General features: G+C 70.4%; 55 protein-coding genes (2 of these 55 only partly in view). 29 read left to right on the top strand and 26 right to left on the bottom strand.

Going from position 1 to position 55,559, the window contains the following annotated elements; all coding sequences use genetic code 11:
• From xoxF1 to ASF22_RS03405, 4 genes are all read right to left on the bottom strand, one after another.
• Positions 1-494, bottom strand: partial view of a lanthanide-dependent methanol dehydrogenase XoxF1 gene (gene xoxF1, locus ASF22_RS03390; RefSeq protein ID WP_056175264.1) — the 5' portion only. Its footprint begins 1,309 nt before the window's first position; the window shows 494 of its 1,803 coding nt (coding positions 1-494); it begins with the start codon at positions 492-494; its stop codon lies off the left edge, out of view.
• A 655-nt stretch (positions 495-1,149) separates the two neighbouring features.
• Complete coding sequence (locus tag ASF22_RS03395) at positions 1,150-1,896, bottom strand: ATP-binding cassette domain-containing protein (RefSeq protein ID WP_056261627.1); 747 nt, start codon at positions 1,894-1,896, stop codon at positions 1,150-1,152.
• A gap of 28 nt (positions 1,897-1,924) precedes the next feature.
• Positions 1,925-2,662, bottom strand: coding sequence for an ABC transporter permease subunit (locus ASF22_RS03400; RefSeq protein ID WP_056175267.1), 738 nt, complete (start codon positions 2,660-2,662; stop codon positions 1,925-1,927).
• A 144-nt stretch (positions 2,663-2,806) separates the two neighbouring features.
• Positions 2,807-3,790, bottom strand: a complete 984-nt coding sequence (locus ASF22_RS03405; RefSeq protein WP_056261452.1) for an ABC transporter substrate-binding protein — start codon at positions 3,788-3,790, stop codon at positions 2,807-2,809.
• Between the two features lie 233 nt (positions 3,791-4,023).
• On the opposite strand from ASF22_RS03405, the gene ASF22_RS03410 reads away from it, so the two are divergent.
• Positions 4,024-4,401, top strand: coding sequence for a 4a-hydroxytetrahydrobiopterin dehydratase (locus ASF22_RS03410; RefSeq protein ID WP_056175274.1), 378 nt, complete (start codon positions 4,024-4,026; stop codon positions 4,399-4,401).
• Between the two features lie 10 nt (positions 4,402-4,411).
• On the opposite strand, the gene ASF22_RS03415 is transcribed toward ASF22_RS03410, so the two are convergent.
• From ASF22_RS03415 to ASF22_RS03435, 5 genes are all read right to left on the bottom strand, one after another.
• Entirely contained in the window at positions 4,412-4,633 is a 222-nt protein-coding gene (locus ASF22_RS03415) for a hypothetical protein (RefSeq protein ID WP_056175276.1), read from the bottom strand.
• 25 nt (positions 4,634-4,658) lie between these two features.
• Positions 4,659-5,552, bottom strand: coding sequence for a metallophosphoesterase (locus ASF22_RS03420; RefSeq protein ID WP_056261456.1), 894 nt, complete (start codon positions 5,550-5,552; stop codon positions 4,659-4,661).
• Positions 5,553-5,620: 68 nt separating this feature from the next.
• Complete coding sequence (locus tag ASF22_RS03425; RefSeq protein WP_056175282.1) at positions 5,621-6,223, bottom strand: cation transporter; 603 nt, start codon at positions 6,221-6,223, stop codon at positions 5,621-5,623.
• Positions 6,224-6,523: 300 nt separating this feature from the next.
• On the bottom strand, positions 6,524-6,955 hold the full coding sequence (locus ASF22_RS03430; protein ID WP_056261459.1) for a hypothetical protein: 432 nt from the start codon (positions 6,953-6,955) through the stop codon (positions 6,524-6,526).
• Between the two features lie 167 nt (positions 6,956-7,122).
• Positions 7,123-7,677 carry a hypothetical protein gene (locus ASF22_RS03435; RefSeq protein WP_056261461.1) on the bottom strand — a complete coding sequence of 185 codons (555 nt, stop codon included), beginning with the start codon at positions 7,675-7,677 and terminating at the stop codon, positions 7,123-7,125.
• 269 nt (positions 7,678-7,946) lie between these two features.
• Here ASF22_RS03435 and croR point away from each other — a divergent pair, with 269 nt between their 5' ends.
• The 11 genes from croR (at position 7,947) to ASF22_RS03490 (ending at position 18,296) form a co-directional block, all read left to right on the top strand.
• Positions 7,947-8,426, top strand: a complete 480-nt coding sequence (gene croR, locus ASF22_RS03440; RefSeq protein WP_056175651.1) for a 3-hydroxybutyryl-CoA dehydratase — start codon at positions 7,947-7,949, stop codon at positions 8,424-8,426.
• Positions 8,427-8,508: 82 nt separating this feature from the next.
• Positions 8,509-9,246 carry an RNA methyltransferase gene (locus ASF22_RS03445; protein WP_056261630.1) on the top strand — a complete coding sequence of 246 codons (738 nt, stop codon included), beginning with the start codon at positions 8,509-8,511 and terminating at the stop codon, positions 9,244-9,246.
• A gap of 188 nt (positions 9,247-9,434) precedes the next feature.
• Positions 9,435-11,027: a phytoene desaturase family protein gene (gene crtI, locus ASF22_RS03450; protein WP_056261464.1), complete on the top strand. Its 1,593-nt coding sequence runs from the start codon at positions 9,435-9,437 to the stop codon at positions 11,025-11,027.
• Positions 11,024-11,455 (top strand): DUF2141 domain-containing protein, encoded by a 432-nt coding sequence (locus tag ASF22_RS03455; RefSeq protein WP_056261467.1) that lies wholly within the window; start codon positions 11,024-11,026, stop codon positions 11,453-11,455. The genes crtI (ASF22_RS03450) and ASF22_RS03455 overlap by 4 nt, the downstream gene beginning before the upstream one ends.
• An 8-nt stretch (positions 11,456-11,463) precedes the next feature.
• Entirely contained in the window at positions 11,464-12,576 is a 1,113-nt protein-coding gene (locus ASF22_RS03460) for an ABC transporter ATP-binding protein (RefSeq protein ID WP_056261473.1), read from the top strand.
• On the top strand, positions 12,573-13,775 hold the full coding sequence (locus tag ASF22_RS03465; protein WP_056261477.1) for an ABC transporter permease: 1,203 nt from the start codon (positions 12,573-12,575) through the stop codon (positions 13,773-13,775). Before ASF22_RS03460 ends, ASF22_RS03465 begins: the two co-directional genes overlap by 4 nt.
• A gap of 64 nt (positions 13,776-13,839) precedes the next feature.
• The gene (locus ASF22_RS03470; protein WP_056261480.1) at positions 13,840-14,106 is read left to right on the top strand and encodes a DUF433 domain-containing protein; all 267 of its coding nucleotides are present in this window, start codon (positions 13,840-13,842) and stop codon (positions 14,104-14,106) included.
• Positions 14,103-14,468: a DUF5615 family PIN-like protein gene (locus ASF22_RS03475; RefSeq protein ID WP_244474191.1), complete on the top strand. Its 366-nt coding sequence runs from the start codon at positions 14,103-14,105 to the stop codon at positions 14,466-14,468. The genes ASF22_RS03470 and ASF22_RS03475 overlap by 4 nt, the downstream gene beginning before the upstream one ends.
• 147 nt (positions 14,469-14,615) lie before the next feature.
• Positions 14,616-16,157 carry a phytoene desaturase family protein gene (gene crtI, locus ASF22_RS03480; protein WP_056261643.1) on the top strand — a complete coding sequence of 514 codons (1,542 nt, stop codon included), beginning with the start codon at positions 14,616-14,618 and terminating at the stop codon, positions 16,155-16,157.
• Positions 16,158-16,206: 49 nt separating this feature from the next.
• Positions 16,207-16,977 carry a lysophospholipid acyltransferase family protein gene (locus tag ASF22_RS03485; RefSeq protein ID WP_056175662.1) on the top strand — a complete coding sequence of 257 codons (771 nt, stop codon included), beginning with the start codon at positions 16,207-16,209 and terminating at the stop codon, positions 16,975-16,977.
• Positions 16,978-17,189: 212 nt separating this feature from the next.
• Positions 17,190-18,296 carry a glycosyltransferase gene (locus ASF22_RS03490; RefSeq protein ID WP_082483501.1) on the top strand — a complete coding sequence of 369 codons (1,107 nt, stop codon included), beginning with the start codon at positions 17,190-17,192 and terminating at the stop codon, positions 18,294-18,296.
• Here ASF22_RS03490 and cutA read toward each other — a convergent pair.
• A complete protein-coding gene (gene cutA, locus ASF22_RS03495) occupies positions 18,275-18,610 on the bottom strand; it encodes a divalent-cation tolerance protein CutA (protein WP_056175303.1) in 336 nt (111 codons plus the stop codon). The genes ASF22_RS03490 and cutA overlap by 22 nt on opposite strands.
• A gap of 122 nt (positions 18,611-18,732) precedes the next feature.
• On the opposite strand from cutA, the gene ASF22_RS03500 reads away from it, so the two are divergent.
• Entirely contained in the window at positions 18,733-19,503 is a 771-nt protein-coding gene (locus ASF22_RS03500) for an NAD kinase (RefSeq protein ID WP_056261485.1), read from the top strand.
• Positions 19,504-19,563: 60 nt separating this feature from the next.
• Here ASF22_RS03500 and ASF22_RS24480 read toward each other — a convergent pair whose 3' ends face one another.
• The 8 genes from ASF22_RS24480 to ASF22_RS03540 form a co-directional block, all read right to left on the bottom strand.
• Positions 19,564-21,519: a DUF2336 domain-containing protein gene (locus tag ASF22_RS24480; protein ID WP_200927082.1), complete on the bottom strand. Its 1,956-nt coding sequence runs from the start codon at positions 21,517-21,519 to the stop codon at positions 19,564-19,566.
• Positions 21,516-22,676: a transglycosylase SLT domain-containing protein gene (locus ASF22_RS03510; RefSeq protein ID WP_056261489.1), complete on the bottom strand. Its 1,161-nt coding sequence runs from the start codon at positions 22,674-22,676 to the stop codon at positions 21,516-21,518. Before ASF22_RS03510 ends, ASF22_RS24480 begins: the two co-directional genes overlap by 4 nt.
• Positions 22,677-22,784: 108 nt before the next feature.
• On the bottom strand, positions 22,785-23,057 hold the full coding sequence (locus ASF22_RS03515) for an SH3 domain-containing protein (RefSeq protein ID WP_056261492.1): 273 nt from the start codon (positions 23,055-23,057) through the stop codon (positions 22,785-22,787).
• A gap of 8 nt (positions 23,058-23,065) precedes the next feature.
• Positions 23,066-23,818, bottom strand: a complete 753-nt coding sequence (locus ASF22_RS03520; RefSeq protein ID WP_056261495.1) for an SDR family oxidoreductase — start codon at positions 23,816-23,818, stop codon at positions 23,066-23,068.
• Positions 23,815-25,098, bottom strand: a complete 1,284-nt coding sequence (locus ASF22_RS03525; protein WP_056261498.1) for a beta-ketoacyl-ACP synthase — start codon at positions 25,096-25,098, stop codon at positions 23,815-23,817. The genes ASF22_RS03520 and ASF22_RS03525 overlap by 4 nt, the downstream gene beginning before the upstream one ends.
• Positions 25,099-25,418: 320 nt before the next feature.
• Positions 25,419-26,549, bottom strand: a complete 1,131-nt coding sequence (locus ASF22_RS03530) for a beta-ketoacyl-ACP synthase (RefSeq protein ID WP_056261501.1) — start codon at positions 26,547-26,549, stop codon at positions 25,419-25,421.
• Positions 26,546-27,031 (bottom strand): 3-hydroxyacyl-ACP dehydratase FabZ family protein, encoded by a 486-nt coding sequence (locus ASF22_RS03535; RefSeq protein WP_056261505.1) that lies wholly within the window; start codon positions 27,029-27,031, stop codon positions 26,546-26,548. Before ASF22_RS03535 ends, ASF22_RS03530 begins: the two co-directional genes overlap by 4 nt.
• Before the next feature lie 19 nt (positions 27,032-27,050).
• Positions 27,051-27,356 (bottom strand): acyl carrier protein, encoded by a 306-nt coding sequence (locus ASF22_RS03540; RefSeq protein WP_056095482.1) that lies wholly within the window; start codon positions 27,354-27,356, stop codon positions 27,051-27,053.
• A gap of 310 nt (positions 27,357-27,666) precedes the next feature.
• On the opposite strand from ASF22_RS03540, the gene ASF22_RS03545 reads away from it, so the two are divergent.
• Positions 27,667-28,773, top strand: coding sequence for an AI-2E family transporter (locus ASF22_RS03545; protein WP_082483491.1), 1,107 nt, complete (start codon positions 27,667-27,669; stop codon positions 28,771-28,773).
• A 67-nt stretch (positions 28,774-28,840) separates the two neighbouring features.
• Here ASF22_RS03545 and acnA read toward each other — a convergent pair whose 3' ends face one another.
• The 3 genes from acnA to ASF22_RS22795 all read right to left on the bottom strand — a co-directional run bounded on the left by acnA (position 28,841) and on the right by ASF22_RS22795 (position 32,257).
• Entirely contained in the window at positions 28,841-31,546 is a 2,706-nt protein-coding gene (gene acnA / locus ASF22_RS03550) for an aconitate hydratase AcnA (RefSeq protein WP_056261648.1), read from the bottom strand.
• 251 nt (positions 31,547-31,797) lie between these two features.
• Positions 31,798-31,956, bottom strand: coding sequence for a DUF2283 domain-containing protein (locus ASF22_RS03555; RefSeq protein ID WP_244473010.1), 159 nt, complete (start codon positions 31,954-31,956; stop codon positions 31,798-31,800).
• 22 nt (positions 31,957-31,978) lie between these two features.
• Complete coding sequence (locus ASF22_RS22795; protein WP_082483492.1) at positions 31,979-32,257, bottom strand: DUF4258 domain-containing protein; 279 nt, start codon at positions 32,255-32,257, stop codon at positions 31,979-31,981.
• Between the two features lie 317 nt (positions 32,258-32,574).
• Between ASF22_RS22795 and ccmA the strand changes: the two genes are divergently transcribed.
• The 4 genes from ccmA (at position 32,575) to ASF22_RS03575 (ending at position 35,512) form a co-directional block, all read left to right on the top strand.
• Positions 32,575-33,243 carry a heme ABC exporter ATP-binding protein CcmA gene (ccmA, locus tag ASF22_RS03560; protein WP_056261511.1) on the top strand — a complete coding sequence of 223 codons (669 nt, stop codon included), beginning with the start codon at positions 32,575-32,577 and terminating at the stop codon, positions 33,241-33,243.
• Positions 33,243-33,908, top strand: a complete 666-nt coding sequence (gene ccmB, locus ASF22_RS03565) for a heme exporter protein CcmB (protein ID WP_200918861.1) — start codon at positions 33,243-33,245, stop codon at positions 33,906-33,908. Before ccmA ends, ccmB begins: the two co-directional genes overlap by 1 nt.
• Before the next feature lie 128 nt (positions 33,909-34,036).
• Entirely contained in the window at positions 34,037-34,894 is an 858-nt protein-coding gene (locus ASF22_RS03570) for an SDR family oxidoreductase (RefSeq protein WP_056261514.1), read from the top strand.
• A 252-nt stretch (positions 34,895-35,146) separates the two neighbouring features.
• A complete protein-coding gene (locus tag ASF22_RS03575) occupies positions 35,147-35,512 on the top strand; it encodes a cytochrome c family protein (protein WP_056175331.1) in 366 nt (121 codons plus the stop codon).
• A gap of 52 nt (positions 35,513-35,564) precedes the next feature.
• On the opposite strand, the gene ASF22_RS03580 is transcribed toward ASF22_RS03575, so the two are convergent.
• The 3 genes from ASF22_RS03580 to ASF22_RS03590 are packed head-to-tail and all read right to left on the bottom strand — an operon-like array spanning position 35,565 to position 39,049.
• On the bottom strand, positions 35,565-36,758 hold the full coding sequence (locus tag ASF22_RS03580; RefSeq protein WP_056261517.1) for an L-dopachrome tautomerase-related protein: 1,194 nt from the start codon (positions 36,756-36,758) through the stop codon (positions 35,565-35,567).
• Between the two features lie 33 nt (positions 36,759-36,791).
• Positions 36,792-37,769, bottom strand: a complete 978-nt coding sequence (locus ASF22_RS03585; protein WP_056261520.1) for an SMP-30/gluconolactonase/LRE family protein — start codon at positions 37,767-37,769, stop codon at positions 36,792-36,794.
• A gap of 59 nt (positions 37,770-37,828) precedes the next feature.
• Entirely contained in the window at positions 37,829-39,049 is a 1,221-nt protein-coding gene (locus ASF22_RS03590) for an L-dopachrome tautomerase-related protein (protein WP_056261522.1), read from the bottom strand.
• Between the two features lie 569 nt (positions 39,050-39,618).
• Here ASF22_RS03590 and ASF22_RS03595 point away from each other — a divergent pair.
• Positions 39,619-41,088 carry a PAS domain-containing methyl-accepting chemotaxis protein gene (locus ASF22_RS03595; RefSeq protein ID WP_056261525.1) on the top strand — a complete coding sequence of 490 codons (1,470 nt, stop codon included), beginning with the start codon at positions 39,619-39,621 and terminating at the stop codon, positions 41,086-41,088.
• A 42-nt stretch (positions 41,089-41,130) separates the two neighbouring features.
• On the opposite strand, the gene ASF22_RS03600 is transcribed toward ASF22_RS03595, so the two are convergent.
• Positions 41,131-42,036 (bottom strand): DNA-binding response regulator, encoded by a 906-nt coding sequence (locus tag ASF22_RS03600; protein WP_056175345.1) that lies wholly within the window; start codon positions 42,034-42,036, stop codon positions 41,131-41,133.
• Positions 42,029-45,532, bottom strand: coding sequence for an ATP-binding protein (locus tag ASF22_RS03605; RefSeq protein WP_082483493.1), 3,504 nt, complete (start codon positions 45,530-45,532; stop codon positions 42,029-42,031). The genes ASF22_RS03600 and ASF22_RS03605 overlap by 8 nt, the downstream gene beginning before the upstream one ends.
• Before the next feature lie 242 nt (positions 45,533-45,774).
• Between ASF22_RS03605 and urtA the strand changes: the two genes are divergently transcribed.
• The 10 genes from urtA to ASF22_RS03655 all read left to right on the top strand — a co-directional run.
• A complete protein-coding gene (gene urtA / locus ASF22_RS03610; RefSeq protein ID WP_056175348.1) occupies positions 45,775-47,034 on the top strand; it encodes an urea ABC transporter substrate-binding protein in 1,260 nt (419 codons plus the stop codon).
• A gap of 162 nt (positions 47,035-47,196) precedes the next feature.
• Positions 47,197-48,123, top strand: a complete 927-nt coding sequence (gene urtB / locus ASF22_RS03615) for an urea ABC transporter permease subunit UrtB (RefSeq protein ID WP_056175352.1) — start codon at positions 47,197-47,199, stop codon at positions 48,121-48,123.
• A gap of 14 nt (positions 48,124-48,137) precedes the next feature.
• Positions 48,138-49,286 (top strand): urea ABC transporter permease subunit UrtC, encoded by a 1,149-nt coding sequence (gene urtC / locus ASF22_RS03620; protein WP_056261527.1) that lies wholly within the window; start codon positions 48,138-48,140, stop codon positions 49,284-49,286.
• 12 nt (positions 49,287-49,298) lie between these two features.
• Entirely contained in the window at positions 49,299-50,084 is a 786-nt protein-coding gene (gene urtD, locus ASF22_RS03625) for an urea ABC transporter ATP-binding protein UrtD (RefSeq protein WP_056261530.1), read from the top strand.
• A gap of 74 nt (positions 50,085-50,158) precedes the next feature.
• On the top strand, positions 50,159-50,848 hold the full coding sequence (urtE, locus tag ASF22_RS03630; protein WP_056261650.1) for an urea ABC transporter ATP-binding subunit UrtE: 690 nt from the start codon (positions 50,159-50,161) through the stop codon (positions 50,846-50,848).
• A 137-nt stretch (positions 50,849-50,985) separates the two neighbouring features.
• Positions 50,986-52,215 carry a formamidase gene (gene fmdA, locus ASF22_RS03635; protein ID WP_056261533.1) on the top strand — a complete coding sequence of 410 codons (1,230 nt, stop codon included), beginning with the start codon at positions 50,986-50,988 and terminating at the stop codon, positions 52,213-52,215.
• A gap of 2 nt (positions 52,216-52,217) precedes the next feature.
• Positions 52,218-52,535, top strand: a complete 318-nt coding sequence (locus ASF22_RS03640) for a zinc ribbon domain-containing protein (protein WP_056175365.1) — start codon at positions 52,218-52,220, stop codon at positions 52,533-52,535.
• A gap of 189 nt (positions 52,536-52,724) precedes the next feature.
• A complete protein-coding gene (locus tag ASF22_RS03645) occupies positions 52,725-53,777 on the top strand; it encodes an aliphatic amidase (RefSeq protein WP_056261535.1) in 1,053 nt (350 codons plus the stop codon).
• A 508-nt stretch (positions 53,778-54,285) separates the two neighbouring features.
• Positions 54,286-55,164, top strand: a complete 879-nt coding sequence (locus tag ASF22_RS03650) for an ATP-binding protein (protein ID WP_056261538.1) — start codon at positions 54,286-54,288, stop codon at positions 55,162-55,164.
• A gap of 7 nt (positions 55,165-55,171) precedes the next feature.
• On the top strand, positions 55,172-55,559 hold the 5' portion of the coding sequence (locus ASF22_RS03655) for a response regulator transcription factor (RefSeq protein ID WP_056175373.1). 308 nt of this gene lie beyond the right edge of the window; only the first 388 of its 696 coding nucleotides appear in the window; the start codon lies at positions 55,172-55,174; its stop codon lies off the right edge, out of view.

Below are 55,559 nucleotides of genomic sequence, written 5' to 3' on the forward strand. Positions count from 1 at the left end.
CCGTTGACGACGGACCAGTTCACCTTGCCGGACTTGGCGTCGAGCGAGACGACGGTGGTGTCGGCCTGGTGCAGGATGATGTTGCCATCGGCGTAGGCGAGACCACGGTTGACCGTGTCACAGCACATGACCGGGATGACCGACGGGTCCTGCTTCGGCTCGTACTTCCAGACGATCACGCCTTCCTTGTCGAGGTCGAGGGCGTAGACGATGTTCGGGAAGGGGGTGTGGACGTACATCATGTTGCCGACGACGAGCGGGGAGCCCTCGTGGCCGCGCAGCACGCCGGTCGAGAACGTCCAGGCGACCTGGAGTTGCTTGACGTTGCTGGCGTTGATCTGGTCGAGCTTGGAATAGCGGGTGTTGCCGTAATCGACGGTCTGAAGGACCTGCTCGGCCGGGTTGGCCGTGCGCTTCAGGACGTCTTCGTTGGCGAGGACCGGGCTAGAGGCCACCAGGCCGGCGCCCAGGGCGAGAAGGTGAACCGCTCTCATGCATTCCTCCGACAAGTCTTGACACCGAGCGTTCGCAGATCCGGAGATGCGCGAGTTTTCGATGCGACCTGCTGTTTGCGACAGGGACAGATAACGCTTCCGTAGCGGGCGGAGGGCCGAACCGAACCATGAGGTCCCGGGTCGATCCTCCTGGCCGAGGGCCGCTATCCCTTTGCGGCGCCCCTCGAAACCGAAGCTTGAATGAACTCTAAGAAAAATTCCGGGGCCGTCAACTCGCTTTGTGAGGGTTTCCTGAGGCTAGGCCAAAGGTCGTAAGGCCCCGACCTTGGTGAATCGACCCCTAATGCTGCGGCGCAACCGATGTTGCGGTGCAAAAACAGCGATCTTGTTACCAAAGCTTTTTATAGGGCGGACGGGATCTTATGCGCGAAACGCATGCGGACATGCGGAATGCATGCGTGGTCCTCGATTCAGGCTGGATCCGGACCGAACGCGCCCTCGGCTTCGGTCGGACGCCGCCGGTAGTCCCGGGGCCATGCAGGATAGTGCAGGGTGGCATTCCGGCCGCCGTATCGGTGGAAAGCCGCGGAACCTGCGCGGCCCGTCACGTCCAGGGGCGATGCGTTGTCTCGCCGCATCGGAGGCGCGGCGGCTTTTCCGGGGACGCCGACGCCTCCGCGGGCCCCTTGTCGGCTCAGACGGCGATGATGCCGGGGTAGCGACCGGCGAGATCGGCCCGGGTCGCGTCCGCCCAGGGCCGGTCGCGGGCTTCGCGCGGGAGGTCCAGGGCCACGGTGGCGACGCGGCGCGCCGGTCGAGCCGACACCAGAACGAGCCGGTCGGCGATGGCGATGGCCTCGGCGACGTTGTGGGTCACCATCAGGACTCCCATGCCGGTTCCGGTGACGCTGTCGACGACCAGGCCGCGCAGGGCCGCCGCCGAGGCGTCGTCGAGGGACACGAACGGTTCGTCGAGGACGAGGATGCGCGGGCTCTGGGCCAAGGCCCGCGCCAGGGCGACGCGCCGGGCCATGCCGAGGGACAGGGCGCCGGGATAGCGACGCCGCCACGGGGTCAGGCCGAGGGACTCGAACAGGGCATCGAGATCGCGGCCGCGCGCGGTGCGCGGCAGGGCGAGGCGCACGTTCTGCTCGACGGTGCGCCAGGGCAGCAGGCGCGGCTCCTGGAACACCATGGCGATGCCGGCGGTCTCCGGGTCGGGCGTCACGCTGCCGTCGTAGGCGGTGTCGAGGCCGAGCAGGATGCGCAGGGTCGTGGTCTTGCCCGCCCCCGAGGGGCCGATGAGGCAGGTGATCTCGCGCGCGTGAAGGGAGAAGCCCAAGTCCCGCACCGCCTCGACGGGCTCGGGGCCGCCGGCGCCGTAGATCTTGGAGCGGATGTCGACGGTGAGGGCCGCGGGCCCGGCGCCGCCGGCGGACATGGGCCAGGCGCCGCCGGCGGACATGGGCTCAGCGCCAGCGTCGGACATGGGCTTCGAGGCGCTGGAGGACGAGAATGTCGATGGCGATCATCACGCTCATGAACACGATGCTGTAGCCGACGATGGCGGCCACGTTCAGGCTCTGGACGAAGTAGTAGTTGATGGCGAAGCCGACCCCGTTGGGCCGTCCCAGCAGCTCGATCACCAGGACGATCTTCCAGGCCAGCGACAGACCGGAGCGGGCGGCCGCCACCACGAAGGGCTGGAGTTGGGGCACCAGCACGTGGGCGATCCAGGTGCGCCGGTCGAACCGGTAGGTCCGAGCCATCTCCTCCAGTTGCGGATCGAGGCCGCGCGCGCCCTCGCGCAGGATCACGGCGACGTTCGGCAGCTTGTTGAGCACCACGGCCAGCACCGCCGCGCCCTCGTTGAGGCCGACCCAGATGTAGGCCAGCACGGTGATGACGAGCGCCGGGGTGTTGAGGAGGATGAGGAGCGGCGTGTCGAGGACGAGGTTGAGGCGCCGCGACCGCCCCAGCGCGATGCCGAGCAGCACGCCCAGCACCATGGCGAGCACGAAGGAGATCCCGACCCGCGCGAGGGTGATGCCGACGTTGGACCACAGGTCGCCAGAGGCGGATTCGCTCTGGATGAAGCTCAGGATCGCGAGGGGCGCCGGCAGCAGCCGCGAGCCGGCCGCGACGGCGGCCGCCTGCCACCCGGCCAGCAGGACGAGGACCGAGACGAGGCGGGTGGCGGTCCCCATGTCGCTAGAATCTCATCGTGCTATGCAGGCTTCGCGGGAGTGGGCACCGGTTCTGCGTCGAGAACCCGAGTCGGTTCGCGTCGGGGCGCCGAAGCGAACCGGCTCAGAGAGGCGCAGAGCGGCTCCGGCCCGCGGTCGCGTGCGTCAGCCATTCGCCGTGCCGTCGTAGTACAGGTCCGGCGGCAGGGTGGTGCCGGCGCCGACGAGGCGCTCGCCCCCGAGCCGGGCCAGGACGCCGTAGAGACGTTCGCCGTCGGCGCGTTCGGCGGTGAGCGCCCGGCGCGGGATGCCGGCGAGGAAGTCGCGCTTCAGGGCCTCGAAGGTCGCCTCGTCCTCGGCCGCCATGAGGGGGCGGACCACGTCCCACGCCGAGGCGTCCTGGGCGAGCATGTCCTTGGCCGCCTTCGAGGCGCGGGTGAAGCCCGCCACCGCCTCGGGCTTGGCCGAGACGGTCTCGCCCGCCAGGAGGTAGCCGATCAGCGCCATGGAGCCCGTAGCGCCGAAGGCCCGCATGATGTCGTCGGAGCCGATGATGCGCCGGAAGCCCTTCGGCTCCAGGCGCGCGCAATAGGTCCAGTACAGGAGGCCGGCGTCGAGTTCGCCCTGCTCGAGCTTGAGCGCCAGGAGCGGCGGCGCGCCGAACGCGATGGTGGCCTCGGTCTCGAGGTCGAGGCCGGCGGTGTCGCGGGCCTGGGCCTTGAGGAGGAGCCAGTTCTTGTCGAGCGGCCCGCCGGCGACGCCGATGCGCTTGCCCTTGAGGTCCTTGAGGGTGGCGATGGGACTCTTGCCCGGCACCATCAGGGACCCCTCGGTGGTGGAATAGGGAAAGAACCGCATGGCGCGGCCCTCGTTGCCGAGGCGGGCCGCCCACAGCAGGTCGCCCACGATGGTGTCGACCTGACCGCCCTGGAAGGCGATGCGGGCGGCATCGTTGCCGGCGAGCTTGACCACGTCGAGGGTGAAGCCGTTGGCCGTGTCCAGGCCGCGGGCCTTGATCACGGCGGCCTCCCACGACACCGTGCCGAAGGGCAGGCTGCCCACGGAAACCCTGGGGGGCGCGGCCCGGGCCGGGCGAGCGGCCAGGGGCAGCAATGCCGCCGTCGCGAGCAATCCGCGCCGTGACAGCATCGGCGGTCCCTCCCTTATTCTGTTGAGAGTCTCAATAGGATGTCCCGGTTCGGCCGTCCACCGGCGCGCCCGCGCCGGCGCTGAGGCGAAACGGCCCGCGCGTTTGCGCGGGCGTCCTTGCACGGGCGTCCTTGTGCAGGTGTCCTCGCGCGGACGTCCTTGCACCTGCGCCCCGCCCGTCGCAGGGTCGCCGCCAGGCGCCCGGCCGACGCCGGGCCACGGGAGGATCCACCATGGCCGAACCGCGCGAACCCGTCCTCGACGACGCCACCATCGAGGCCCGCCTCGCCGGCGAGCTGCCGGCCTGGCGCCTCGAGGACGGCTGGATCAAGCGCACCTACAAGACCGCGAGCTGGAAGAGCACGCTCATGGTCATCAACACCGTGGGGCACCTCGCCGAGGCCGCCTGGCACCATCCCGACCTCACGGCCTCCTACGCCTGGGTCGAGGTGCGCCTGACCAACCACGCCGCCAAGGGCGTGACCGAGAAGGACTTCGCCCTGGCGCGCAAGATCGAGGAGGTGGTCGGCTGGCAGCCCGGCACGGAGGGCGGCGCCCTCGAGGGCACCCCGACGGACCCGCGCTTCGCCTATATCAAGCACGACAAGTAGGGCGCGCGTCTCACCGCTCCGCCTTCACCCGGCGGCACTCGGTCTTGAGGTAGGCGGTCTTCCCGACTTCGTCGCGAAGATCCGTGCGGGCGATGATCTCCTGCCAGCCGTTGGTGCAGCCGAGCTCGTTGGCGACGCGGACCTTGCGGACCTCGCTCGCCCTGTCGTCGGTGCAGCCCTCGATGGGGATGCCGTTGGCGCAGACGAGGACGACGGCGATGAAGGCGTTCACGGGCGGGCTCCGGCTGACAGACGCATCATCGGGTACGCGCGGCGCCGCGCCCCGGTTTCAGCCGATCTCCGGGGCAGCCGATTTCCAGGATCGTGTCGGGCGAGAACGTGGCGCCCTCGACCGGGTTGGCGACCCAACGGGTGCGCCCGACCCTGAGATCGTGGCCTGCGTGGAAATGACCCGAGATCCACACATCCGGGCGTGCGGCGTCGGGTAGGTCGTCCAGCACCGTGGTGGCGTAGAAGGCCGGCAGCCACCACGGCACGCCGGGCGCCCCGCGAAACGCATCCACCGCCGCCGTGCCGGCCGGGTGGTGGGTCACGCACACGCTCGGCCCGTCATGCGGCACCGACAGGGCCGCGACGAGCCCCGCCCGCTCGCGCTCATGCGCCGCCATGGCGTCCCGCGGCGACCACACCGAGCCGTCGCCGTTGCGGATGGCGCCGCGGAACTCGCGGGACCCGGTGACGGGGTCGGTCATGCGCGCGGCGGCGTAGGCGACGGGGTCGGCTGGCCGGTCCGGCGTCCCGGCGTCGCACCAGCGCCCGGCGAGGCGCCAGTCGGTCCACAGGGTGGTGCCGGTGAAGCGCACCCCGTCGAGGATCACGGACGCGCCCCCCTGGAGCAGGTGGATCGTGTGCCCCGCCTCGTTCAGGCGCGCGACCTCGGCCTCCAGGGCGGCGAGGAGCTGGGGCGCCGTGCGACCGTCGCCCGTGGGGGCGTAGCGCTCGTGGTTGCCGGGCACCAGCACGATGGGCCGGCCCTGCGCCAGGGCCACCACGGCCGCCAGCCCCCGCTCGGGATGGCCCTCCCACAGGTCGCCGGCGCAGGCGAGGACATCGAAGGCGGGGCGCGGCAGGGGGATCACGTCGAGGCGGCGACGCTCGAGGTGGAGATCCGAGATCGGAAAGACGCGCATGGAGTTCTGGAGCCTCGGACTTTCAGGAAGCCGTCTTCACGCGACCGCCCGTGAGCGACCGTTCTGCCTCAAGCCACCGTTTTGGCCGCGCGCCATTCCGCGCGGGCCGCCCGGAGGATGTCCCCGGCCGAATCCGCGTTGAGGACGGCGATGCCGGCGGCGGCGACGAGGTCGGGCCAGGGGGACAGGGTCAGGGCGGTGACGAGGCCGGCGGCGATGATGGCGAGGTTGGCGTAGGCGTCGTTGCGGGCCGAAAGGTAGGCCGCCCGGGTCAGGCTGCCGCCGCCGTCGCGGTGGCGCGCCAGCATCGCCGCGCAGACGAGGTTGACGCCCAGAGCCGCGAGCCCCGTCAGGGTCAGCGCCAGGGGCGCCGGCGGGGTCAGGTCTGAAAACTTCTCGTAGGCCGCGTAGGCCGTGGCGAGGCCCGGAATCACCAGGATGCCGGCCAGCACCATGCCGAGGCGGGCCCGGTTGCGGACGCTCCAGCCGATTCCGGCGAAGATCAGCAGGTTGATGGCCGCGTCCTCGAGAAAATCGAGGCTGTCGGCGATGAGGGCGATGGAGCCGATGGCGAGCGCCACGGCGATCTCGATGCCGAAGAACCCGAGATTCAGGGCCGCCACCCGGGCGACGACGGGACGGAGCGCAGGGGTGGGCGCGGGCTTCATCACGCGGCCGGATCGATCGGGACGGGAGATTCGGTCACGGGGCCATCCCTGAAGCATCGTCCCCGAAGGCGTCGGTCGGCGTTCGGGACAGGACGAGGCCGAGCCTCCGCGCGCCTCATCTCATCCTGCGCCTCTTCGCCGATGCGCCGCGCCCTGTCGAGGGGGCGGCCGCCCTTCCCCCGGAGACTTCTAACTACGGGAGACTTCTAACTACGGGAGACCTCCAACCATGGGAGATCTCGAATCGTGGGAGATCTCGAATCATGGAAGGGACCGGGGCGGGCCGGAGATCGGCGCGACCGATCAGGGGCCGCGCGCGATGCGCCGGTTGCGCACGTCCTTCAGCGCGCGCCGATGGGTGGGAGAGATCCCCGGCGGCGTCGGCGGCGGGGCCGGCTTCGGCAGGACGGGGGTCAGGGTCCGCACGCGAGACGACAGGGCCGGATGGACCGGTGCGCCCTGCGGCCGCCCGGGCGCCGGCCAGCCCATCGGGGCGGCTTCCCAATCGACCGTGATGGGCCTCGGCGCAGCGGGCCTGCGCGTTCGACCGGTGCGCCGCGGCTGCGGCGAACGGCACGCCGCGACCGTGAAGGCGACGAGGGAGCCGGCGAGGCAGGCGCAGGCGATGACGAGGATGTCCGGCCTCGGCGTTTCGCTCACCATCAGGCCGACGAGCCCCGTCACCGAGAGCGCCGACCCGATATGCCGGGGTGCGAAGGGGTCGAAATCGGTCATGCCCGACACCCTCGGCCCTGGGGATCACGAAAGCGTGAAGTCAATCCTTCGAATTGTCCCGGCTCCTTCCCCGGTACCCTGGCGCACTGCGTCCATCCATCCCGCCTGCGCACACGTCGGTCTGGTCCCGTGGGCCGCAGGCGTCCTCCTCCTCCGGAGAAGAGGCCTCAGGGTTCGCGAAACCCCGTCGGCAAGCCGTCGAGGCTCACTGCATTCTTCTCGGCGCGATAGGCACGAAGCCCGGCTTCTCCCTTGGCCTCGGCCCAACGCGCGAGAACCGGGCGTTCGCCCGCGTACGCGAAGAGCGGGACGCCGTAGCCGCAGCTCGTCTGCACGAGGTCGATCGCGAGGGACACGACCTGACGGGCCCCGAGCGGTTCCACGCCTCCGTAGAAGCGGTCGAGAAACTCCGCGTAATCCGATGACCCCCGGAACGCGACGCGGCCTTTTCCATAGAGCCGAAGAATCGACGGCGGGCCGTCGAACGCGCAGAACATGAGGGTCACCGGGCCGTCGGCCCTCACATGGGCGGCCGTTTCGCTGCCGCTGCCGGTCAGGTCCAGATAGGCGACATGGTTCGGGTCGAGCACATGAAGGTGTTCGGTCGGCCGGGGCGAGATGTTGGTGCGCGCGCCCAATGCCCCGGAGCCGGTGAAGAAGATCTTCTGCGATGCGATGAAGTGCTGATGCGTGTCCTCCATCGCGGGGAACTGCTTCGCCATGCTGGCCTCGTCGATCGGTTCGCTGTCCGGCAGAGTTTGCGCACGAAGAGCCACCCGTGCGGCGCCATCGTGGCAGACCCAGGGTCGTCTCCGTCACGTGCCGCGGTGTCCGTGAAGGCTCGACCGGTTCGGGTGAATACGGGCCGCGCGGCGGTCCGAGACTGGATTTGGCCGCGCGCCTGTGCGAGGCGAGCGTGACCTGCCGCGCGTCCCCGGACGTGCCGCCGACGCATGCGTGCCACAAACGGAACGAGACGGGGGAACTGCCCATGATGCCAGAACTGCGCGTCCTGTACTTCGAGGACCTCGAAGTCGGCCTGTCCGAGACCCTCAACAAGGAGATCTCGTCCTCCGACGTGGTGGGCTTCGCCGAGATCACCGGCGACCGCAACCCGATCCACCTGTCCGAGCACTTCGCCGCCCGTACGCCGTTCGGCACCCGCATCGCCCACGGCCTCTACACCGCTGGCCTGATCTCGGCGGTGCTCGGCACCCGCCTGCCCGGGCCGGGCGCCATCTACATCAGCCAGACCCTGAACTTTCGCGCGCCCGTGCGGATCGGCGACACGGTTCAGGTCACCGTCGAGGTGGCCGAACTCGTGCCCGAGCGCCGCCGCGCCCGGCTCAAATGCACCTGCTCCGTCGCCGGCGAGATCGTGCTGGACGGCGAGGCCCTGGTGAAAGTGCCGACCAAGGCCGAGGCCGACCCCTTGGCCATCCGCATGGGCGGCCGCCCGCCGAGCGCCTGACCCGGCCGCACCCCCGACCCGGCCCGTGACCCCGATCCCCATCGACAGCCCGACCGACGCGCGCCTCGCCCCCTACACGGCCATGCGCGAGCGCGATCTCGTCGGGCGCGCGGGCCGCTTCATCGTCGAGGGCGACGTCACCCTTCGGGTGATGGTTTCGCAGAAGGCGCGGTTCTCGCTGGAATCGATCCTGCTGTCGCCGGAGCGGGTGTCGGGCTTGGCCGACATTCTGCCCGATGCCGTCCCGGTCTACGTGGCCGACAAGGCCGTGATGAGCGCCATCACGGGATTTCCGATCCATCGCGGCGTTCTGGCGGTGGGGCTGCGCGGCCTGGAGGGCGCCCTCGCGGTGCCGCCCGCCCCGGCGCCGGCCCTCGTCGTCGGCCTCGTCGGATTGACCAACCACGACAATGTCGGCGGCCTGTTCCGCAACGCCGCCGCCTTCGGGGCCGACGCGGTGCTCCTCGACGCCGACACCTGCGATCCCCTCTACCGCAAGGCGATCCGGGTCTCGGCCGGCGCGGCGCTCACGGTGCCGTTCGGGCGCCTGCCCGACGGTGCCGCCTGTCTGGCCTTCGCACACCACCACGGCCTCGTGCCCCTGGCGCTCAGCCCCGCCGGGGGCGAGACCCTGTCCGACCTGACGCCGCCGCCCCGCGCCCTCCTGCTCCTCGGCACGGAAGGCCCCGGCCTGCCCGAGGCGCTCATGGCCCGCGCCCGGACCATCCGCATCGCCATGGCGCCCGGCTTCGATTCCCTCAACGTCGCCACCGCCGGGGCGCTCGCCCTGCACCACCTCGCCGCGCACCGGTTGGGATGATGGCATTCCGCTCGATTTTCCACGGGCGCAGCCCCGAATCACCCCCCGCACCGGCACGCGACAATCCGTGGCTCTTGCCCTGCCGGTCGCTACGCTCAAGATTGCACCCGTGTGCCGGTCGGTGTGCGTGGTAAAGCCGGATCGGGCCAGGGGGCGTGATCCAGGCGATCGATGGGGAGTTGTGAGCGTTGCTGCAGTCACGGGATGGCTTGCGGACTTTGTCCGGACGCCGGGTCATCATCGTCGGCGCCGGTCCCGGCGGCCTCGCCACGGCCCTGCTGCTGGCGCGGGCGGGCGTCCACGTCACGCTCCTCGAAAAGGACCCGGCGGTAGGCGGCCGGACCAAGACCGTCGAGGCACCGGGCGGGTACCGCTTCGACATCGGACCGACCTTCTTCCTCTATCCACAGATTCTCGCCGACATCTTCGAGTCCTGCGGTGAGCGGCTGGAGGACCACGTCAAGCTCGAACGTCTCGATCCGCAATACCACCTCGTCTTCGAGGAGAATGGCGGGATCTCGGGCACGATCCAGGCCACCAACGACATGGCGCGCCTGGAGGCCGAGGTCGCCCGCATCGCGCCGGACGACGCCAAGAACGTGCGCAAGTTCTTCTCCGACAACCGGGTCAAGCTGAAGTTCTTCAAGCCGGTGCTGGAACAGGCGTTCCACACCCTGCGCAGCATGGCCTCCCCGGCGATGATCGCCGCCCTGCCCCACCTCCATCCGGGGCGCAGCGTCGACAAGGACCTGCAGCGCTACTTCGCCGATCCGCGCGTGCGCCTCGCCTTCGCGTTCCAGACCAAATACCTCGGCATGTCGCCGTTCCGGTGCCCGAGCCTGTTCACCATCCTGTCGTTCCTCGAATACGAGCACGGCGTCTATCACCCCGTCGGCGGCTGCGGCGCCGTCTCGGAGGCCATGGCGGGGCTGGCGCGCCGCATGGGCGTCGACATCCGCCTCGGCGCCAGCGTCGACCGGGTGCTGTTCGAGGGCAAGAAGGCCTGCGGCGTCGTCTGCGGCGGGGAGACGATCCCTGCCGACGCGGTGGTGATCAACGGCGATTTCGCCAAGGTGATCCAAGATCTGGTCCCCCAGTCGCACCGCCCGCGCTGGCGCGACGCCAAGATCGAAAAGGCGCGCCTCTCGTGCTCGACCTTCATGCTCTATCTCGGGATCGAGGGCCCGGCGCCGGAGGCGCTCGGCCATCACACGATCCTGCTGTCGGAGGATTACGCCCGCAACATCCGTGAGATCACCGGCGGCATCCTGCCGATGCAGCCCTCGCTCTACGTGCAGCATGCGGGCTTCACCGACGGCGGCATGGCGCCCCCCGGCCACACCAGTCTCTACGTCCTCGTGCCGGTGCCGAACCTCAAGGCCGACATCGACTGGGGGACCACGCGGCAGACCTATCGCCGCCTCGTCCTCGACCGCTTGAAGATCCTCGGCCTCGGCGACATCGAGGAGCGCATCCGCTACGAGCGCATCGTCGACCCGACGGAGTGGCGCGACGACTTCTTCGTCCACGAAGGCGCCACTTTCAACCTCGCCCACGACCTGATGCAGATGCTCTACTTCCGCCCGCACAACCGCTTCGGGCCCGGCCTCTACCTCGTCGGCGGCGGCACCCATCCGGGCTCGGGCCTGCCGGTGATCTACGAGGGCGCGCGCATCACCGCCCGCCTGCTCATCGAGGAGTTGTCGGCCGGCCGCGTCGGCGCAGAAGCGGCCGGCGTGCCGAACACGGCGCCGCTCGCCACCTCCGGCGACGCCGCGTGACGCATCTCATCGCGGGCGCCGCCTGCCTCGCCCTCTGCCTCATCGCCGGGTCCGCCCGGGCGGCCACCGTCGAGGTGACCGTGGACGGGATCGAGCCCGTGCCCTCCACACTCTACGTCGCCCTGTGCCAGGGCGGCCTGTCGGAGGCCGAGTGCCGGACCGGCCAGGACGCGCCCGTGCGGGCCGCGAGCCAGCGCGTAGTGTTCGAGGGTGTGGCGCCCGGCGCCTACGCGGTGGCGGCGTTCCAGGACCTGAACGGCGACCGCCGCCTCGACCGCACCGGCCTCGGCCTGCCCACCGAGCCCTACGGCTTCTCCGGGGCGCCCGAGCGCACGGCCCGGCCGGATTTCGCCCGTGCCCAGATCGCCGTGCGCGAGCCCGGGCTGGCCCTGCGCTTGCGCCTGGTCCGCGCCCTGCCCCGCCGCTGACCGCCCCCGTGCCGTCCGACGCACCCCTGGTCGTGGTCCGGGGGGCCACCCTGAACTACCGCGACCGGCGCGTCCTCGACGGCGTCGACCTCGACCTGTGCGCCGGCCGCACCGTCGCGCTGCTCGGCCCCAACGGGGCCGGCAAGACCTCTCTCATGCGCCTCGTCGCCGGGCGCCTCGCCCCGCAGGCCGGCAGCGTGCGCATCGCCGGGTGCGATCCGTTCGCGACCCACGCGGCCCGCCGGGCCATCGGCTGGGTGCCCCAGGACATCGCCCTCTATCCCCGCCTCACGGTGGCGGAGAACCTCGACGTGTTCGCCCGCCTCGCCGGCCTCGGCCGGACCGCGCGCCGCGCCGCCGTGGCGGAGGCCCTCGACCTCACGGACATCGCCGACGTCGCCGGGCGCCCCGTCGGCCTGCTGTCGGGGGGCTACCAGCGCCGGGTCAACATCGCCGCGAGCCTCATGGCCCGGCCCCGCCTCGTCCTCCTCGACGAGCCGACGCAGGGGGTCGATCTCCACGCCCGCGCGGCGATCCACGCCGTGCTGGAGCGCCTGCGCCGCGAGGGCGCCGCCCTCCTCGTCGCCACCCACGACTTCGCCGAGGCCGAGCGCCTCGCCGACCGGGCGGCCTTCCTCGCGCAAGGCCGCATCGTACGCGAGGGCGCCCTGCCCGACCTCCTGGGCCGCCTCCGCGACGGCGCCCCCGAGCACGAGATCGCGTTGTCCAGCCCCGCCCTGGGCCCCGCCGAAGCGGCCCTGCGGCGCGCCGGATTCGGCCCCGTGGACACCGGCCTGACCTGGCGGGCGCATCCGGGCGCCGGCTCGCGCCTCGAAGCCGCCGGCTCGCGCCTCGAAGCCGCCGGCTCGCGCCTCGAAGCCGCCGGCTCGCGCCTCGAAGCCGCCGGCCAGCGCCTCGAAGCCGCCGGCCAGTGCCTCGAAGCCGCCGGCCCGCGCCTCGACGCGGCCGCCCTGCTCGCCGCCCTGCGGGCCGAGGGCGTCCCCGTCGCCGAGATCCGCATCCGCGCGCCCGGCCTCGAGGCGGTCTACCGCGATGCCCTCGGCCTGTGGGACCCGGCCGACCCCGTCCGCCTTCGCCGCCAGGAGAGCGTCGCGTCATGATCGCCGCCGCCTTCCGGGTGATGCTGCTCGGCCTCGTGCGCGACCGCGCCGCCCTGGTCATGGCCTTCGTGCTGCCGACCGTGATCTTCGTGATCTTCGCCGCGATCTTCTCCGGCGCGATCGGCGAGCGCATCCGCATCCATCTCGGTCTCGTCGACCTCGCCCGGACGGCGACCACCGAGCGCCTCGCGACGGCCCTGGAGGCCGACCCGACCCTTCGCATCGCCCGCCTGTCCGTCAGCGACGTCGCGGGTGCCACCGCCGCCGTGCGCCGGGGCGAGGTCGACGTCGCCCTGGTCCTGCGCGGCGACCTCGATGCCGCCCCGGCCGGCGCCGCCCCGGCCGACCAGCCCGTGGTGCTCGTCGAGAACCCGGCACGGGCGCTGGCCACCCCCATCGCGCTCGGCCAGTTCCAGCGGGTGCTGAACGCGGCCCTGCCGGACGTGGTGCTGGCCCGGATCGTCGCCGACGTGGAGCGGACGGGCAAGATCGGCGCCGACGAGCGCGCCTTCCTGACCCAGGCCTTCGCCGAGCAGCGCGCCCGCAAGGAGCCGTTCTCCTTCGCGTCCCTAGTGGAGCTGCGCAGCACGGCCACGGGCGGCGGCAACGACCGGGTGAGCTACTACGCGGGCGCCATCGCGGCGGTGTTCCTGCTGTTCGCCGCCATGCAGGGGGCGATGTCCCTGGTGGAGGAGCGCCAGGGCGGCCTCGCCGACCGCCTCACCGCGGCGCCCGGCGGCCTCGCCGTCATCGTGCTCGGCAAGTTCGCCTTCCTGGTCGTCCAGGGCATGCTCCAGGCCGGGCTGATCTTCGCCGCCGCGAGCCTCCTGCACGGCGTCGACCTGAAGCCCCACTGGGGGGCGTGGCTCGTCACCACGTTCCTCGTCGCCGCCATGGCGGCCGGACTGGCGCTGGCCGCCTGCGCCGCCGCCGCCACCCGCCAGCAGGCGCACCTCGCCTCGACCTTCGGCGTCCTGCTGCTGTCGGCGGTGGGCGGCAGCATGGTCCCGCGCTTCCTCATGCCGCCCTGGCTGCAGCAGGCGGGCTGGTTCACCCCCAACGCCTGGGCCATCGAGGCCTACCAGACCGCGCTCGGCGAAGGCGTCTCCGCCGCCCTGCCCGCCTGGGGCGTGATGATCGCGGTCGCGGCGGTGAGTTTGGTGGCGGCCGTGGGGTTGGTGTCGCGCCGGGTGACGTGAGGGGGGCTCCCGTTGAAGTTGTGGCGCACACGTGACATCGTGCGCGACGATGATGGAGCCTTCGATGGCCGATTCCCGCTTCCGATCGATCCAGTCTGCGCTGACGGACATCGTCAGGGATGAACGTATCCTCGGGGGAACACCCGTGCTGGCGGGCACGCGTATTCCGGCCGAGACCATCGCCGCCTATCTTCGCGTCGGCCACACGCCCCTGGAGATCCGGGCCGATTATCCCGCCCTGCCGGCCGATGGGATCGCGGCTGTCGAGGCCTGGGCCGCCGTCCAATACGGGTCCGATTGGAAGTCTGCGGTGGTCACCGCCCGCGCGTGATCCGACTGCTGATCGACGAATGTCTCTCGACCGCCCTCGTGGCAGTCGCCCGCGAATGCGGTTACTCCGTCGATCACGTCAGCTACCTGGGCCTCGCGGGGTATCGGGATCGGAGCCTGATCCCCGTGATCGAAGCGGGCGATTATTGCTTCGTCACCAACAACCGCTTGGATTTCCTGCGTCTCTATGGGCGCCAATCCTTGCACAACGGCTTGATCGTGATCGTGCCGAACACCCACCGCAGGGCACAGATCGAACTCTTCGGACGCGTGCTCGATGCCCTGAGCGATGGACTCGATCTTATCAATCATGTTCTGGAGATCGAGGCCGACGGCCGCATCACCTACGCTCCTCTACCGTGACAGGGCTAATCTAAGACAGGGCCAAGCGTCGGATCGTCGGTCGCGCCTCCACGCCGCCGCGACGGGGTAACGCGTTGACCCCCGTCGCCGGCGGCCTAGCTTCGATCGTACAGAGCGGCTTTCGTCCGCACCGGGAGTAACGTGAACATGCGGGCTGGGTCTTCGGTCGCCGTCGTCGGCGCGGGGTTGGGCGGCCTCGCGGCGGCCTGCGTGAGTGCGGCGCGCGGCCACACGGTCACGCTCTACGACAAGAACGAGTGGCTCGGCGGCAAGGCGGCGGTGCTGCACGAGGGCGGGTTCCGGTTCGACATGGGACCGACCATCCTCACGGTACCGAAGGTGCTGGAGCGCATCTTCCAGGAGGCCGGGCGCGACATCCGCGACTACCTCGACCTGCGCCGCCTCGATCCGCAATGGCGCTGCTTCTTCGACGACGACACCCGGATCGACCTCATGGCCGACGTGCCCACCATGGCGGCCTCCATGGACCGGTTCGCCCCGGGCACGGGCGCCGGGGAGGGCTACACGAAGTTCATCGAGATCTCCGAGCACCTGCACGGCGTCTCGAACAAGTTCTTCTTCTGGAAGGCGGTGGAGGACCTGTTCGACACCATCGACATCCGGGCCAACATGAACCCCGGAACCCTGCGGGACGTGCTGTCCCTGCGCATGGGCTCCTCGGTGGCCGGCACCATCCGGTCCAAGGTCAAGGACGCGCGCCTCGCCCAGATGCTCGACCACTTCGTACAGTATGTCGGCTCGTCGCCCTACGGCGCGCCGGCGGTGCTCTGCGCCATCGCCCACATGCAGACGGCGGAGGGCGTGTGGTACCCCATGGGCGGCACCCGCGCGGTGGCCGAGGCGTTGTCGAAGCTCGCCGGCGAGCTCGGCGCCACCCTGCGGCCGGGCGACGAGGTCACGGGCATCGCCATCGAGAACGGCGCCGTGAAGGGCGTGCGGACCGCCGCCGGCACCACGCCGTTCGACGCCGTGATCTCCAACATGGACAGCGTGCGGACCTACCGCGAGCTCGTCGGCGGCGCCGTCGGCAAGGCCTACGAGAAGAAGTCCTTCGAGCCGGCCTGCTCGGGCGTGGTGCTCTACCTCGGGTTGAACAAGCGCTACGACCACCTCAGCCACCACGACTTCGTCTTCTCCCGCAACCCGGAGGAGGAGTTCGACTACATCTACCGCAAGGGCGAGCCGGCGCCGGACCCGACGGCCTACCTCGCCGCCCCCTCCTCCACCGATCCGAGCGTGGCGCCGGAGGGCGGCGAGGCCCTCTACGTCCTCGTCCACACGCCCTACCTCCGGCCGCATCACGACTGGTCGAAGATGTTCCCGGCCTACCGGCAGGTGATTTTGGACAAGCTGAAGCGCACGGCCGGCATGCCGGACCTGGAAGAGCGCATCGTCGTCGAGCGCCACCTCACGCCGCAGGACATCCACGAGCGCTACAAGGTCTTGAACGGGGCGATCTACGGCCTCGCCTCCCACGGCAAGTTCATGGGCGCGTTCAAGCCCGGCAACCGATCGCGGCAGGTGCGGGGGCTCTACCTCGCCGGCGGCGCGGCTCATCCCGGCCCCGGCATGCCCATGGTGATGATGTCGGGCTGGATCGCGGCCGACGCCCACGATACCGATGCCCAGACGATCGCGTCCCTCGAAGGGAACCGGGCGAGCGCTTAGGGACCGGACGGTGTCGGCCCCGGCCCGCTCGCGGTTCGTATGGCGGTTCATGGTCGGTTATTTCGACCGGTTCCTGCGCCGCCACATGAACGCCCTGCGCCTCGCGCGCTGGGGCGTGCCGGATTGCGCCGGCCATCCCGGGCCCGTCGTGGTCTATTGCAACCACCCGGCCTGGTGGGATGCCGCCGTGGTGATCCTGCTCGCCGGGCGGCTGTTTCCGAAGCGCGCGAGCTACGCGCCGTTCGATGCCCGGATGCTGGCGCGCTACGCGATCTTCGCCCGCATCGGTGCCTTCCCGGTGGACCTCGACTCGGCGCGCGGCGCGGCCCAGTTCCTCCGCTCGTCGCGAAACATCCTGGCGCAGCCGGATGCGATGATGTGGATCACCGCACAGGGGCGCTTCGCCGATGTCCGCGCTCGGCCCCTGGACCTCCGGGGCGGCGTCGCCCGCCTGCCCGAACTCGGACCCGACACCCTGTTCGTGCCCCTCGCCCTCGATTACGCCTTCTGGGAGGAGCGCGGCGCCGAGGCTTGCGCCGCCTTCGGCGCGCCGATCCGAGCTTGCGACCTCCAGTCCCTCCCCCGGCCCGAGCGCCTCGCCCGCATGGAGGAGGCGCTGACGGCGACCCTCGACCGCCTCGCCGCCGACGTCATCGCCCGTGACCCCGCCCGCTTCACCGCCCTCGTCTCGGGCGCCAAGGGGGTCGGGGGCGTGTACGATTGGGGACGGCGCTTGCGCGCGGCCCTGACGGGGCGCCGCTTCGAGCCCGCCCACCGCGTCGAGGAAGATCTGTTGCGCGAGAAAGACCGCACGCCGTGATCCTCGCCCTCGCGATCGCTTCGGTGCTGCTTGCCCTCCTGCCGGCTATTCTCACCGCCGTGAACCTGTTCGCCCTGCGCACGCCGGTGCCCGACACCGCTCGCCTTCCGGCGTCGGGTGGGAGCCACGGGTTCCCACACCTTCCAGGAGAGGGACAGGGTGAGGTGTGTGGATTGTCCGGAGATGTCCCACACCTCACCCCAGCCCTCTCCTTGCAGGAGAGGGGGGCGGTCGCGGCTCACGGCGCCCCATCGCCGACGTCTGAATCCCATCAGCCGGGCGCTGACAACGAAGCGCCCCGCGTGTCGATCCTCATCCCGGCCCGGGACGAGGCCGCCACCATCGCCCACACCGTGCGGGCGGCGCTCGCCAGCATGGGCGTCGCCATCGAGGTGCTGGTGGGCGACGACCATTCCACCGACGCTACCGCCGCCATCGTGCGCGACATCGCCGCCACCGACCCGCGCCTGCGGCTCGTGGCGATCCCGCCCCTGGCCGAGGGCTGGACGGGGAAGAATCACGCCTGCGCGGTGCTGGCCGGGGCGGCACGCGGGGCGCACCTGCTGTTCATCGACGCCGACGTGACCCTGGCGCCGGCGGCGGCGGCGGCGCTGGCCGCCTACGCCGTCCGCACGGAGTCCGCCCTCGTCAGCGCGGTGCCGCGTCAGCGCATGGGGACGCTCGGCGAATGGCTCACGGTGCCGATGATCGGCTTCCTCCTCGTGGGCTACCTGCCGGTGCCGATGATGCGCGCCTCCCTCCGCGCGTCCCTCGGGGCGGCCTGCGGCCAGCTCGTCCTCGTCGACCGGGCGGTCTACGCCGCCACCGGCGGGCACGGCGCCATCCGGGGCTTCCTCCACGACGGCGTGCTGCTGGCCCGCACCTTGCGCGGGGCGGGCCACCGCACCGATCTCGTGGCCGGGCACGCGCTCGCCACCTGCCGGATGTACCGGACCTGGCGCGAGTGCTGGGCTGGGTTCTCGAAGAACGCCCACGAGGGCATGGCGACGCCGCGCGCCTTGCCAGTCTGGACCGGGCTGCTGTTCACCGCCCACATCCTGCCGGGGCTGCTGCTGGTCCTGTTCGGCTTCGGCTTCGTCGCGCCCGGGGCGGCGGCCCTCGCGCTCGTCGCCTTCCTGCTCTCCCTCGGCACGCGCGCCGCGATCACGCGCGCCATGCGCGAGCCCCTCGTGACGATCCCGCTGCATCCCGTCGCCGTCGCCGTCGCCCTGGCGATCCAGTGGAACGTGCTCCTGCGTCGCAAGGCTGCCGGCGCCGCCGTGTGGAAGGGCCGGAGCTATCCGCTGAACGGGGCCTGATCCGTCTCTTCGGCGATCCACGCCGCCGTGTCCGGGTCGGCGCCCACCACCGGAAGATGTAGGATGATCGGCGTCTCGTAGGGGTGGCGTTCCTTGAGGGCGGCACTGAGCGGCTCGGCCAGGGCCTCGCGGCTCTTGATCAGGGCCACCACCTCGTCGGCCCGCTCCACCGCGCCCTTCCAGGCATAGACCGAGCGCATCCCCGGCAGCACGTTGACGCAGGCCGCCAAACGCAGGCGCACCAGGGCCTCGCCGACGGCGAGCGCCATCTCGGCATCCGGGAAGGTGGTGTAGACGAGGAGTGGACGCTCCATGCTATGGGTCCTCCAGCGATGGGTCTCGTGATCGCGCAGCGGCGGGTGTGCCGGCCACCGGCGCGTCCCGTGGCGCGATGCGACGCCGAGCGTGGTTGGGTCAACAGGGCGGACGAGGGTTCATGTCGCGGCGTTTCAACACGATCGCGTTCATCGCGAGCCCGACGCCGGATGCGCGCCAGGCGGCCGACGCCCTGATGCGCCGCTACGACCACGTGCCGCCCGAGGAGGCGGACGTGGTGGTGGCGCTGGGCGGCGACGGCCTCATGCTCCAGGCGCTCCACCGCTTCATGGATGCCGGCACGCCGATCTACGGCATGAACCGCGGCACCGTCGGCTTCCTCATGAACGAGTACCGCGAGGAGGACCTCCTCGAACGGCTGGAGAACACCAAGCGCAGCCGCATCCATCCGCTGCTCATGGAGGCCGTGGACACGGAGGGGCGCCGACACCGGGCGCGGGCTCTCAACGAAGTCTACATGCTGCGCCAGACCCATCAGACGGCGAAGCTGCGGATCTCCGTCGACGGCCACGTGCGCCTGCCCGAACTCATCGCCGACGGGGTTCTGGCGGCGACGCCGGCCGGCTCCACCGCCTACAACCTGTCCGTGGGCGGCCCGATCCTGCCCCTCAACGCCCGCCTGCTGGCGCTGACGCCGATCTCGTCCTTCCGCCCGCGCCGCTGGCACGGGGCCCTCCTGCCCGATCACGCCCGCATCTTCATCGAGGTGCTCGACGCCGAGCACCGGCCCGTGGCGGCGGTGGCCGACCACACGGAGTTTCGCCGGGTCGCCACCGTGGAGACTTGGCTCGACCACGCCACCAACCTCGTGCTCCTGCACGACCCCGGCCACAGCCTCGACGAGCGGATCCTGCGCGAGCAGTTCGGCTGACGCCTCGGACGGTCTGCCGTTCGGCCGAGGCGCCGGTTCCCCGGTACGTCGGCCGACGCCTCAGGCCGCGAGGCGGACGCGCTCCCGGTCGGCGCGGTAGCTCGCCACCAGGGCGTTCGGGATCGTGTCGAGGATATCCGCGACGGTCGCGGCGCGGGCGGCCTCGTCCGCACGCTCGGCCGCCCGCTGCTTTTCCGCCCGGTCCTCTTGGAACTGCGCCAGGATCGCGCGCGGCAGGGCTTCGAGGATGAGGCCGACGGGATCGCTCCGAGATGCGACGGGGGTGTCCTCGGCCGCGACGGCGTCGGCCGTCGCGACGGCGTCCGGGATGTCGGTCGAGGCGGACGCGGCGTCGGCCTCGCCGTCGGCGATGGGCTCCACGGCCGGCGGGGCTTCGCGGCTCTCCGGGGCTTCGGGCGCCTCCGGCAGATCCGCAAGCTCCGAGTCCCCAAGCTCCGAGTCCCCAAGCTCCGATTCCGCGTCGTTCGAATCCGCGAGGGCCATGTCCCCGAGGTCCAGGGGCACGTGCTGCTCCGAGGCCGTCGGCCTCCCCCAGGTGGGCTGCGTCTCCGGGCGCGGCGTGGTCTCCGAAGGGTCGACCGCGGCCGCGGGGGGCTCCCGGTGGCCGGTGATCTCGGCGGTCTCCCGAAGCATCCGGCTCATGGCGGCCGCGTGCTGCGGAACGGGCGGGACCTGCTGCTGCGCCTCGCGCCACTCGGCGTCGAGGATTTCCGACTCGACCGCCCGCAGGTCGAGGGGCTGCGCGTCGACGTCCGTCGTGTCGAAATCCTGCGGGCCGGAGAGGAGCCCGTCGAACGCCGGCATGCCGAAGATCCGCGCCTCGGGGAAATCCGTCGCCGCCGGGGGCGCCAGGGCCGCGCGCTCGGTCATCGTCCGGGTCCGCGTACGCGCGGCGTCGCGGGCCGCTTCCGCCTCGAAGCGGGCGAGCAGCGCCATCACGCCCTGGGCCTCGGCGAAGGGCATGCTCTCGCAGGCGGTGAGGGCCCGCTCGATCATGAGGCGCGACAGGGCGGCGCCGTGAGCGGCGGTCTCGCCCCGGCCGGCCTCACGCCAGGCCGAGAGGGCGGCGGAGAAGGCCGGCAGCAGGGGCTCGGGCAGTCCGGCCTTGCGGTGGAGGGCAGCGTAGGCGGCGCTGGCCCCCTCGTGCATGAGGCCCGCGACCCGTCCTGCCGGGAGGCCGGCGAGGTCGGCGAGGGCCGTCTCGGCGAACGGCATGTGGCCCGACAGGATCGCCCGCAGGATCAGGCCGGCGTTGAGCTGGCCGTGCCGGCGCAGGTGGGCGACGAGGCGGGCGAGATCGATGGGGTGGGCACCGACGCTGAAGGCCAGGGTCGCGCGCTCGCGCGCCTCGCGGCCGGCCCGCTCGCCCCGGGCGGGCGTCAGCCAGCCCGACGCCACGGCGAGGCGCGCCAGGGATTCGGCGACCCGGTCCGTGCAGGCCTGGCGGACTTCGAGGGGAAGGTGGGGCCGCGCCAGCACCGCCTCGCGCAAGGCCGCGTCGTCGCCGTGGCGGGCGACGAGGCGCAGGAGGCTTCCGGTGGTGACGCCGGCGCTGTGGTTGCCCACCAGGGCCGTGAGGGCGACGGGGCCGGCGATCTCCGCCATGGCGCCCGCCACCGCGTGCGACAGGTCGCGCCGCTCGGCGATGGCCCGGCGCGTGGCCTCGCAGCCGATGGCGACGCCGTCGACGAGGTCGGCATCCGTGAGGACGGGGGAGCGCCTGAGGACGATGCCGGCGATGTCCGGCAGGTCCCCGGCCAGGGCCACCACGAGGGAGCGCGGCGCGGTGGCGCTCGCCGCGCAGGCTTCGGCCAGCGCCCGGCGCACCATGGGGGCGGGATCGTCGAGGAGCGCGAGGATCGTGGCCTCGGTCTCGCCCGCCGTATCGGGGGCGAGGCCGCCGTGCAGGGTGGCCCGCACCAGGGCGCCGGCCGCCTCCGCCCGGCGCGCGGCCGAGGCGTGCTGCGTCAGGGCGAGGAACTGGCGGATGATCATGGGCCGCTCCGGGCGGTGAAGAGGGAGGAATCGAGGGGGGCGCCGGTCCGGGCGACCGAGGCGGTGGTGAACTCGGCCGGCCGCCGCGGCGGCAGCGGCGCGTCCACGAGGGCGGGGCCGGATGCGGGCGTCGAGGTCTGCTCCGCCTGGGTGGCGGAGACCGCCGTGGGGGCCGCCGCCGCCGTCGGCGCCGGTGCAGTCGCGGGCAGGACGGTGTCCGCCGTGCCGTCCGAGCGCGGGAAGTAGGTCGGCGCGGGTCGGCCGTCGGTGACGGCCCGGCCCTGCTCCGACGCTGCTCTGCCTTGCCAGAGCTTGGCCACCCCCTCCGAGATGGCGCCCTGGCGCTTGTCGGTCTGGAACAGGGAGCGCAGGCCCCCGTCGAGGGAGGCGTAGGCGGTGGGAGCCTCGGGCAGCACGATGGGGCTCGCAGGCGCCGATCCGCCCGCCTGGGCCGGAGACGCGCCCACGGGACCCGCCGTGGTGCGGGCCGTCGACAGGAGTGCGTAGAGTTCGGCGGCTCCCCGTGCCCGACCGGTCTTGTCGTAGAACAGGTTGCGGTTGGCGGCGGCCGCCTCCGGCATGTCGAGGGCGGCGACGCGGGCCGGGCTGGCCTGGGCGGTGTTGATGAGGGCGGCGGCCCCGCGGGCCCCGAGGACGTGGGCGGCGTAGAGGTCGCCCCCCGTGGGTTCGCGGCCCAAAGCCGCCGTCAGGGCTTCGCCGTTGCGCTGGGTCAGGGCGCCCGCCAGGGTCGCGGCGGTCTTGGGGTCGCGGCGCAGATCGAGGATGGTCTGGCGTGCGTCCGGGTCGGCCACCGTGTAGGTGCCGTCGGGGCGCGTCGTGATGGCGTCGGCGTAGGTCTGGAGGCCGAGCTTCGGCCCGGCGTTCTTCATGGTGCCGAGCCAGGTCTGCTCGATGAACTGGAACAGGCCCGTGGCCGAGGAGGTCCCGGCCTTGGCCGTGGGATTGAGGGCGGATTCGCGCTGGGCCGTCGCCAGGAGGTAGTCGAAGCCCACCCCGGAGCTCTGCGCCCCGTCCCGGATCGCCTCGACGACGGCCGAACCGGCGCCCGAGGCCGTGCCCGACACCGCGCGCGTGCCCGCATCCCGGGCGGAGCCGGTGTCGCGGGCGGTGGCGGGGGGCGTGGTGAACAGGAACATGCGCCGTCCGGCTGAAGGCACGGCGCCGTGGTGGCGGCCTGTCCTTCGGGTCGGACTTTGCTCAACTATGGTAAAGGAAGCTTAAAGGGGTCGCGGCCGGGACATTGTTCAATCCGGCGCAAGGTAGCGTCGGCGCGCCCAGCCCAGGAGTGGGCCGGCCTTGACCCGGCACCAGGTCAGGCCGCTCGGGGTGTCGCTGGTGCAACCGAAGCCGCGCAGGCGCGCGCCGGCCGGCACCTGCCCGAGGGACGGGGCGGCGGCGTCCGGCGTCTCGCGGATCGTCAGGCCCTCGCCCCGCGGCAGGCCGTCGACCCGGAAGGCCTCCACGGCGTGGGCGGGTCCCGCCAGGACCAAGGCGATCAGCATGAGGGGCAGGCGCATGGCGGGCTTCAGGAGCGGTGCACGCCCATCATCGCCGTCAGGCCGCCATCGACGGGCAGGACCGCGCCGGTGACGTAGGCGGCCCCCGCCCCCATGAGGAAGACGGCGAGCGCCGCCACCTCCTCCGGACGGGCAAAGCGCCCGGCGGGGATCTGGCGCTCCATGCCGGCGCGGTGGGCGGCGTAGGGGGCCATCATGCCGGTGTCGATGAAGCCCGGCGCGATGACGTTCACGGTCACGCCGCGCTTGGCCGATTCGATGGCGAGCGTCCGGCAATAGGCGATGAGCGCGCCCTTGCTCGCCGCGTAGGCGGCGTTGCCGGGGTTCGCCCGCAGCGCCGCCACCGAGCCGATGGCGACGATGCGGCCCGAGCGCGCCCGGATCATGCCGCGCACCAGGGATTTGGCCAGCCGCGTCAGGGACCAGAAATTCACCTGCATGGCGGCTTCCGCCCGGTCCTGATCGAGCATGGCCGCCAGCGCGTCGGAGGATTGCCCGGCATTGTGGACGAGGCCGTAGAAGCCCGTCTCCTCGTGATCCGCGCAGAACGCCTCGAGGGCGTCGCGGTCGGCGAGGTCGAGGGCGTGGGCCGTCACCGCGCGGTCGGGATGGGCGGCCGCCAGCTCGGCCACCAGGGCCTCGGCGGCGGGCGCCGACGAGCGGTAGGTGAAGGCGACGTCGTGGCCGGCTCCGACGAGCGCCCGCACCAGGGCGGCGCCGAGGCCGGACGCGCCGCCGGTGACGAGGATGCGGGTGCTCATGCGGGCTCGTCCCCGAGCACGAGGCAGGTGTTCTGCCCGCCGAAGCCGAAGGAGTTCGAGAGCACGCGGGACACCCGCGCGTCGCGGGCGGTGGCGACCACGTCCAGCGGGATCGCCGGGTCCGGCACCAGGTAGTTGATGGTCGGCGGGATGCGGCCGTGCGTGATCGTGAGGAGCGAGACCACGGCCTCGATGGCCCCGGCCGCCGTCAGGGTGTGGCCGATCATCGACTTGTTGGACGAGATCGGCAGGCGGCCGATGCGCGCCCCGAACACGGCGGCGCAGCCCATGGCCTCCATCTTGTCGTTCTCCGGCGTCGAGGTGCCGTGGGCGTTGACGGTGTCGATGGCGTCGGGGCCGACACCGGCATCGTCGAGGGCCGCGCGGATCGCCGCGATGCCGGGCGCGCCGTCGGGGCTGGAGCGGGTGCGGTGGAAGCCGTCGCCCTTCTCGCCGCAGCCGAGGACGTAGCCGAGGATCTTTGCCCCCCGCGCCCGCGCGGATTCGGCGTCCTCCAGCACCAGGGCGCCGGCGCCCTCGCCCATGACGAAGCCGTCGCGGTTCTTCGAGAACGGCTTCGAGGCGCCCTCCGGCGGGTCGTTCTGGGTGGAAAGGGCGGAGAGCAGGGAGAAGCGGATCAGGGATTCGGGGTTCACCGAACCGTCGGTGCCGATGCACAGGGCCGCCGTCACCTCGCCCCGGCGGATCGCCTCGACGCCGAGCTGGATCGCGGTGGCCCCCGACGAGCAGGCGGTGGAGAGCGAGATGGGCGAGCCCCGGGTGCCGAACCGGTCGGCGATGTTCTCCGCCACGGTGCCGAAGATGAAGAGGTCGTGCCACGCGTCGAAGCGGCGGCTGGCGGCGGCGCGCTGGAGGTCGGCGTAGGTGATCGGCCCGTCCTGGCCCGACGCCTCCGCCATGGCCCGGCGCTGGGGCCATTCCATCTCGACGGGCGGCACGGCGATGAACAGCGCACCGGGAAAGTCGCCTTTCGGACCGAGTCCGGATTGCGCGACGGCCTCCTCGGCGGCGGCTTCGGCGAAGCGCTGCGATAGGGCGGGGGCGACGAGCGGATCGGTGTCGAGGAAATCGACGGTGCCGGCGATGCGGGTGCGCAGGCCCTCCGTGGGGAAGCGCGCGATGGTGTGGATGCCCGAGCGCCCGGCGGTGAGGGCCGCCCAATTGTCGGCCTGGCCCTGGCCGAGGGACGTCACGATGCCGAGGCCCGTGACCGCCACCAGGGGGCGGCCCTTGCTGTCGCGAAAGGAAGCGTTCGTCATCGCGCCGTTCTACACCGTTTCACGGATCTTGGGGCCTGGGGCCGGGGTACCGCTCTCCCCCACGTGACCTACCGAATCCGAACGCATGTCGCGTTCTCGCCGTCGTCGGGGCAGCGGGTTACGGACGGCACCCGGCTTCAAGGGGCGATGCGCAATGGGGCTCCCTCTCCTGAAAGGAGAGGGTTGGGGTGAGGTGTGCGAACTCTCCGAAAGGGTCACACACCTCACCCTGTCCCTCTCCTTCCAGGAGAGGGGACCTGCGCTGCCCGAGAGAACTCTGAACCCTGGCAGCCACTCGGGTGAAATCCCAGTGCCGTCCATCAGGCCGCACAGACGCGGAGTACGCCCTCGCCGCGGCGGTGGCCGATGGTGGTGACGGCGACCTCGCGGGCCCGACCCTGCGCCACCAGCCCGGCCGCCAGGGCCGCGCCGAAGGGCGCCGTCACTTCGAGCGTGTGGCCGGTGACGTCGCCGAGCGCCGTCACGGGGATGCCGGGCGCGAGGCGGCCGAGGGCCGCGCCCTCCTCCGCCGTGATCCCGCCGACGCCCGTGGCGCCGGAGAGGACGTGGTCGGGGGCCTCGAATCCGGCGTCGCGCCACAGGGTCTCGACGCTCCGCGCCGTGGCGCCGGGGGCGCGGCGGGTGCGGTCGCTGTGCACCGGCATGAGCCGGGCGAGCGCCTTCGCGCCGCGGGCGCGAGCGTGATCCGCCGATTCGAGGACCAGGAAGGCGGCGCCGCTGCCGAGGATGAACCCGCCCTCCCCTTCGCTCTCTCGGGAGAACACCGGGCGGAAGGGTTTGGCGCGCAGGTATCCGCCCATCTCGTGGACCACCATCACGTCCGGCCGCTCGGCGCTGTAGGAGCCGCCCACGAGCATGCAGTCGACCTGGCCCGAGGCGATGCGGGCCTGGGCGATGCGCAGGGCATCGGTGCCGGCGGCCTCCTCGCCCATGAAGGTGCGGGACGCGCCCGTGACCCCGTGCACGATGGCGATGTTGCCGGCGAGCAGGTTCGAGAGCTGGGCGAGGAACAGGGTCGGGCGCAGGTCGTTGAGCAGGCGCTCGTTGAGGTAGGCGCCCGGGTCCGCGGCGTCGCGAAGCCCCGTCAGGATCGCCCCGTCCACCTCCGTGTCGCGTTCGCCGCCACCGCAGGCCACGACGAGGTGCATGGCGCCCTTCAGGGCCGCGTTGCCCTTCAGGCCCGCCGAATCGAGGGCGAGGCCGGCGGCGTAGACGCCGAGGCGCTGCCACGGCTCCATCTGGCGCTGGTCGGATTTTTTCGGGATCTGCCCGTCCAGCGCCAGCGGCGCCACGGGATGCACCGTGTAGGGGGCGAAGCGCTCGGTGTCCGTCCGGGCCGGGGCGCCGGCGTCCAGGGCGTCGAGATGGGCCGCGATGCCCTCGCCCGCGCAGGAGACGAGACCGAGGCCGGTGACGACGACGTCGTTCATGCTGGCTCCGGTTCCGTCGTGAGCCCCGCGAGAGCCAGGAGGCCGATCCGCTGCGCCCGCGCCCGCATGGGCGCGTCGAGGCCGTCGGGGAACGGCATGGTGCGGAAGCGCAGTTCGGCGTTGCAGAGCGGCTTGCCGTCGTGCCGGATGGCCGCCTTGGTCACGGCGTAGCCCGAGCCGTCATGCTCCAGGCTCGCCTCCACGGCGAGCTCGGCGCCGGGCCCGACGAAGGCGCGGAACCGCGCCTTGTCCACGCCCATGAGGAACGGCATCTGGCGGAAGTCGAGATGGGCCAGGATGAGGTAGCCCGAGGCCTGCGCCATAGTCTCGGTGAGCAGCACGCCCGGCACCAGGGGGTGGCCGGGGAAGTGCCCCTCGAAGACTGGGCTCTCCAGGGGCACCCGAGCCATGGCCTCGATCCGGCCGGCGGCCCGGTCGAGGACCGTGACCGCGTCGATCATCTCGAAATATTCGAGCCGCATGGCTGAGGTTCCGGCGGCTTCAGGAGGCTTTGGCGGCCTTCTCGGCCACGAGGGCGTCGATGCGGGCGCAGAGGTTCTTCAGGACGAAGTATTCCTCGGCCGGGACCTTGCCCTCGTTGACCTCCTGGGTCCAGCGCTCGAGGGGCAGCTTGATCCCGAAGGCCTTGTCCACCGCGAAGGCGATGTCGAGGAAGGCGAGGCTGTCGATGCCGAGATCGTCGATGGCGTGGCTCTCCGGCGTGATGGTGTCGCGCGGGATGTCGGCGGTGTCGGCGATGATTTCCGCGACGCGGTCGAAGGTGGCGGTCTGGGTCAGGTCGGACATGCGTTCTCGCCGTGTTTGCTGGATATCCCGCCGCCCCGTTCCGCGCCGACGTGGGGCGGACCTCGAGGCCGGCCCATGATGCCCGGTGCCCCCGGTCGCGCAGCATGCCCTGCCGGACGACGCCGCGCGCCGTCCCCGAAAGATGAAGGCGGTCCCTTACACGAGGGGGGTAGACCGGGCAACCGTGCCGCTTGTCCGGGGCGGCCTCCGGATCGTGAGCGCGGGGTCATTCCGCACACGGCGTCGGCGGCCTAGATGAGGGCCCGGCCGTCCGCCGCGGGCGCCGCCGTCCTCCGAGGCTTTCCCATCCATGCCCCTTCCCCCTCGCACCGCCGATCCGGCGCCGGCTCCCCCTCCGCCCGGTGCCCTGACGCCGCGGGCGCAGGGCGTCGCCCGCATCCTCCTCGTGGTGGGCCTCGCCGCCCTCGGGCTCTGGGTGCTGCACCCGTTCCTGCCGGCCCTGGCCTGGGCGGTGATCCTCGCCATCGCCCTGTGGCCCCTCTACGCCCGGGCCGAGGGGCGCTGGCCGCCGGGACGGCACAACCTGCTGCTGCCGAGCCTGTTCACCCTGGGGGTCGCCCTGGTGTTCCTCCTGCCCCTGGTGGTGCTCGGCATCGAGGCGGCACGCGAGGCGCACGACGTCGTCGCCCTGGCGCGTTCGGCCGAACAGACCGGCCTGCCGGTGCCGGAGGTTCTTTCGCGCGTTCCCTTCGGCGCACAGGCGAGTGCGTGGTGGGCGGCGAACCTCAGCCATCCGCAGGCGGGCGCCGACCTCCTGCACCACCTCGACAAGTCCACCGCGCTGGGCCTGTCGCGCAGCCTCGGGGCGCAGATCGTCCGGCGCAGCGTGCTGTTCGGCTTCAGCCTCGTCGCCCTGTTCTTCCTGTTCCGGGACGGGAAGCTCGTGACCGCCCAGGTGCTCACGGCGAGCGCCCGCCTGTTCGGCCCGCGCGGCGAGCGGGTCGCCCGCCAGATGGTGGCGTCGGTCCACGGCACCGTGGACGGCCTCGTCCTCGTCGGCCTCGGCGTGGGCGTGGTTCTGGGGATCGTCTACTATTTCGCCGGCGTGCCGCACCCGGTGCTGCTCGGCGCGCTGACCGCGGTGGCGGCCATGATCCCGTTCGGCGCGCCCCTGGTCTTCGGCGCCGCCGCCCTGGTGCTCCTCGCCGCCGGCTCGGTGGCTCCGGCGGCGGTGGTGGTGGTGGCGGGCTTCGTCGTCACCTTCGCGGCCGATCACTTCGTCCGCCCCGCCCTCATCGGCGGCACGACGCAACTGCCGTTCCTCTGGGTGCTGCTGGGAATCTTGGGCGGCGTCGAGACCTTCGGGCTGCTGGGGCTGTTCCTCGGCCCGGCCGTGATGGCGGCGCTGATCCTGCTGTGGCGGGAGTTCACGGGCGGAGACGCGCAGGCGGCCTGAAGTCCTCCGACGAAAAAGGCCCCGTCCTTGCGGGCGGGGCCTTCGTTCATCGGAGGGCTTGCCGATCCTACGCCGCGAGCGAGCGCAGCACGTACGGCAGAATCCCGCCATTCCGATAATACTCGAGCTCGTCGAGGGTATCGATCCGGCAGGTCAGCGGGACGTCGCGCTTGGTGCCGTCGGCGGCGGTGATCTGGGCCACCAGGGTCTGGCGCGGCTTGAGGTCGCCCGAGAGGCCGAGGATCGTCACGGTCTCGTCGCCCTCAAGGCCGAGGGTCTCCCAGCTCGTGTCGCCCTGGAACACCAGGGGCACGATGCCCATGCCGACGAGGTTCGAGCGGTGGATGCGCTCGAAGCTCTCGGCCACCACGGCGCGGACGCCCAGCAGCTTGGTGCCCTTCGCCGCCCAGTCGCGCGACGAGCCGGTGCCGTATTCCTTGCCGGCGAACACCACCAGGGGCGTGCCCTCGGCCTGATACTTCTGCGCCGCGTCGTAGATGAACATCCGCTCGCCGGAGGGCTGGAACAGGGTCCAGCCGCCCTCGACCACGGTGCCGGCCTCGTCGCGGACCATCTGGTTCTTGATGCGGATGTTGGCGAAGGTGCCGCGCATCATGACTTCGTGGTTGCCGCGCCGGGTGCCGTACTGGTTGAAGTCCTGCACCCGGACCTGATGCTCCTGCAGGTAGGCGCCCGCCGGCGAGTTCGCCCGGATGTTGCCCGCCGGCGAGATGTGGTCGGTGGTGATGGAATCGAGGAACAGGCCAAGGATGCGGGCGTCGACCACGTCCTCGACGGGGGCCGGGGTCTTGGTCATGCCCTCGAAATAGGGCGGGTTCTGCACGTAGGTGGAGGTCGAATCCCACTTGAAGGTCTCGGCCTCGGTGACCTCGACGGCCTTCCAGTAATCGTCGCCACCGAACACGTCGGCGTAGCGCGACTTGAACAGGGCCGAGGTGATGTTGGCCTCGATGAACTCCGCGACCTCCGCCGTCGAGGGCCAGATGTCCCGGAGGTAGACGGGCTGGCCGTCCGACCCGGTGCCCAGGGGCTCGGTGGCGAGATCGATCTGCATGGAGCCGGCGAGCGCATAGGCGACCACGAGGGGCGGCGAGGCGAGATAGTTCGCCCGGACGTCCGGGTTCACCCGGCCCTCGAAGTTGCGGTTGCCCGAGAGCACGGCGGCGGCCACCACGTCGTTGTCGTTGATGGCCTTCGAGATCGGCGCCGGCAGCGGCCCGGAATTGCCGATGCAGGTGGTGCAGCCGAAGCCGACGAGGTTGAAGCCCAGCGCGTCCAGCGGCTGCTGCAGGCCGGCGCTCTCGAGGTACTCGGCCACCACCTGGGAGCCGGGGGCCAGCGAGGTCTTCACCCAGGGCTTCGAGCGCAGGCCCTTGGCCACGGCGTTGCGGGCGAGGAGGCCCGCGCCGATCATCACGCTCGGGTTCGAGGTGTTGGTGCAGCTCGTGATGGCGGCGATGACCACGTCGCCGTGGCCGATGTCGAAGTTGGCGCCCTCCACCGGGTAGCGCGTGGCGATGTCGGCGGCGCGCTTGAACTCCGTCTCCATGGAGCCGGCGAAACCGGGTTTGGCCGCATCGAGGAGCACCCGGTCCTGCGGGCGCTTGGGGCCGGCCAGCGACGGACGCACGTCGCTCATGTCGAGCTCCAGGGTGTCGGTGAACACCGGGTCCGGGGTTTGGGCGTCGCGCCACATCCCCTGCGCCTTGGCGTAGGCCTCGACCAGGGCGATGCGCTCGTCCGTGCGGCTGGTGACGGTGAGGAAGTCGATGGTCTTCCGGTCGATGGGGAAGAAGCCGCAGGTGGCGCCGTATTCGGGGGCCATGTTGGAGATGGTGGCGCGGTCGGCCACCGCCATGTCGTCGAGGCCGGGGCCGTAGAACTCCACGAACTTGCCGACCACGCCCTTCTTGCGCAGCATCTGCGTGACCGTGAGCACGAGGTCGGTGGCGGTGGTGCCCTCGGGGAGCTTGCCCGACAGCTTGAAGCCGACGACCTCGGGGATCAGCATCGATAGGGGCTGGCCCAGCATGGCGGCCTCGGCCTCGATGCCGCCGACGCCCCAGCCCAGCACGGCGAGACCGTTGACCATGGTGGTGTGCGAATCGGTGCCGACGAGGCTGTCCGGGTATGCGACCGGGAAGGAATCGCCGTCGCCCTGCTTCGTCCAGACCGTCTGCGACAGGTATTCCAGGTTCACTTGGTGGCAGATGCCGGTGCCGGGCGGGACCACCGAGAAATTGTCGAAGGCCGACTGGCCCCACTTCAGGAAGGTGTAGCGCTCGCCGTTGCGCGAGTATTCCAGCGCCACGTTGTCGGCGAGAGCCTTGGGGGTGCCGAACTCGTCGACGATGACCGAGTGGTCGATAACGAGGTCGACGGGCACCAGGGGGTTGATCTTCTGGGGGTCGCCGCCCAGCGCCACCATGGCGTCGCGCATGGCGGCGAGATCCACCACGGCGGGCACGCCGGTGAAGTCCTGCATCAGCACGCGGGCGGGCCGGAAGGCGATCTCGGTCTCGGTCTTGCCGAGGTTGCCCAGCCACGCGACGGTGGCGGAGATGTCGTCCTTCTTCACCGAACGGTTGTCCTCGAACCGCAGCAGGTTCTCGAGGATCACCTTCATGGAGAACGGCAGGGCGGTGGCGTCGGCCAGGCCCGCCTTCTCGGCATGGGGAATCGAGTAGTAGGTGTAGGACTTGTCCCCGACGGTGAGGGTCTGGCGGGACTGGAAGCTGTCGAGCGATGCCACGGCGTTGATGATCCTCGCGAGCGGTTGGTCGAACACGCGCAGGCATAACCTGCGCCACGAAAGCTGTGCTCGGCTGGGTGCGCTGGAATGCGCGCGCCGCTCCGGGGGTGCCCGGACAGGTTGTTGCGCGAAGGACGGTTTGGACGCCCTGAGACTCGCGCGGCGCAGCCTGACGCCCGTATAGAACACTTCGAAACTGGCCGCTACCGGTGGGCTGACAGAGCGGTGGGTCTGTCGTCGGCGGGAGGGGGCTACGCCGCGGCGAGGTGCGCGAAATCCGCGCCTTCGGCCACGTGTTCGGAAGCGTCGAGGATCTCGATCCCGACGACACGTCCGGCGGCATCGAAATCGAGCATGATGCCCGGACGCACTTCCTCGCTCCCGACGATCGTGGCGTCGGCGAGCTGCACGTAGAGTGCGTCCGCCTCACGGTCATACCGGGATTTCATGCGTGCCGGGCCCCCGCCCACGATCGAGGAATTCTGTGATCACGTGAAAGGTTGAGGCCGAGCGTATCACATAAACGACGCGAAGCACGCGGCCGTCCCGTTCGGGCAATGCGCGGAAGGCCCGCCGTCGATCCGGATGCAAAGGATCGGGCTCCACGGCATCCGGGGTCAGGATCGTCCGCTCCACCCAAGCCTCATCCAGGGCACGCAGGGCGATCTGGTCCCGTGCGTGTTGGGCGTAGGTGATGGTCGAAGCAGGCATGACACCCCTGTGTGAACGATCGCGCGCCTCGGTCGAGGAAAGCCCATTCGTTCACGCTCCACAACGGATTCTCGGCAAAAGCACGTTTCGGTTGTGGGTGGGCGGGCGAAGGCGGATCGCAGACACGAAGGGCCGACGCAGGCGGCGAGGGTCTGACGACCTTTCCGCGCATGGGGTCTCGCCACTGAACGATCCGCGTGCGATGGGCGGGGTGCCGAGCGGTGCGAGGCTCTGAATTTGTCGCATGGACCGGATCGGCGACTGGCGCGACATCGTTCCGTGGCCGGTTCGACGAGGCTCATGATTCAGGACCCCCCGTGCGGCTGACCGCCCAGACCCTCGCTGTCCGCCGCTCCGGCCGCCGCATCTTTTCGGACGTGTCGTTCACGCTCGGCGCGGGCGAGGCCCTGATGGTCACCGGCCGCAACGGTGCGGGCAAGTCGACCCTGCTCGCCGTGCTGGCCGGTCGCCTCAAGCCCGAATCGGGGACGCTCACCGTGCACGAGGTCGGCGAGGCGACCCTGCCCGAGTGCCTGCACGTGGTCGGCCACCGCGACGGCCTGAAGAGCCCGCTGACGGCGGAAGAGAACCTCGCCTTCGCCCGCGATCTCCTGGGCGCGCCCACCGCGAGTCCGCGCGCGGCCCTGGAGGAACTCGGCCTCGGCCACGCGTTGCGGCTACCGGTGGCCTACCTGTCGGCCGGCCAGCGCCGCCGGGTGGCGCTGGCCCGCCTCCTCGTCTGTCGGCGGCCGCTGTGGCTCCTCGACGAGCCGACGGCGGCCCTCGACGTCGCCTCGCAGGCCGTGCTCGCCGGCATGATGGCGCGACACCGGGCGACGGGCGGCCTCGTCATCGCGGCGACCCACCAGGCGCTGGACCTGGAGGGCGCCCGCGAACTGCGCATCGAGGCGGCCAGGAACGAGGCGGCCAGGAGCGAGGCGGCGGCGACGCCGTCCGACGCTGCGACCGGAGACGTGTGGTGGTGATGCGCGCCCTGAAGGCCCTCGTCGCCCGCGACCTCGCGCTCGCCGCCCGGGTCGGCGGCTCGGGGGCGCTCTCCCTCGTATTCTTCCTGATGATCGTCGCCGTGGTGCCGTTCGCGCTGGGGCCCGACCTCAACCTGCTGTCGCGGATCGGGCCGGCCATCCTGTGGCTGGCCGCCGTGCTCGCCACCCTCATCGGCCTCGACCGCCTGTTCCAGGCCGACGAGGAGGACGGCTCCCTCGACCTGATGACCGGCGCGCCCGTGCCCATGGAACTCGTGGTGCTCGCCAAGGTGCTGGCCCACTGGCTCACCACCGGCCTGCCCCTCGCGCTCGCCGCCCCCCTGTTCGGCCTCCTCGTGGCGCTCGACGGCACGGCCATGGCGGCCACCAGCCTGACCCTGCTCGTCGGCACCCCGGCCCTGACCTTCATCGGCGCCGTCGGCTCGGCCCTGACGGCCTCGATCCGGCGCGGCGGCCTCATCCTCGCCGTCCTGGTGCTGCCCCTGATGATCCCGACCCTGATCTTCGGCGTCTCGGCGAGCGAGGCGGCGCTCGGCGGCACGGTGCCGTTCACGACGCCGCTGGCCATCCTCGCCGCCCTCAGCCTCATCGCGGGCGTGGTCGGCACCCTGGCCTCCGCCGCGGCGCTCCGCTGGAGCGAGTGAGCGCAGCGCCGAGACAGCCGTCGCTCGTGTAACGTGGATTGGTGTGACCTTCGGCCCCGCGAACCAGGCCGGGGCAGGGCGCTTGTCCCGTGGACGGCCCCCCGGGGCCCCGAGCGACGAGAGCCCGCATGGTCGATTACCCCAAGCCCCCCTTCCCGCAGCCGCCGATTCCCTATCCGGGCCGGTCCGCCGAGATGACCCCCAAGCCGGATCACGGCGAGGAGAGCTACCGGGGGTCGGGCAAGCTCACCGGAAAGGTCGCGCTCATCACGGGGGGCGACAGCGGCATCGGCCGGGCGGTCGCCATCGCGTATGCCCGCGAAGGCGCCGACATCGCGCTCAGCTACCTCGACGAGCACGACGACGCCCGGGACACCGCCGCCTGGGTCGAGCGCGCCGGCCGCCGCGTGGTTCTGCTGCCGGGCGATGTCGCCGACCACCGCCATTGCGCGGCCCTGGTCGACAAGACCGTTTCCGAGCTCGGCCGCCTCGACATCGTGGTGAACAACGCCGCGTTCCAGAAACTCGCCGACACCCTCGAGGAGATCGAGATCGCCGATTGGGACCGGCACTACGCCGTCAACGTCCACGCGATGTTCTACATCCTCAAGGCCGCCTCGCCGCACCTCAAGGCCGGGGCGTCGATCATCAACACCGCTTCGGTGAACGCCAAGACCCCCGTGGAGCAGCAGCTCGCCTACTCGTCCACCAAGGCGGCCATCACCAACATGACCGCCAACCTCGCCCGGATCCTGGGCGCGCGCGGCATCCGCGCCAACGCGGTGCTGCCGGGGCCGATCTGGACGCCCCTGATCCCCTCGACCATGTACACCGAGCAGGTGGAAAAGTTCGGCTCGATGACCCCCGCCGGACGCCCCGGCCAGCCGGCGGAACTCGCGGGCGCCTACGTGCTCCTCGCCTCCGACGAGGGTAGCTACATGAGCGGCGCCATGATCGCCGTGACGGGCGGCATGGTCACCCTCTGAGGGTTTTCTGCGAGGCCTCTATCGCTCCGGAGCCGGTCGTGGCCGGGCGGTCCGGACATCGGGGCAGGCGGAAATCGCCCGGTGCGCCGTCCGGACGGCCGGGCCGTCCATGATCGGAGAGGCGACACGATCCCGGAACCTGGTGTAATCCCGCCTGGGAACCGACAAGGTGTCGCAGGCCGATGGCCGGCCCTACGTCCGGTCGTCCCGCGCCATAGTTACGAGTCCCTATCCATCGCGATGGGGGAAACCATGAAGCCAATCGTTCTCGGCACGGTCCTGACACTTGCGCTCTCGCTCGGCGCGCATGCGCAGGACATGGGTGACGCCGCGGCGGGCGAGAAGGCGTTCGCCCCCTGCAAGGCCTGCCATCAGGCCGGCAAGAACGGGGTCGGTCCCAATCTCGTCGGTGTCGTCGGACGCGCCGCCGGAACCTACGAGGGCTACAACTACTCCGCCGCCCTCAAGGGCTCGGGTATCACCTGGGACGACGCCAATCTGCACGAGTGGCTGAAGAATCCCAAGGCCAAGGTGCCTGGAACGAAGATGGTCTTCGCCGGCTATCCCGACGACAAGAAGATCAACGACGTCGTCGCCTACCTCAAGACCCTGAAATAGGTACCCTGCCGGCTCCACCCCCGATGGCCGGGAAGGAGCCGGCGTCTCCCCCTCACGCCGGGTCGGCGTCGATCCGGATCTTCAGGATCGCGTAGGGCGGCGCCTGCCGATCGGTCCCGTTGTTGTATTCCGGCCGGCGGTTCACCTGGGCGGCCGAGATGTGGAGCCAGCGGTCGGGGGTGATCCAGAATGTGTCGGCCCAGATCAGGCGCGGGTCGGCGGCCAGGATCTCGACGGTGCCGTCGGGGCTGCGCCGGCCCACCGCGTTGAATTCCTGCAGGGCGAGGTACACCCGGTCCTTCGAATCCGTGGTCAGGCCGCCGGTCATGCCCTTCTCGCCGAGATCCTCGACCCCAGCCGCCACTCCGGCATCGGTGACCTGCGGGTCGAGCAGGGCGGCGGTGTCGACGGCGTAGAGATGCCGGCCGATGAGGGGGGCGTAGTACAGGCGCCGCCCGTCGGGGGAGAGCGCGATGCCGTTGGCGCCGCCCTGGACCGGACGGGGCGGGGCATCGCCCTTGCGCTGGACGACGGCGCGCCCCTCGACGAACTTCGTCAGCCCCTTCTGCGACTTGGTGCTGGCGTGCCCGTGCAGCCGCCGCACCACTCGCCCGGTGGCGAGGTCGACGGCGAGGAGCGCGCCCTCCCCGTCCTGGCCCTGGTCGGTGATGTAGGCGCGGGCGTACCCGTCCCGGATGTCGATGCGCAGGTCGTTGAGGGACGAGGTCGGGGCGATGCCGGATTCCAGCGGCACCACCCGCAGGATGCGGTTGCCGACGATGTCCATCTGCACCAGCTTGGCGCCGCCCTTCACCGGCGGCCCCGAGCCGTCCGGCAGTCCGGCATCGAGGAGCCACAGGGTGTCGTCCCGGTCGAACACGCCGTTGGGGACGTGGAAGAAGCGTGTCTGCGCCTTCTCCGGATCGGGCTGGTTGGTTTCCAGATCGGGATAGGGCCGCACGGCCCCGCCGGGCAGGACCTCGCCCACGGTGTAGGGCACCTTGGCGTCGAAGCGCGGCATCATGATGAAGGCGCGGCCGCCGCGCGCGATGGCGAGGCCCGTCGGCGTCGAGGGCGCATCGGCCACGAAGGCGAGTTCGAGGCCCGCTGGCGTCCGGTCCGTCGTCACGGCACCGGTTTTTGACTCGTGAGCGCCGGATTCGGATTTCGCCGTCGCACCGGAGGCGGACAGCAGAGCGGCCCCGGTGAGGCCGGCGGCGAGGAGGTCGCGTCGGGCGAGGGTCATGATGGGTCTCGGGTGTTCGAAGGGGATGAGAGCTCAGCCGTGGGCGGCGCCGCGGACCCGGAGGTCGATGGCCAGGATGGCGGGGCCGGACGCGATGAAGAGGCGGCGGCCGTCGGGGCCGCCGAAGGTGACGTTGGCGGCATCCGTGGCTGTGGCGATGCGGCCGAGGCGCCGTCCGTCCGGCGTGTAGACCCGGACGCCGTCGCCGCACGCGGCGTAGACACGCCCGTCCGCATCCACCGCGAGCCCATCGGGCACGCCCGCGTCCAGGGTGGCGAAGGTGTTCGGGGGCCCGAGCGTGCGCCCGTTCTCGACGGGGAACGCCAGGATGGCGCGGGCGCCTTCGGGGTTGAGGGAGGCGCCGGTCTCGCTGACGTAGAGGCGGCGCCCGTCCGGACTGAAGGCGAGGCCGTTGGGCTGGTCGAGGGCGTCGCTCATGCCCGTGAGCGTGCCGTCGGGGTCGATGCGATAGACCCGCCGCGCGGCCTGCGCCGGTTCGCGCACGATGCCCTCGTCCGGCATGGAGATGCCGAAGATCGGATCGGTGAACCAGAGTGCGCCGTCGGGCGCCAACGCCACGTCGTTGGGCGAGTTCAGGGGCTGCCCCCCGTAACGGTCGGCCAGGACCGTGAGGGACCCGTCGGCCTCGGCCCGCACCACGCGCCGGCCCCGGTGCTCGCAGGTCACCAGGCGTCCCTTGGCGTCGAGGGTGTTGCCGTTGGCGTTGTCGGACGGGTCGCGGAAGGTTCTGGTCTTCCCGTCGTCGCCGATGAGCAACATCCGGTTGGACCGCACGTCGCTGAAGACCAGGCCGCCGAGGTGACGCGCGTAGCATGGCCCCTCGCACCAGCGTCCCTCGGAATACAGGGCGGTGAGGCGCGCGTCGCGATCGACCACGGCCGCAAAGTCCGGATCGTCGACGTGCAGGACCGGTGCGGCGGCCGCTTCGCGCGGCATCGCCGTCAGGGCGAGGCCGAGGGCGGCCCGGCCGAGGAAGGTACGTCGGTGCATCGTCGCCCTGGGTTCGAGGAAGCGGCGGGCGGCCCCGTGAGGCCGCCCGGTCGTCGGGGTCAGCGCGCCGGCCGGGTGGAGCCGGTGGCGTCCGGGGCGGCGGGCTTGAAGCTCCAGAGGTCCGTCGGCAAGGCCGCCGGCGCGTCGGGCATGTAGAAGGCCGAATCCTGGATTCGCGAGGTGGTGACGTAGAGGGTTCCGTCCGGGCCCTCCGCGAAGGTGTCGGGCCAGCGCAGGCGCGCGTCCTTGATCAGGGTGGCGGTCGCGCCGCCCTTGGCGGAAAGGTCGCGTACCTTGATGGAATCGTCCTGGGGCGAGGTGATGTACATCCGCCCATTCGTCCGGGAAATGATCAGCCCGTCCGCCGGGCCGTTCTCGCCCACGGTCTCGATCTTGCCCGAGAGGCTCTTGTCGGCGAGCGCCGTCGGCATCAGGGCCGTGGTGACGCCCTCCGCCAGGGCTTCCGTCGGCAGGCTGTAGAGGGTCTTGCCCTTGATCGCCTGCCAATAGAGGGTCCGGCCGTCGGGCGAGAGGGCGATGCCGTCGGCCGCGAACTCGACGCCGCGCCCGTCCGGCCGGCGCAGAGGCTTGCCGTCGTAGGTCACGGTCACGCCCTTGTCCGCTTGCGTCGAGGGATCGCCGTCGAGGACGCGGCGGGCCTTGCCGCTGGCGAGGTCCACCACCACGAGGGCGCCCTTGGCCCCCGAATCCGTGAGGTAGGCGGTCCCGCCATCGGGCGAGAAGCGCACGTCGTTGAGATAGGAGCCCTGCGGCGCCACCGTCTCGTCGAACGCGATGGTGCGGGCCGGCTGGTTCGTCCGGAGGTCGATCTCGACGAGCTTCGCGCCGCCCGGCACCAGGGCGCCCATGGCGGGGGCGGCGGGATCGAGGACCCAGAGGTTGCCGTCCGGGCTCGCGACCACACTCTGCACGCAGACCCAATGATCCTTGGCCGAGACCTCGTCCTTCTTCGCGTTGCGCCAGGAATTCCAGGCGGCATCGGGGAACGGCACCACCTTGCCGTCCTTCACCTCGGCGACGGACACCTCGGTGTCCTCGGTCCATCGCGGAAAATTGACGAAGATCCGGCCGTCCTTCGACACGGTGACGCCGGTGACCTGATGCTCGAAGCTCGCGACCTTCGTCAGCGCATCTCCGGCCGGCACGTTGCCGGTCGGCGTGCCCCCGAGGGCCGGTTGCGCGCGGGCGGGAGATCCGCCCAGAGCCGTACCCACGGCGAGGGCGGTCAGGAGAGAAGTAGCGGTCGTGTGTCGGGTCATTGCGATCTCACGGGGCGGAAAGGCTCGGGATTCGTGACGACAACGCACGCACCCGCGGCCAAGCTTCATCCCGGCCGAAACCTCGTCCCGTCCGCTCGTCTGGGGTGCGGCGAACGGGCGCCGGATGTCGCAACCGTCCGGTGTCGAGGGATCGCCGAGGACGGCGACGGATCTCGCCGGGTCGGCGTTGGTAGTCGATGGTCCTTCGCCGCGAGGCCTTGCCAGAAGCCAATGACCACTTCGGCGAAGAGGCTAACGGTCCGGACCGCGACACGGGCCGACCGAGCGGATCTACTGTGCTTTCGACCTGTATGTGGGAATGGATGCGCTGCCGTCCGGCCTGATCGACTATGTTCCGCTATCATTTGATCTTATCTCAAGATAACCCGAACTCTTATTTGAGGATCATCGGATAACGTATTCGTGATCAATAATTCGCGTGGCAGGCGAGTGTCCGCGACGATCAGACATTGGAAAATGTCTTTGGCGATTGAGGGATTATTAAGCGCAACTTGCCATACGGGTCCTGCACGCGCTGGGGGTATTCCAGCCCAGAGGGAGAAACCGAGATGTTTGATTCCGGCAGTCGCGCCACGCTCGATGCGATCGATCGTTCGCAGGCGCGGATCGAGTTCGATCTGAAGGGTGCGGTGCTGGACGCGAACGGGCTGTTCCTCGACCTGCTCGAATATCCCCTCGCCGAGGTCCGGGGCCGGCATCACAGCCTGTTCGTCTCGCCCCAGGAGCGGGAGAGCCCGGCCTACGAGACGTTCTGGGCGGCCCTGCGTGCCGGTCAGTTCCAGGCGCGCGAGTTCATGCGGACCACGAAGAGCGGTCGCGAGATCTGGATCCAGGCGTCCTACAATCCGGTCCTGAACCGGGCCGGCAAGGTGGTGAAGGTGGTCAAGATCGCCACCGACATCACGGCCCAGAAGCAGCGCATCGCTTCCTACGAGGGGCAGATCGCGGCGATCAACCGCTCGCAGGCCGTGATCCACTTCACCCCCGACGGGGTGGTCACCGACGCCAACGCGAACTTCCTCGACGCCCTCGGCTACCGCCTCGACGAGATCAAGGGACGCCACCACAGCCTGTTCGTCTCCCCCGAGGAGCGCGACGGTCCGGCCTATGCCGGGTTCTGGCGCAGCCTGGCCGGGGGCGAGGCCCATTCGGGCGAATTCCGCCGGTTCGCCAAGGGCGGCCGCGAGGTCTGGATCCACGGGGCCTACAATCCGATCCTGGGGGCCGACGGCAAACCCTACGCGGTGGTGAAGTTCGCCAACGACGTCACGGCCCAGGTGAACGATCGCAACCGCCGCCGCGACGGCCAGCGCCTCATCGACAACGACCTCGCCCTCATCACCGATGCGATCTCCGGCGTGAGCCGTCAGGCGGCATCCACGGCCGAGGCCGCGGCGCAGACATCCGGCAACGTCCAGGCCGTGGCGGCCGGGGCCGAGGAGTTCTCGTCCTCCATCGAGGAGCTGAGCCGGCACGCCGTCGAGGCCAAGGGCGCGGCCGACGAGGCCGTGGCCCGGGCGGGCGAGGCCGGGACCATCATCTCCGGGCTCACCGCCTCGGCCGAGAAGATCGGCGAGGTCGTCACGGTGATCCGCTCCATCGCCGACCAGACCAACCTGCTGGCGTTGAACGCCACCATCGAGGCGGCGCGGGCCGGCGAGGCGGGCCGGGGCTTCGCCGTCGTCGCCGCGGAGGTGAAGGCGCTGGCCAACCAGTCGTCCCGCGCCACGGAGGAGATCGGCACACAGATCGCGGCGGTGCAGGCCTCGACGAACCGGGCCGTGCACGCCATCGAGGCCATCGGCCGGACCATCGGGCATCTCAGCGAGATCTCCCTCAGCGTCTCGTCGGCGGTGACCGAGCAGGCCGCGGTCACCCGCGACATGTCGGTGAACATGCAGAACGCGGCCCAGAGCGTCGAGCTCGTCCGCCAGACCATGGACGGCATCGCCCGGGCGGCCCACGACGTCGACGCCTCCGTCCAGGCGGTCAGCGGCGCGGCGCGCGCCCTGGCGTGACGATCCGGAGCGGCAGCCCCTCCGGGTGCGCCGCCGCTCCGCTCACCCCAGATCCTGCAGGTGGCGCGCGGCGATGAGCGAGGCCGCTGTGCGGTTCTCGACGCCGAGCTTGGCGTAGATCCCCTCGAGGTGCTTCGTCACCGTGCGCGGGCTCAGGCCCAGGATCTCGCCGATGTCGCGGCTGGCCTTGCCGCGCGACAGCCACAGCAGCACCTCGGCCTCCCGCCCGGTCACGGGCAGGCGCGCGCGCAGGCGCTCGATCCCGGCCTCCACGGGGTCGCGGGCGAGGCGCAGCAGGATCTCGTCGCCCGTGCCGCCGATGAAGCTCAGGGTGTGGGCGACGCCGTCGCGGTCGGTCAGGGTCAGGGGCGCCGAGACCGTTCCGGCGACGGAGCCCCGCAGCCAGTCCCGCCCCTGCGGCGGCAGGCCGCCCGCGCCCGGGTCGCCGAAGCCCGCGAGCAGGCGCGCCGCCTGGGGGGTCGACCACAGCACTGCCCCCTGCCCGTCCACCGCGAACAGGGTGCGGCCGGTGGTGTCGAGGGCCGCGCGCGCGCTCTGGGCCGCCCGGGCGCCCGCGAGGTGCACCCGGATGCGCGCCAGGATCTCGTCCGGCGCGATGGGCTTCGTCACGTAGTCGACGCCCCCCGCCTCCAGGCCCTTCACGATGTGCTCGGTCTCCGACAGGCCGGTCATGAAGATCACCGGCACGTGGGCGAGATGACCCTTGGCCTTGAGGTGGCGGCAGGTCTCGAACCCGTCCATGCCGGGCATCACCGCGTCGAGAAGGATGATGTCGGGGGTGATCTCGTCGACCAGCGCCAGGGCGAGGTCGCCCGCCACCGCCACGAGCACCGTGGCGCCCGAGCGCTCGATGGCGTCGGTGAGGAAGCTCAGGGTGTCGGGGGAATCGTCGACCACGAGGACGATGTCGCGCTGGGGCTCACGCATGGCCGGCGGGCTCCGGCTCGGGCGCCGTCGCGGGCGTGTCTTCGTTCACTGACCCGTGCTGGGCCGCGGGCGCTTCCTGAGCCGCAGGCGCTTGCCGGGCCGCGGGCGTGTCCTGGGCCGCGGGCGCTTGCCGCAGTGCTTCGAGCACGCTCATGACGCGGCGCAGATCGTAGGCCGCCACGAGGCCGCGCATCCGCGCCAGGAACACGGACGGCGGATCGGGCTCCTCCGCCATCCGCGCGAGCTTGGCTTCCAGGCCGCGGACGTGGCCGATCCGGGCGAGGCGCAGGAGATCCGCCACGGCGTCCGGCCGGGGCGGCGGGCCCGCTTCGTCCGCGGCGGCGGGCGGCGTGTCGGACGCGGGCGCCGGGTCCGGCGCGCTCCAGGCGAGGCCGAGCAGACCGGTGACGATCTCCAGAAAATCGCGAAGGTCGAACGGCTTGGCGATGATGGCGTCGTGGGGCGCGTCGTGCCCGCGCGACGGGCTGATCTCGTGGACGTTGGCCGACATCATGGCGATCCGGGCGGTCTGGCCGGCCTCACGCAAGGCCCTGGCCAGGACCCAGCCGGTCATGCCCGGCATGGCGATGTCGAGGAGGAACAGATCGGGCGGATGCCGGGCGGCGAGGTCGAGGCAGGCGGGGCCGTCGGCAACCTCGATCACGATGAGCCCGAGGGGTTCGAGGATGTCGCGCATGAGGCCGCGATGGGCGGCGTCGTCGTCGGCGACCAGGATGGTGCGGCGCGCACCCGTGTAGGTCCGCGGCACCGCGGACGCCTGGGCCGCCAGCCGCACGGGTTTCGGCCGCGCCACGGAGGCGAGCATGAGGCGCAGGCGAAAGCAGGTGCCCTGCCCCACCGTGCTCTCCACGGTGATCTCCCCGCCCATGATCTGGGCCAGCAGGTGCGCGATGGTGAGCCCGAGGCCGGTGCCCGGGGTGGTCAGCGCCGCCGCCATGGAGCCGCGCTCGAACGGCTCGAACACCCGCTGCAGATCGTCGGCCGGAATGCCGAGGCCGGTGTCGCGAATCGTGAACACCGCGATCTGGCTGCGATAGGCGAGGTCGAGGGCGACGTGTCCCTTCGGCGTGAACTTCACGGCGTTCGACAGGAGGTTGAGCAGGATCTGGCGCAGGCGCTTCTCGTCGGTGGCCACCACCACCGGCAGGGTGTCCGGCCGGGTGAAGCGGAACTCGAGGCCGGCGCCCTCGGCCTGGAGGCGGATCATGTCGCCGATCTGATCGAGGAAATCCGAGAGCCTGATTTCATCGCGATGAATCTGCAGGCGTCCCGCCTCCATGCGGGAGATGTCGAGGAGCCCGTCGATGAGCCCCGACAGGTGCTGGGCCGAGCGCCGGATCACCCGGATGCCGTTCTGGCGCGGCGCCGGGATGGAAGGATCGCCCTCCAGCAATTGCGCGTAGCCCAGCACCGCGTTCAGCGGCGTGCGCAGTTCGTGGCTGATGCCGACCACGTAGCGGCTTTTCGCGAGGTTCGCCGCCTCGGCCGCCTCCTTGGCCTGCTGGAGCTTCAGGTCGGTGATCTTATGGGCGGCGATCTCGGCTTGGTAGAGCCCGGTCTGGCGGGCGGTCTCCTCCAGGGCGACGTGGCGGCTCTCCTGGGCGAGCACGAACAGCCACGCGACGATGCCGAGGATCACGATGAGGATGAGGAACACGGAGGTGAGCGCGGCGGCCAGCATGTCCCGGTGCTCGGGGTGCTCCGAGACCGCGCCCGCATGGACGATGCCGAGGATCAGCGCTACGGCGCTGACCAGTGTGAGCATCAGGGCGAGGTAGCGCCCGAGCGGTGCGCCGATCCAGATCGCCGTGCGGGCCGGCAGGACGCGTGCGAGGACGCCCTGCGCCTGGGCATCGAGGCGACCGTGCGGCTTGCACAGGTCGCCGCAGCGGGCATCGAGGGAGCAGCACAGGGAGCAGATCGCCCCGCCATAGGCCGGGCACTCGGCCATGTCCTCGGGCTCGAACGGATGCTCGCACACCCGGCAGGTGATGGCGGCCGCACCGTTCCAGTCGGTTTTCGGGGTTCGCGCGAGGTAGTAGCGCCCGCCCGTGCCCCACGCGATGGCGGGGGCGGCGGCGAAGGCGACGACGAGGGCCAGCATCGGGCCGAACGGCGTGAGCGTGACGCCGAGCCAGCCGAGATGCGCGGCGAAGCCAGCGCCCATGGACAGGGCCATGGCACCCGTGCCGACGGGGTTGATGGCGTAGAGGTGCGCCCGCTTGAACTCGATGCCGGGGGGCGACAGGCCCAGCGGCTTGTTCACCGCGAGATCGGCGCTGAGCGCCCCGACCCAGGCCGAGACCACCACCGCGTAGAGGCTGAGGGTGCTGGCCAGGGTCTTGTCGATGCCGAGTTCCATGAGCAGGAGCGCGATGGCGACGTTGAACACCAGCCAGACCACGCGCCCCGGATGGCTGTGGGTGAGGCGGGAGAAGAAGTTCGACCACGCGATGGAGCCCGCATAGGCGTTGGTGACGTTGATCTTGATCTGCGAGACCACGACGAACACGGTCATCAGGGCGATGGCCCAGGGGCCCGGCGCGACCACGTAGCCGAAGGCGATCGTGTACATCTGCGTCGGTTCCGCCGCCCGGTCGGCCGGCACACCGTGGCGCAGGGCCAGGATGGCGAGGAACGAGCCGAGCAGGATCTTGAGGAAGCCCGGGACGATCCAGCCCGCCCCCGCACCGAGCACGGCGGCCCACCAGCGGCGCTTCCCGCCGGGTTCCATCGCGGGGACGAATCGCAAAAAGTCGACCTGCTCGCCGACCTGCGCCAGGAGGGCGAGCAGGATGCCGGTGGCGAGGCCGAATCGGGCGAGATCGAACCCGCCGGCACCGGTTTCCCCGGCATGGCCGAGCCACTCGCCCACGGGCGCCCCGCCCTGCCAGACGATGCAGGCGAGCGGCAGCAGGTTGAGGACGATCCACAGGGGCTGGGTCCAGATCTGGAACCGGCTGATGAGGGTGATGCCGTAGATCACCAGCGGAATCACCGCCACCGCGCTGACGAGGTAGCCGAGCGCCAGGGGCAGGCCGAAGCACAGTTGCAGGGCCATCGCCATGATGGCCGCCTCGATGGCGAAGAACAGGAACGTGAAGCTCGCATAGACCAGCGAGGTCACCGTCGAGCCGATATAGCCGAAGCCCGCGCCCCGGGTGAGGAGGTCGATGTCCACGCCGTAGCGGGCCGCGTAGGCGCAGATCGGCACGGCGGTGGCGAAGATGATGAGCGCCACCACCACGAGGGCCGCGAGGGTGTTGGTGAAGCCGAGGGCGAGCACCAGAGTGCCGCCGATGGCCTCCAGCGCCAGGAACGACACGGAGCCCAGCGCCGTCTGCGCCACCCGCAGGCCCGACCAGCGCCGCGCCGCCTTGGCGGTGAAGCGCAGGGCGTAGTCCTCCAGCGTCTCGTCGGCGACGAAGCGGTTGTAGTCGCGCCGGATCGGCAGGATGCGCTGGTGCTGGGGCATGGGTCGGCACGAGGGTAGCACGCGCGAACCCTGTTCCCGAGGCGGGGTGAGCCGCATCGCTTGGCTTCGATTCGCGCGTGCGTTCGATGCGCGAAAAGGCCGTCACGATGGGCCTCCTCGCGGGCCCGCTCCATACGCAAGACTGCGTATCGACCGCACCGCACCATGCGGCCTAGCCTTTGCGTATCGATCCACGGCCCTTTCGACGGGCCGGGCGACGACGATCAAGGATTTTGGGCACGATGGCAGAGAGCAAGGGCAACGGCCTGCAATCGGCGCTGCGGCGCAGGCTTCTCATGGGTCTCGCCGGCGTGCCGGCCATCGCGCTGATGCCCCGGATGGCGTTCGCGGCGGGCCCGGCGACGGCCACCGTGAACACCACCGGCCTCGCGGTGACCGACACCGAGGTCACGGTCGGCATCCTGCATTCCGCCACCGGCACCATGGCGATCTCCGAGACCGGCTCGATCCAGGCCGAGAAGCTCGCCATCGCGCAGATCAACGAGGCCGGCGGCGTGCTCGGCCGCAAGATCAAGATCATCCAGGAGGACGGCGCCTCCGACTGGCCGACCTTCGCGGAGAAGGCGAAGAAACTGCTGGTCAACGACCATTGCGCCGCCGTGATGGGCTGCTGGACCTCGGCCTCGCGCAAGGCGGCGCTGCCGGTGTTCGAGCAGTACAACGGCCTGCTGTACTACCCGACCTTCTACGAGGGCCTGGAGCAGTCGAAGAACGTCATCTACACCGGCCAGGAGGCCACGCAGCAGATCCTCGAATCGCTGAACTGGGTCGCCAAGGAGAAGGGCGCCAAGACGTACTTCTTCATCGGCTCCGATTATATCTGGCCCCGCACCTCGAACAAGATCGCCCGCAAGCACATCGAGAACGTGTTGAAGACCAAGGTCGTGGGTGAGGAATATTTCCCGCTCGGCCACACGCAGTTCAACTCGGTGATCAACAAGCTGAAGCTCACCAAGCCCGACGTGATCTTCACCGACGTCGTCGGCGGCTCGAACGTGGCGTTCTACAAGCAGCTCAAGGCGGCCGGCATCGACCTGTCGAAGCAGACCCTGCTGACCATCTCGGTGACCGAGGACGAGATCGACGGCATCGGTGGCGACAACATCGCCGGGGCCTATTCCTGCATGAAGTACTTCCAGTCGCTCAAGAACCCCAACAACGAGAAGTTCGTCGCGGCCTTCCACAAGATGTGGGGCGAGAAGACCGTCATCGGCGACGTGACCCAGGCCGCCTATCTCGGACCGTTCCTGTGGAAGATGGCGGTGGAGAAGGCCGGGTCATTCGACGTCGACAAGGTGGCGGCCGCCTCCGCCGACATCGAGTTCAAGGAAGCCCCCGAGGGCTACGTCAAGATCCACCCCAACCATCACCTCTGGTCCAAGACCCGCGTCGCCAAGGCGCTGCCGAACGGCCAGTTCGAGGTGGTCTACGAGAGCAAGGACCTCATCGAGCCGAACCCCTTCCCCAAGGGCTACCAGTAGGACCGCTCTCCGCGCCCGCTGGATCAGGTCCAGTGGGCGCGGGTCCCCTCTCCTTCCAGGAGAGGGAGCGCGTCGCGCCTCTTTCGAGATGACCGCGCCCGCAGCCTCCCACGGCCCAATGCTTGCAACGCGATGGCCGAATCCTTCGGAAGGTCGAAAAGAATGCTCGGCGACTATTCCCTCACGGACCTCAGCTCGATCTTCGTGATGCAGGGCTTCGCCGGGCTGATCCTGTTCTCGGTCTACACCCTGATGGCGCTGGGCCTGGCGATCATCTTCGGCCAGATGGGCGTGATCAACATGGCGCACGGGGAGTTCATGATCCTCGGCGCCTACATGACCTACCTGTGCTCCGGGTTCTTCCAGACCCACCTGCCGGCCCTGTTCCCGGCGTACTTCTTCGTCGCCATGGCGCTGGCCTTCGTGGCGTCGGGAGCCCTCGGGATGCTGGTGGAATGGGCGCTGATCCGCCACCTCTACAAGCGCCCGCTGGACACCCTGCTCGCCACCTGGGGCCTGTCGCTCATCCTGCAGCAGGCCTATCGGACGATCTTCGGGCCGCGCGAGGTCGGCGTCGAGCTCCCCGCCTGGCTCATCGGCTCGGTGCAGGTCACCGACACCATCGAGATCCCCATCAACGGCATGTTCGTGATGGCGATCACCCTGCTCATCACCGCAGGCGTCGCGCTCCTCATGTACCGCTCGCGCTTCGGCGCCCAGGTCCGCGCCGTGGTGCAGAACCGGCCCATGGCGGGCGCGGTCGGCATCGACACGGAAAAGGTCGACCGCCTCACCTTTGGCCTCGGCTGCGGCATTGCCGGCGTTGCCGGCTCGGCCTTCACCATGGTGGGCTCGACGGGGCCGACCTCGGGCCAGCTCTACATCGTCGACACCTTCCTCATCGTGGTCTTCGGCGGCGCCGCCTCGCTGCTCGGCACCATCGCGTCGGCCTTCTCGATCTCGCAGACTCAGTCGACCCTCGAATTTTTCCTGTCCGGCTCCACCGCCAAGGTGATCACGCTGCTGGCCGTCGTCGGCATCCTGATGCTGCGGCCGCAAGGTCTCTTCACCCTCAAGGTCCGGCGCTGAGGAGCCCCCCCGTCATGACCCGCGCCACCGCTTCGACCGTCCACGACAACCCGTTCATGAAGCCCATGGAGTGGATCAGCCTCGCGCTGCTGGCCGCCGTGATCTTCCTCGTGCTGCCGATGCTCCTCGACGCCTTCCGGCTCAATCTGGTGGGCAAGTACCTCACCTACTCGTTCGTGGCGCTGGGCCTCGTCATCTGCTGGGGCTTCGGCGGCATCCTCTCCCTCGGCCAGGGGGTGTTCTTCGGTCTGGGCGGCTACCTCATGGCCATGTTCCTGAAGCTCGAAGCGTCGAGCGTCGAGAACACGAAGATCCAGTCGACGCCGGGCATCCCCGACTTCATGGACTGGAACCAGATCACCGAGCTGCCGTGGTTCTGGAAGCCGTTCACCAGCCTGCCCTTCACGATCCTCGCCGTCATCGTGGTGCCGGCGTTCTTCGCCTTCGTGATCGGCAGCGCCATGTTCCGCCGGCGAGTGGGGGGCACCTACTTCGCCATCATCACCCAGGCCATCGCCGCCATCCTGACGATCCTCATCGTCGGCCAGCAGGGCTACACCGGCGGCATCAACGGCATCACCGACCTGCGCACCCTGAACGGCTGGGACATCCGCACGGACCGCGCCCACAACATCCTCTACTTCGTCAACGGCGGGCTGCTCGTCGCCTGCATCCTGTTCGCCCAATACGTGAAGCGCTCGAAGCTCGGGCGAATCCTCGTCGCCATGCGCGACAAGGAGGACCGGGTCCGCTTCTCCGGCTACCCGGTGGCGAGCTTCAAGACCTTCGCGTTCTGCCTCGCCGCCGTGTTCGCCGCCATCGGGGGCGCGATGTTCACCCTGCAGGTCGGGTTCATGTCGCCGTCCTTCGTGGGCATCGTGCCGTCCATCGAGATGGTGATCTACGCGGCCGTGGGCGGGCGCCTGTCCCTGTTCGGCGCCGTCTGGGGCACGCTCCTGGTCAACTGGGCCAAGACCACCTTCTCGGAGAGCTTTCCCGAACTCTGGCTGTTCGGCCTCGGCGGCCTGTTCATCCTCGTGGTCCTCGCCTTCCCGAACGGTCTCGCGGGGATCTACCGCACCTATGTCGAGCCCCGCCTGACCCGGCGCGTGAAGGCCCTGGAGCCCGCCCCCGCCGTCGCCCTCCCCCACGCGGCCGAGTAGGATTTTTTCGGAATGAACGCCGCGCTGCTCCCCTCGCACATCATCGGTGCCGCCCCGGCGGAGAAGAACTTCCTCCTGGCGGTGGAGGGCCTGACCGTCTCCTTCGACGGGTTCAAGGCGGTCAACGACGTGTCGTTCTACGTCGACCCCAACGAGATCCGGGTGATCATCGGCCCCAACGGCGCCGGCAAGACCACGGTGCTCGACCTCATCTGCGGGCGCACCAGGGCCAGTTCCGGCTCGATCAAGTACAAAGGCACGGAGCTCACCAAACTCTCCGAGAGCGCCATCGTGCAGGCCGGGGTCGGCCGGAAGTTCCAGACGCCGTCGATCTACGACGACCTGACCGTGTTCGAGAACCTCGAGATCTCCTATCCCCGCGGCCGCTCGGTGTTCGGGGCGCTGACCTTCAAGCGCGACGCCGAGGTCCGCGACCGCATCGAGGAGGTCGCCAGCATGATCTTCCTCAAGGACCAGCTGTTGGAGCGGGCCGAGTTCCTCAGCCACGGCCAGAAGCAATGGCTCGAGATCGGCATGCTGCTGATCCAGGACCCCGAACTCCTCATGCTGGACGAGCCCGTCGCCGGCATGAGCGTCGGCGAGCGCATCAAGACCGCAGAACTCCTGAACCAGATCATCGTCGGCCGCTCGGTACTCGTCATCGAGCACGACATGAAGTTCGTCGAGGACATCGCCCACCGGGTCACCGTTCTGCACCAGGGCAAGGTCCTGTCGGAGGGCTCGATGGACCGGGTCAAGAACGACCCCAAGGTCATCGAAGTCTATCTCGGCCACTGAGAGGGAACGGGTTCATGCTCCAGACCACGCCCGGCCCCTCCCCCGCGCCCTCTATCCAAGCGGGCGTCCAGCCGATGCTGGCGATCGGCGATCTCCACGCTGCCTACGGCCAGAGCGAGGTGCTGCACGGCCTCGACATCCAGGTGGCGCCCGGCGAGATCGTCGCCGTGATGGGCCGCAACGGCATGGGCAAGACCACGCTCATGAAGACCCTGATGGGGATCGTGCCGGTCAAATCCGGCTCGATCCGGGTCGACGGCACGGAGGTCGGCGCCCTCAAGAGCCACCAGCGCGTCGCCAAGGGCCTTGCCTACGTGCCGCAGGGCCGCATGATCTTCTCCGCCATGACCGTGCAGGAGAACATCGAGACGGGCCTGACGGTGACGAACGAGCGCCGGGTGCCTGGCGAACTCTACGAGATGTTTCCGGTGCTGCTGGAGATGAAGGGCCGGCGCGGCGGCAACCTGTCCGGCGGCCAGCAGCAGCAGCTCGCCATCGCGCGCGCATTGGCCAGTCGCCCCAAGGTCCTGCTGCTGGACGAGCCGACGGAAGGCATCCAGCCCTCCATCATCCGCGAGATGGGCCGGACGCTGAAGAAGATTCGCGACGCGCGCGGCCTTTCCATCGTGGTCTCCGAGCAGGTGCTGAGCTTCGCCCTCGATGTCGCCGATCGGGTCCTGGTCATCGAGAACGGCCACATCGTCCACGAGTCCCTGCGCGCCGACATCGACGAGGCCCAGGTCGCCCGCTTCCTCTCGGTCTGAGTGTTTCGGGGCCCCACCGGGCCCTCCGACTCCAAAATCACCTCTTGCGCGGCGCCGGATGATCGGCGCGCGCGAACGGGGACGCATGTCCTCACGTCCAGGGCAAGTCCCGAAGTTAGGGAAGGGAGCACGAGACGATGGCAGAGACCCTGATCAAGGTCGATCTCACGCAGTCGGCCTACGACAACAGCATGGTGCACAATCGCTGGCACCCCGACATCCCCATGGTGGCGATGGTCAAGCCCGGCGACGACTTCATCGTCGAGACCTACGACTGGACCGGCGGCTTCATCAAGAACGACGATTCCGCCGACGACGTGCGCGACATCGACCTCTCCATCGTGCACTTCCTGTCCGGGCCCATCGGCGTCGAGGGCGCCGAGCCCGGCGACCTCCTCGTGGTCGACCTCCTCGACATCGGCGCCAAGCCCGAGAGCCAGTGGGGCTTCAACGGGTTCTTCTCCAAGAAGAACGGCGGCGGCTTCCTCGACGAGCACTTCCCCCAGGCCCAGAAATCGATCTGGGACTTCGAGGGCATGTTCACGAAATCCCGCCACATCCCCGGCGTGCGCTTCCCCGGCCTGATCCATCCGGGCCTGATCGGCTGCCTGCCCGATCCCAAGATGTTGGAGACCTGGAACACTCGCGAGAAGGCCCTGTTCGACACCGACCCCAACCGGGTACCGGCTTTGGCCACCCTGCCCTTCGCGCCGACCGCCCATATGGGCCGGCTGAAGGGCGAGGCGAAGGACAAGGCGGCCGCCGAGGGCGCCCGCACGGTGCCGGGGCGCGAGCATGGCGGCAATTGCGACATCAAGGACCTGTCGCGGGGCTCGAAGATCTACTTCCCCGTCTACGTGCCGGGTGCCGGCCTCTCCATGGGCGACCTGCATTTCAGCCAGGGCGACGGCGAGATCACCTTCTGCGGCGCCATCGAGATGGCCGGCTGGGTCCATCTCAAGGTGAGCCTGATCAAGGATGGGATGGCCAAGTACGGGATCAAGAACCCGATCTTCAAGCCGTCGCCGGTCACGCCGAAGTTCGACGATCACCTGATCTTCGAGGGCATTTCCGTCGACGAGCACGGCAAGCAGCACTACCTCGACGTGACCGTCGCCTACCGCCAGGCCTGCCTCAACGCCATCGAGTACCTGAAGAAGTTCGGCTATTCGGGCGCCCAGGCCTACTCGATCCTCGGCACGGCGCCGGTCCAGGGCCATATCTCCGGTGTCGTCGACATCCCCAACGCCTGCGCGACCCTGTGGATTCCGACGAAGATCTTCGAGTTCGACATCAATCCGGGTGCGGACGGGCCGACGAAGTTCCTCGACGGCTCGATCCAGATGCCGCTCTCGCCGGATCTTTGAGCATGCCGGTCTACGATTACAGTTGCGCCGCCTGCGGTCCGTTCACTGTGCTGCGCCCGATGGCGCAGTTTCAGGATCCGCACGATTGCCCGGATTGCGGCTCGGAATGCGGCCGCGCCTTCCTCAACGCGCCGAACCTCGCCTCCATGGATGCGGGCCGGCGCAAGGCCTTCGCCACGAACGAGCGGAGCCAGCACGCGCCCCGCAAGTCCTCCGGCCACGGCCCCGGCTGCGGGTGCTGCGGCAGTGCCAAGCCAACATCCAACCCCACGGCCGCCAAGAGTTTTCCGAACGCGCGGCCTTGGATGATCAGCCACTGACGCGAAGCACCCTCTCCCCTCTGCGGGAGAGGGTGGTCGCGCAGCGACGCGCCGGGACGAAGTCCCGCAAGAGAGGCAGCGCCGCCCCTTCCGGAAACACCTGTGCCGACCCCTCTCCCGCCTGCTCCGCAGGCACCCTCCCCCGCGGAGGGGGGAGGGTTCGTCCCCCCCTGAGGAGCACATCACGCCATGATGCACGGAGACATCTCGTCCAGCGCCGACAGCGTCGGCGTCGCGGTGGTGAACTACAAGATGCCCCGCCTCCACACCAAGATGGAGGTGCTGGAGAACGCAAGCAAGATCGCCGACATGCTGGTGGGCATGAAGTCCGGCCTGCCCGGCATGGACCTCGTGATCTTCCCCGAATACTCGACGCACGGGATCATGTACGACGCGGCCGAGATGTACGAGACCGCGACCTCCATCCCGGGGCCCGAGACCGAGATCTTCGCCGCCGCCTGCCGCAGGGCGAAGGTCTGGGGCGTGTTCTCGCTCACCGGCGAGCGCCACGAGGAGCACCCGAACAAGGCGCCCTACAACACCCTCATCCTGATGAACGATCAGGGCGAGATCGTGCAGAAGTACCGCAAGATCATGCCCTGGACGCCCATCGAGGGCTGGTATCCGGGCGACCGGACCTACGTCTCCGACGGTCCCAAGGGCCTGAAGATCAGCCTCATCATCTGCGACGACGGCAATTACCCGGAGATCTGGCGCGACTGCGCCATGCGGGGCGCCGAGCTCATCGTCCGCTGCCAGGGCTACATGTATCCGGCGAAAGAGCAGCAGGTCCTGATGTCGAAGGCGATGGCGTTCGCCAACAACACCTACGTGGCCGTGGCCAACGCTGCCGGCTTCGACGGGGTCTACAGCTATTTCGGTCACTCGGCGATCATCGGCTTCGACGGGCGCACGCTCGGCGAGTGCGGCGAGGAGGAGATGGGCATCCAGTACGCCGCCCTGTCGAAGTTCCTGATCCGCGATGCCCGCGCCCACGGGCAGTCGGAGAACCACCTCTTCAAGCTGCTCCACCGCGGCTACACGGGTATGATCGCCTCCAAGGAGAACCGCCACGGGCTGTCGGAGTGCCCCTACGACTTCTACCGCCGCTGGATCGAGGACCCGGACGGCACCCGCGACGCCGTGCGGGCCATCACCCGCCCGGGCGTCGGGACGGAGGAATGCCCCATCGAGGGCATTCCGTTCGTCGGCAAGGGCGAGGGCCCGCCGGATCCCCGCTGAGCGTCACGGCCGGAACGCCCGCTGCACCGGAGCGCGGACGGGCCTGATCCAGGCCCCCGGGGCTGCGCGCCACGAGCCTCGAACGGTGTCCCCGATGGCCGCGCCCGACAGCGCGGCCATCGGTGTTTTCCGGCTCGGCCGTTGCGAGGAGCGGTTCCCGGTTGTCCCTCTGCCCTTGCGCGGGTTCCGTCCCGCCGCGGGGAAGATTTCGCGCGTAAGGTTTTTCCCGACGAAGGTTACCGTTTAAGGCGTAGGATATTTTTGTGGCGGCTCTCAAATAATCGGATTACGCTTTTCTCGGTTCGCGGCTCAGCTTTTCAAAGGGCATTGGGTGGAATGGTGGCGCCGTTGGAAAGGTAATCGATCCAAGACATGATACACTGACCGCAAAACAATTGCAGTTGCGGCAAGGTTCCGGTTTTTCACCCCAAGGCGTTCAACGGTCGAGGTTGAAGACAAAGGCGGTTTTTGCCGTGATAAAAATCACCTAGGGATTGGACGTATTGCCATGACGCAGATATTCGTGCGCCCCGAACAAGCAATCCCCGAGGACATCGACGGTCGGCCCAGACCGAGTTTCGTGTCGTCCGCCCGGCGCGAGGGGCGTGTGCGGAACGAGACCGTAGCCGACGACAAGGCCGACGACATGGCCGCGCTCCTGGCGGAGCACCGCAAGGCCATCGCGCGCGGAACGCGGTCCCCGGCCGGCGCGAACGACGCGGGCGGTTTGTCCCAGGATCTCCACGATTGCGGCGGTTACCACCTCGCCCTACTTCAGATCTCCCTCAAGCTCCTCGAAGCGTTCGTTCCGGAAGGGCGGGCGCGGGCGCATCTCGACCGCACGAAGACCCAGCTCGCGCGCTTCGCCGCCGACCTCGGGTCCATCGCGGCCGCGCAGCCCTCCGCCCCCCGGAGCCGACCGGATCGCGCGCCGCGCGGCGATGTCCGATCCGGTGCGGAGTGTCGCGACCTCGACGCGTTCCTCACCGAGACCCTGGACGCGTGGTCCCTGGCCTCAGGCCTGCCGGTGGCGTTTCGCTGCAACCGGCCCCGCCTGCGCCTACCCATCGCCCTCGAGCAGCCCCTGCTGCGGATCCTCCAGGAATCCCTGACCAACATCCTGAAGCATGCCCGCACGGCGAGCCGGGTCGCCGTGGACCTGACCGTGCGGCGAAGCGTCCTCACCCTGACCATCGGCGACGACGGCTGCGGGTTCGATCCCGTCCCCGTCCGGGCGTCCGGTGCCGACGATCCCGCGGCGTCCGGGATGGGATTGCCCGGCATGGCCGCCCGGATGGCCCGGATCGGAGGAAGCCTCGTGGTCGACACGGGGTGTGGGCGGGGCACGCGGATCCAGGCCCGCCTGCGTCTGCCGCACCCGGTCTGACGCGGCGGTGGACGAGACGGCATCCGGGACGAGCGCGGAGACCGGCATCCGGATCGTTCTCGCCGACGACCACCCCGCCATCCTGGCCGGCCTGCGGTCGGTCATCGACGGCACCGACGGCATGCGCGTGGTGGCGGTGGCGAGCACCGGGTCTCAGGCCTTACGCCTGATGCAGGAGTTCGGGCCGAGCGTGGCGGTGATCGACATCGCCATGCCGGACATGACCGGCGTGGTCCTGGCCCGCAAGGTGGCCGCCCTGGCCCTGCCGACGCGCCTCATCGCCCTCACGGCCCACAACGACCGCACCCTGGTGCAGACCGCGTTCGAGGCGGGCGTGCGCGGCTACGTACTCAAGGGTTCCCCCATCGACCACCTGCTCCACGCGATCCGGGCGG

The sequence above is a fragment of the Methylobacterium sp. Leaf87 genome (assembly GCF_001422775.1).
Lineage (GTDB): Bacteria > Pseudomonadota > Alphaproteobacteria > Rhizobiales > Beijerinckiaceae > Methylobacterium.

Coding starts and splice junctions, on each gene's coding strand:
- ASF22_RS03605 (WP_082483493.1), bottom strand. CDS start 45,532: ATGCCCCAGCACCAGCGCATCCTGCCGATCCGGCGCGACTACAACCGC.
- urtE (WP_056261650.1), top strand. CDS start 50,159: ATGCTGGCGATCGGCGATCTCCACGCTGCCTACGGCCAGAGCGAGGTG.
- ASF22_RS03410 (WP_056175274.1), top strand. CDS start 4,024: ATGGCCGAACCGCGCGAACCCGTCCTCGACGACGCCACCATCGAGGCC.
- ASF22_RS03400 (WP_056175267.1), bottom strand. CDS start 2,662: ATGGGGACCGCCACCCGCCTCGTCTCGGTCCTCGTCCTGCTGGCCGGG.
- ASF22_RS03650 (WP_056261538.1), top strand. CDS start 54,286: ATGACGCAGATATTCGTGCGCCCCGAACAAGCAATCCCCGAGGACATC.
- cutA (WP_056175303.1), bottom strand. CDS start 18,610: ATGGAGCGTCCACTCCTCGTCTACACCACCTTCCCGGATGCCGAGATG.
- ASF22_RS03395 (WP_056261627.1), bottom strand. CDS start 1,896: ATGTCCGCCGGCGGCGCCGGGCCCGCGGCCCTCACCGTCGACATCCGC.
- ASF22_RS03540 (WP_056095482.1), bottom strand. CDS start 27,356: ATGTCCGACCTGACCCAGACCGCCACCTTCGACCGCGTCGCGGAAATC.
- ASF22_RS03465 (WP_056261477.1), top strand. CDS start 12,573: ATGATCGCCGCCGCCTTCCGGGTGATGCTGCTCGGCCTCGTGCGCGAC.
- ASF22_RS03595 (WP_056261525.1), top strand. CDS start 39,619: ATGTTTGATTCCGGCAGTCGCGCCACGCTCGATGCGATCGATCGTTCG.
- ASF22_RS03645 (WP_056261535.1), top strand. CDS start 52,725: ATGATGCACGGAGACATCTCGTCCAGCGCCGACAGCGTCGGCGTCGCG.
- ccmB (WP_200918861.1), top strand. CDS start 33,243: ATGCGCGCCCTGAAGGCCCTCGTCGCCCGCGACCTCGCGCTCGCCGCC.
- urtD (WP_056261530.1), top strand. CDS start 49,299: ATGAACGCCGCGCTGCTCCCCTCGCACATCATCGGTGCCGCCCCGGCG.
- ASF22_RS03515 (WP_056261492.1), bottom strand. CDS start 23,057: ATGCGCCTGCCCCTCATGCTGATCGCCTTGGTCCTGGCGGGACCCGCC.
- ASF22_RS03510 (WP_056261489.1), bottom strand. CDS start 22,676: ATGTTCCTGTTCACCACGCCCCCCGCCACCGCCCGCGACACCGGCTCC.
- ASF22_RS03485 (WP_056175662.1), top strand. CDS start 16,207: ATGGTCGGTTATTTCGACCGGTTCCTGCGCCGCCACATGAACGCCCTG.
- fmdA (WP_056261533.1), top strand. CDS start 50,986: ATGGCAGAGACCCTGATCAAGGTCGATCTCACGCAGTCGGCCTACGAC.
- ASF22_RS22795 (WP_082483492.1), bottom strand. CDS start 32,257: ATGCCTGCTTCGACCATCACCTACGCCCAACACGCACGGGACCAGATC.
- ASF22_RS03445 (WP_056261630.1), top strand. CDS start 8,509: ATGCGCGAGCGCGATCTCGTCGGGCGCGCGGGCCGCTTCATCGTCGAG.
- ASF22_RS03570 (WP_056261514.1), top strand. CDS start 34,037: ATGGTCGATTACCCCAAGCCCCCCTTCCCGCAGCCGCCGATTCCCTAT.
- ASF22_RS03575 (WP_056175331.1), top strand. CDS start 35,147: ATGAAGCCAATCGTTCTCGGCACGGTCCTGACACTTGCGCTCTCGCTC.
- ASF22_RS24480 (WP_200927082.1), bottom strand. CDS start 21,519: ATGATCATCCGCCAGTTCCTCGCCCTGACGCAGCACGCCTCGGCCGCG.
- ASF22_RS03435 (WP_056261461.1), bottom strand. CDS start 7,677: ATGGCGAAGCAGTTCCCCGCGATGGAGGACACGCATCAGCACTTCATC.
- ASF22_RS03470 (WP_056261480.1), top strand. CDS start 13,840: ATGGCCGATTCCCGCTTCCGATCGATCCAGTCTGCGCTGACGGACATC.
- ASF22_RS03640 (WP_056175365.1), top strand. CDS start 52,218: ATGCCGGTCTACGATTACAGTTGCGCCGCCTGCGGTCCGTTCACTGTG.
- croR (WP_056175651.1), top strand. CDS start 7,947: ATGATGCCAGAACTGCGCGTCCTGTACTTCGAGGACCTCGAAGTCGGC.
- ASF22_RS03585 (WP_056261520.1), bottom strand. CDS start 37,769: ATGCACCGACGTACCTTCCTCGGCCGGGCCGCCCTCGGCCTCGCCCTG.
- urtC (WP_056261527.1), top strand. CDS start 48,138: ATGACCCGCGCCACCGCTTCGACCGTCCACGACAACCCGTTCATGAAG.
- ASF22_RS03525 (WP_056261498.1), bottom strand. CDS start 25,098: ATGACGAACGCTTCCTTTCGCGACAGCAAGGGCCGCCCCCTGGTGGCG.
- ASF22_RS03430 (WP_056261459.1), bottom strand. CDS start 6,955: ATGACCGATTTCGACCCCTTCGCACCCCGGCATATCGGGTCGGCGCTC.
- ASF22_RS03520 (WP_056261495.1), bottom strand. CDS start 23,818: ATGAGCACCCGCATCCTCGTCACCGGCGGCGCGTCCGGCCTCGGCGCC.
- ASF22_RS03500 (WP_056261485.1), top strand. CDS start 18,733: ATGTCGCGGCGTTTCAACACGATCGCGTTCATCGCGAGCCCGACGCCG.
- ASF22_RS03590 (WP_056261522.1), bottom strand. CDS start 39,049: ATGACCCGACACACGACCGCTACTTCTCTCCTGACCGCCCTCGCCGTG.
- ASF22_RS03580 (WP_056261517.1), bottom strand. CDS start 36,758: ATGACCCTCGCCCGACGCGACCTCCTCGCCGCCGGCCTCACCGGGGCC.
- ASF22_RS03530 (WP_056261501.1), bottom strand. CDS start 26,549: ATGAACGACGTCGTCGTCACCGGCCTCGGTCTCGTCTCCTGCGCGGGC.
- urtB (WP_056175352.1), top strand. CDS start 47,197: ATGCTCGGCGACTATTCCCTCACGGACCTCAGCTCGATCTTCGTGATG.
- ASF22_RS03545 (WP_082483491.1), top strand. CDS start 27,667: ATGCCCCTTCCCCCTCGCACCGCCGATCCGGCGCCGGCTCCCCCTCCG.
- ASF22_RS03420 (WP_056261456.1), bottom strand. CDS start 5,552: ATGCGCGTCTTTCCGATCTCGGATCTCCACCTCGAGCGTCGCCGCCTC.
- urtA (WP_056175348.1), top strand. CDS start 45,775: ATGGCAGAGAGCAAGGGCAACGGCCTGCAATCGGCGCTGCGGCGCAGG.
- ASF22_RS03600 (WP_056175345.1), bottom strand. CDS start 42,036: ATGCGTGAGCCCCAGCGCGACATCGTCCTCGTGGTCGACGATTCCCCC.
- crtI (WP_056261643.1), top strand. CDS start 14,616: ATGCGGGCTGGGTCTTCGGTCGCCGTCGTCGGCGCGGGGTTGGGCGGC.
- ASF22_RS03535 (WP_056261505.1), bottom strand. CDS start 27,031: ATGCGGCTCGAATATTTCGAGATGATCGACGCGGTCACGGTCCTCGAC.
- ASF22_RS03405 (WP_056261452.1), bottom strand. CDS start 3,790: ATGCTGTCACGGCGCGGATTGCTCGCGACGGCGGCATTGCTGCCCCTG.